General features: G+C 61.9%; 33 protein-coding genes (1 of these 33 running past the window's edge). 15 read left to right on the forward strand and 18 right to left on the reverse strand.

What is annotated here, in order from left to right:
• The 5 genes in view from AC3WWH_RS15935 to AC3WWH_RS15955 are tightly spaced (at most 46 nt apart) and all read left to right on the forward strand, a layout consistent with a single transcriptional unit that may run on beyond the window.
• Positions 1–907, forward strand: the 3' portion of a protein-coding gene (locus AC3WWH_RS15935; protein ID WP_057254517.1) for a 3-methyl-2-oxobutanoate dehydrogenase (2-methylpropanoyl-transferring) subunit alpha. 326 nt of this gene lie to the left of the window's left edge; only the last 907 of its 1,233 coding nucleotides appear in the window; its start codon lies off the left edge, out of view; it ends in the stop codon at positions 905–907.
• A 1-nt stretch (position 908) separates the two neighbouring features.
• On the forward strand, positions 909–1,922 hold the full coding sequence (locus tag AC3WWH_RS15940; RefSeq protein ID WP_057254516.1) for an alpha-ketoacid dehydrogenase subunit beta: 1,014 nt from the start codon (positions 909–911) through the stop codon (positions 1,920–1,922).
• 1 nt (position 1,923) lies between these two features.
• On the forward strand, positions 1,924–3,207 hold the full coding sequence (locus tag AC3WWH_RS15945; RefSeq protein ID WP_058325304.1) for a dihydrolipoamide acetyltransferase family protein: 1,284 nt from the start codon (positions 1,924–1,926) through the stop codon (positions 3,205–3,207).
• Between the two features lie 7 nt (positions 3,208–3,214).
• Positions 3,215–4,609, forward strand: a complete 1,395-nt coding sequence (lpdA, locus tag AC3WWH_RS15950) for a dihydrolipoyl dehydrogenase (RefSeq protein WP_058325305.1) — start codon at positions 3,215–3,217, stop codon at positions 4,607–4,609.
• A 46-nt stretch (positions 4,610–4,655) separates the two neighbouring features.
• A complete protein-coding gene (locus AC3WWH_RS15955; RefSeq protein ID WP_058325306.1) occupies positions 4,656–5,837 on the forward strand; it encodes an acetyl-CoA C-acyltransferase in 1,182 nt (393 codons plus the stop codon).
• 109 nt (positions 5,838–5,946) lie between these two features.
• On the opposite strand, the gene purU is transcribed toward AC3WWH_RS15955, so the two are convergent.
• From purU to hmgA, 5 genes are all read right to left on the reverse strand, one after another.
• Entirely contained in the window at positions 5,947–6,831 is an 885-nt protein-coding gene (gene purU, locus AC3WWH_RS15960) for a formyltetrahydrofolate deformylase (RefSeq protein ID WP_057254512.1), read from the reverse strand.
• A 194-nt stretch (positions 6,832–7,025) separates the two neighbouring features.
• The gene (maiA, locus tag AC3WWH_RS15965) at positions 7,026–7,664 is read right to left on the reverse strand and encodes a maleylacetoacetate isomerase (protein ID WP_058325307.1); all 639 of its coding nucleotides are present in this window, start codon (positions 7,662–7,664) and stop codon (positions 7,026–7,028) included.
• Positions 7,661–8,710: a fumarylacetoacetate hydrolase family protein gene (locus AC3WWH_RS15970; protein WP_492377112.1), complete on the reverse strand. Its 1,050-nt coding sequence runs from the start codon at positions 8,708–8,710 to the stop codon at positions 7,661–7,663. Before AC3WWH_RS15970 ends, maiA begins: the two co-directional genes overlap by 4 nt.
• 69 nt (positions 8,711–8,779) lie before the next feature.
• Positions 8,780–9,649 (reverse strand): MBL fold metallo-hydrolase, encoded by an 870-nt coding sequence (locus AC3WWH_RS15975; protein ID WP_057254509.1) that lies wholly within the window; start codon positions 9,647–9,649, stop codon positions 8,780–8,782.
• The gene (gene hmgA / locus AC3WWH_RS15980; protein ID WP_058325309.1) at positions 9,646–11,013 is read right to left on the reverse strand and encodes a homogentisate 1,2-dioxygenase; all 1,368 of its coding nucleotides are present in this window, start codon (positions 11,011–11,013) and stop codon (positions 9,646–9,648) included. Before hmgA ends, AC3WWH_RS15975 begins: the two co-directional genes overlap by 4 nt.
• Before the next feature lie 166 nt (positions 11,014–11,179).
• Here hmgA and AC3WWH_RS15985 point away from each other — a divergent pair, with 166 nt between their 5' ends.
• Positions 11,180–11,650: a MarR family winged helix-turn-helix transcriptional regulator gene (locus AC3WWH_RS15985; RefSeq protein ID WP_058325310.1), complete on the forward strand. Its 471-nt coding sequence runs from the start codon at positions 11,180–11,182 to the stop codon at positions 11,648–11,650.
• 4 nt (positions 11,651–11,654) lie between these two features.
• Here the strand turns inward: AC3WWH_RS15985 and AC3WWH_RS15990 are convergent, their stop codons facing one another.
• A complete protein-coding gene (locus tag AC3WWH_RS15990; RefSeq protein ID WP_057254506.1) occupies positions 11,655–12,134 on the reverse strand; it encodes an Lrp/AsnC family transcriptional regulator in 480 nt (159 codons plus the stop codon).
• Positions 12,135–12,265: 131 nt separating this feature from the next.
• Between AC3WWH_RS15990 and hppD the strand changes: the two genes are divergently transcribed.
• Positions 12,266–13,378, forward strand: coding sequence for a 4-hydroxyphenylpyruvate dioxygenase (gene hppD, locus AC3WWH_RS15995; RefSeq protein ID WP_057254505.1), 1,113 nt, complete (start codon positions 12,266–12,268; stop codon positions 13,376–13,378).
• Positions 13,379–13,519: 141 nt separating this feature from the next.
• Here the strand turns inward: hppD and AC3WWH_RS16000 are convergent, their stop codons facing one another.
• From AC3WWH_RS16000 to AC3WWH_RS16030, 7 genes are all read right to left on the reverse strand, one after another.
• Complete coding sequence (locus tag AC3WWH_RS16000) at positions 13,520–14,479, reverse strand: glycoside hydrolase family 26 protein (protein WP_057254504.1); 960 nt, start codon at positions 14,477–14,479, stop codon at positions 13,520–13,522.
• 18 nt (positions 14,480–14,497) lie between these two features.
• Positions 14,498–15,013, reverse strand: a complete 516-nt coding sequence (locus AC3WWH_RS16005; protein WP_057254503.1) for a DUF995 domain-containing protein — start codon at positions 15,011–15,013, stop codon at positions 14,498–14,500.
• A gap of 48 nt (positions 15,014–15,061) precedes the next feature.
• Positions 15,062–17,056 (reverse strand): glycosyltransferase, encoded by a 1,995-nt coding sequence (locus AC3WWH_RS16010; RefSeq protein WP_492377113.1) that lies wholly within the window; start codon positions 17,054–17,056, stop codon positions 15,062–15,064.
• Positions 17,053–18,036, reverse strand: a complete 984-nt coding sequence (gene galE, locus AC3WWH_RS16015; RefSeq protein WP_058325311.1) for a UDP-glucose 4-epimerase GalE — start codon at positions 18,034–18,036, stop codon at positions 17,053–17,055. Before galE ends, AC3WWH_RS16010 begins: the two co-directional genes overlap by 4 nt.
• Position 18,037: 1 nt before the next feature.
• Entirely contained in the window at positions 18,038–19,078 is a 1,041-nt protein-coding gene (locus AC3WWH_RS16020; RefSeq protein WP_082641249.1) for a UDP-glucuronic acid decarboxylase family protein, read from the reverse strand.
• 561 nt (positions 19,079–19,639) lie between these two features.
• Positions 19,640–20,440, reverse strand: a complete 801-nt coding sequence (locus AC3WWH_RS16025; RefSeq protein ID WP_057254501.1) for a helix-turn-helix transcriptional regulator — start codon at positions 20,438–20,440, stop codon at positions 19,640–19,642.
• A 1,182-nt stretch (positions 20,441–21,622) separates the two neighbouring features.
• On the reverse strand, positions 21,623–22,552 hold the full coding sequence (locus AC3WWH_RS16030) for a siderophore ABC transporter substrate-binding protein (protein WP_058325312.1): 930 nt from the start codon (positions 22,550–22,552) through the stop codon (positions 21,623–21,625).
• Between the two features lie 251 nt (positions 22,553–22,803).
• Here AC3WWH_RS16030 and AC3WWH_RS16035 point away from each other — a divergent pair, with 251 nt between their 5' ends.
• From AC3WWH_RS16035 to AC3WWH_RS16045, 3 genes are read left to right on the forward strand one after another with little or no spacing between them, the layout of a single operon-like run.
• Positions 22,804–23,748 (forward strand): ABC transporter permease, encoded by a 945-nt coding sequence (locus AC3WWH_RS16035; RefSeq protein ID WP_058325334.1) that lies wholly within the window; start codon positions 22,804–22,806, stop codon positions 23,746–23,748.
• The gene (locus AC3WWH_RS16040; protein ID WP_058325313.1) at positions 23,738–24,706 is read left to right on the forward strand and encodes an iron chelate uptake ABC transporter family permease subunit; all 969 of its coding nucleotides are present in this window, start codon (positions 23,738–23,740) and stop codon (positions 24,704–24,706) included. Before AC3WWH_RS16035 ends, AC3WWH_RS16040 begins: the two co-directional genes overlap by 11 nt.
• Entirely contained in the window at positions 24,703–25,461 is a 759-nt protein-coding gene (locus AC3WWH_RS16045; RefSeq protein ID WP_058325314.1) for an iron ABC transporter ATP-binding protein, read from the forward strand. Before AC3WWH_RS16040 ends, AC3WWH_RS16045 begins: the two co-directional genes overlap by 4 nt.
• An 80-nt stretch (positions 25,462–25,541) precedes the next feature.
• Here AC3WWH_RS16045 and AC3WWH_RS16050 read toward each other — a convergent pair whose 3' ends face one another.
• Both AC3WWH_RS16050 and AC3WWH_RS16055 read right to left on the reverse strand, forming a co-directional pair.
• Complete coding sequence (locus AC3WWH_RS16050) at positions 25,542–28,640, reverse strand: efflux RND transporter permease subunit (RefSeq protein ID WP_058325315.1); 3,099 nt, start codon at positions 28,638–28,640, stop codon at positions 25,542–25,544.
• A complete protein-coding gene (locus AC3WWH_RS16055; protein WP_162261329.1) occupies positions 28,637–29,800 on the reverse strand; it encodes an efflux RND transporter periplasmic adaptor subunit in 1,164 nt (387 codons plus the stop codon). Before AC3WWH_RS16055 ends, AC3WWH_RS16050 begins: the two co-directional genes overlap by 4 nt.
• Before the next feature lie 277 nt (positions 29,801–30,077).
• Between AC3WWH_RS16055 and AC3WWH_RS16060 the strand changes: the two genes are divergently transcribed.
• Entirely contained in the window at positions 30,078–30,677 is a 600-nt protein-coding gene (locus AC3WWH_RS16060) for a TetR/AcrR family transcriptional regulator (RefSeq protein ID WP_057254495.1), read from the forward strand.
• A gap of 101 nt (positions 30,678–30,778) precedes the next feature.
• Here the strand turns inward: AC3WWH_RS16060 and AC3WWH_RS16065 are convergent, their stop codons facing one another.
• Complete coding sequence (locus AC3WWH_RS16065) at positions 30,779–31,822, reverse strand: class I SAM-dependent methyltransferase (RefSeq protein WP_057254494.1); 1,044 nt, start codon at positions 31,820–31,822, stop codon at positions 30,779–30,781.
• A gap of 312 nt (positions 31,823–32,134) precedes the next feature.
• On the opposite strand from AC3WWH_RS16065, the gene AC3WWH_RS16070 reads away from it, so the two are divergent.
• Positions 32,135–34,132: a putative bifunctional diguanylate cyclase/phosphodiesterase gene (locus AC3WWH_RS16070; RefSeq protein ID WP_058325316.1), complete on the forward strand. Its 1,998-nt coding sequence runs from the start codon at positions 32,135–32,137 to the stop codon at positions 34,130–34,132.
• A 177-nt stretch (positions 34,133–34,309) separates the two neighbouring features.
• Positions 34,310–36,076 (forward strand): hypothetical protein, encoded by a 1,767-nt coding sequence (locus AC3WWH_RS16075; protein WP_058325317.1) that lies wholly within the window; start codon positions 34,310–34,312, stop codon positions 36,074–36,076.
• A gap of 12 nt (positions 36,077–36,088) precedes the next feature.
• Here the strand turns inward: AC3WWH_RS16075 and AC3WWH_RS16080 are convergent, their stop codons facing one another.
• Positions 36,089–37,225: an AI-2E family transporter gene (locus tag AC3WWH_RS16080; protein ID WP_057254489.1), complete on the reverse strand. Its 1,137-nt coding sequence runs from the start codon at positions 37,223–37,225 to the stop codon at positions 36,089–36,091.
• Positions 37,226–37,597: 372 nt separating this feature from the next.
• Between AC3WWH_RS16080 and AC3WWH_RS16085 the strand changes: the two genes are divergently transcribed.
• The gene (locus AC3WWH_RS16085; protein ID WP_058326897.1) at positions 37,598–38,974 is read left to right on the forward strand and encodes a DUF3300 domain-containing protein; all 1,377 of its coding nucleotides are present in this window, start codon (positions 37,598–37,600) and stop codon (positions 38,972–38,974) included.
• 21 nt (positions 38,975–38,995) lie between these two features.
• The gene (locus tag AC3WWH_RS16090; RefSeq protein WP_058326898.1) at positions 38,996–39,976 is read left to right on the forward strand and encodes a DUF2950 domain-containing protein; all 981 of its coding nucleotides are present in this window, start codon (positions 38,996–38,998) and stop codon (positions 39,974–39,976) included.
• A 109-nt stretch (positions 39,977–40,085) separates the two neighbouring features.
• Here AC3WWH_RS16090 and AC3WWH_RS16095 read toward each other — a convergent pair whose 3' ends face one another.
• Complete coding sequence (locus tag AC3WWH_RS16095) at positions 40,086–41,180, reverse strand: sensor histidine kinase (protein WP_492377114.1); 1,095 nt, start codon at positions 41,178–41,180, stop codon at positions 40,086–40,088.
• Positions 41,181–41,637 lie beyond the last annotated feature (457 nt).

A 41,637-nucleotide genomic window follows, 5' to 3' on the forward strand; every position in this document is an offset into this window, starting at 1 on the left:
TCTCGGCGAAGAGGCCGTCAGTTGCGCCTTCCGCAAGGCGCTGGTGAAGGGCGACATGAACTTCCCGACCTATCGTCAGGCGGGTCTCCTGATCGCCGACGGCTATCCCATGGTCGAGATGATGAACCAGATCTTCTCGAACGAGAGCGACCCGTTGCGCGGCCGCCAGCTGCCGATCATGTATTCCTCCAAGGAGCACGGCTTCTTCACCATCTCCGGCAACCTCGCAACGCAATATGTGCAGGCTGTCGGCTGGGCGATGGCGTCCGCGATCAAGCGCGACACCAAGATCGCCGCGGCCTGGATCGGTGACGGCTCGACGGCGGAATCGGACTTCCACTCGGCGCTGGTCTTCGCCTCCACCTACAAGGCGCCTGTCATCCTCAACATCGTCAACAATCAGTGGGCGATCTCGACCTTCCAGGGCATTGCCCGCGGCGGCTCCGGCACCTTTGCAGCCCGCGGCCTCGGCTTCGGCATCCCGGCGCTGCGCGTCGACGGCAACGACTACCTCGCCGTTTACGCCGTCGCCAAATGGGCGGCCGAGCGCGCAAGGCGCAATCTCGGGCCGACGCTGATCGAATACGTCACCTATCGCGTCGGCGCGCATTCGACCTCCGACGACCCGAGCGCCTACCGACCGAAGACGGAATCGGAGGCCTGGCCGCTCGGCGATCCCGTCCTCCGGCTGAAAAAGCACCTGATCCTGCGCGGCGCCTGGTCCGAAGAGCGCCACACCCAGGCGGAAGCCGAAATCGTCGATGCGGTAATCCAGGCACAGAAACAGGCCGAAGGCCACGGCACCTTGCATGCCGGCGGCAAGCCGTCGGTGCGCGACATCTTCGAGGGCGTCTATGCCGAGATGCCGCCGCACATTCGCCGCCAGCGGCAGAAGGCAGGATACTGACATGGCCAGAATGACAATGATCGAAGCCGTGCGCAGCGCCATGGACGTCTCCATGGAGCGCGACGACAATGTCGTCGTCTTCGGCGAGGACGTCGGCTATTTCGGCGGCGTCTTCCGCTGCACGCAAGGGCTCCAGGCGAAGTACGGCAAGACCCGCTGTTTCGACGCGCCGATCAGCGAAAGCGGCATCGTCGGCACGGCGATCGGCATGGCGGCCTATGGATTGAAACCCTGCGTCGAGATCCAGTTCGCCGACTACATGTACCCGGCCTATGACCAGATCACCCAGGAAGCGGCCCGCATCCGCTACCGCTCCAACGGCGATTTCACCTGCCCGATCGTGCTGCGCATGCCGACCGGCGGCGGCATCTTCGGCGGCCAGACCCACAGCCAGAGCCCGGAAGCGCTCTTCACCCATGTCTGCGGCCTCAAGGTCGTGGTGCCCTCCAATCCCTATGACGCCAAGGGCCTGCTGATCGCTTCGATCGAAGATCCCGATCCGGTGATGTTCCTCGAGCCGAAACGGCTCTACAACGGCCCCTTCGACGGCCATCACGACCGGCCGGTCATCCCGTGGTCGAAGCATGATCTCGGCGAAGTACCCGAAGGCCATTACACCATCCCGATCGGCAAGGCGGAGATCCGCCGTCAGGGCTCCGCCGTCACCGTCGTCGCCTATGGCACCATGGTGCACGTGGCGCTTGCAGCGGCCGAGGAAACCGGTATCGACGCCGAGGTGATCGACCTGCGCAGCCTGCTGCCACTCGATCTCGATACGATCGTGAAGTCGGTGGAAAAGACTGGTCGCTGCGTCGTCGTGCATGAGGCCACGCTCACGTCAGGCTTCGGCGGCGAAGTGGCCTCGCTCGTTCAGGAGCATTGCTTCTACCATCTCGAAGCGCCCGTCGTGCGCGTTGCGGGCTGGGACACGCCCTACCCGCACGCCCAGGAATGGGACTATTTCCCCGGCCCCGCGCGCGTCGGACGCGCGCTCGTCGAAGTGATGGAGGCCTGAGATGGGCGAATTCGTAATCAAGATGCCGGATGTCGGCGAAGGCGTGGCCGAGGCCGAACTCGTGGAATGGCACGTGAAGCCTGGCGATCCCGTTCGCGAGGACATGGTGCTCGCCGCCGTCATGACCGACAAGGCGACCGTCGAAATCCCCTCGCCCGTCACCGGCACCGTGCTCTGGCTCGGTGCCGAAGTGGGTGACACCGTCGCGGTGAAGGCGCCGCTGGTGCGCATCGAAATCGCCGGTGAGGGGGAAACAGCCGCACCGGCTGTTGACAACAAACTGGCAGCAAAGGCGGAAGAACAGCCCGCCGTAAAGGTCGAGGCAACCGCCCCAGTCGCCAAGCCTACGCAACCCGTCAAAGTCGAGGCGAAGGCACCGATCGCGAATGGCCACGCGACCGGCGAGCGGCTGGAAAAAGCACTGGCCTCGCCGGCCGTGCGCCTGCGCGCCAAGGAAAGCGGCGTCGATCTGCGTCAGGTGGCCGGCACCGGTCCGGCCGGCCGCATCACTCATGATGATCTCGACCAGTTCATCGCCCGCGGCGCCCAGCCGGCGCCGGCGCCCGCCGGCCTGCAGCGCAAGACCGCGGTCGACGAGATCAAGGTGACCGGCCTTCGCCGCCGCATCGCCGAGAAGATGTCGCTTTCGACCTCGCGCATTCCCCACATCACCTATGTGGAAGAAGTGGATATGACAGCGCTCGAGGACCTGCGGACGACGATGAACCGCGACCGCAAGCCGGACCAGCCGAAGCTGACGATCCTGCCCTATCTGATGCGCGCGCTGGTCCGCACCATTGCCGATCAGCCCGCCGTCAACGCGATCTTCGACGACGGTCCCGGCATCATCCACCGCCATCACGCCGTCCACATCGGCATCGCCACCCAGACACCCGCCGGCCTCACCGTCCCGGTCATGCGCCATGCCGAGGCACGCGGCATCTGGGATTGCGCCACCGAACTCAACCGCCTGGCGGAAGCGGCCCGCACCGGCACGGCCACCCGCGACGAGTTGACCGGGTCGACGATCACCATCTCGTCGCTCGGCGCGCTCGGCGGCATCGTCACCACCCCGGTCATCAACCATCCGGAAGTGGCGATCGTCGGCGTCAACAAGCTTGCGATCCGGCCCGTCTGGGACGGCACGCAGTTCGTGCCGCGCAAGATCATGAACCTGTCCTCGAGCTTCGATCACCGCGTCATCGACGGCTGGGATGCGGCCGTCTTCGTGCAGCGGCTGAAGACCCTGCTCGAAACGCCGGCGCTTATATTCGTGGAGGCCTGAGGCGATCATGAAGGAAATTTCCTGCAAGCTGCTCGTGATCGGCGCCGGCCCCGGCGGCTACATCGCAGCCATCCGCGCCGGCCAGCTGGGCATCGACACGGTCATCGTCGAAAAGGCCAAGGCCGGCGGCACCTGCCTCAATGTCGGCTGCATTCCCTCGAAGGCCCTGATCCACGCGGCCGAAGAGTTTCACAAGCTGCGCGCGGCCGCCTCCGGCCGCAACCCGCTCGGCCTCTCTCTGGCCAATCCGTCGATCGACCTCGCCCATACCGTCGCCTGGAAGGACGGCATCGTCGGCCGGCTGAACGGCGGCGTCACCGGGCTTCTGAAAAAGGCCGGCGTCAAGGCCGTGATCGGCGCCGCCCGCTTCGTCGATGGCAAGACCGTCGATGTCGAGACCGAAATCGGGCTGCAGCGCATCCGCGCCGAAGCGATCGTCATTGCCACGGGCTCGGCGCCGGTCGAACTGCCGGACCTGCCCTTCGGCGGGCCGATCATTTCCTCGACGGAAGCCTTGTCGCTGAAGAGCGTGCCGAAGAGCCTCGCCGTCATCGGCGGCGGCTATATCGGTCTGGAACTGGGCACCGCCTTCGCCAAGCTCGGCAGCCATGTCACCATCGTCGAGGCGCTGACGCGCATCCTGCCGCAGTACGACGCGGATCTGACGAAGCCGATCGCCAAGCGCCTCGGCGAGCTCGGCATCGAAGTCTTCACCCAGACGGTTGCCAAGAGCTACTCCGCCGAGACCGGCAGCCTGCATGCCGAGCACAACGGTCGCGCCATCGATGTCGCCGCCGAAAAGGTGCTCGTCACCGTCGGCCGCAAGCCGGTGACCGAAGGCTTCGGCCTGGAGGAGATCGACCTCGACCGTACCGGCCGCTTCATCCGCATCGACGACCAGTGCCGGACGTCCATGCGCGGCATCTACGCGATCGGCGACGTCACCGGCGAGCCGATGCTGGCGCACCGCGCCATGGCGCAAGGCGAAATGGTGGCGGAGATCGTCGCCGGCCACAAGCGCAGTTGGGACAAGCGCTGCATCCCCGCCGTCTGCTTCACCGATCCCGAGATCGTCACATCAGGGCTCTCACCCGACGAGGCGCGCGCGAGCGGCATCGAGATCAAGATCGGCCAGTTCCCCTTCCAGGCGAACGGCCGGGCGATGACGACGCTTGCGGAAGACGGTTTTGTCCGCATCGTTGCCCGCGCCGACAACCACCTGGTGCTCGGCATCCAGGCCGTCGGCCACGGCGTCTCGGAACTCTCGGCAAGCTTCAGCCTGGCGATTGAGATGGGCGCGCGGCTCGAAGACATCGCCGGCACGATCCATGCCCACCCGACACAATCGGAGGCCTTCCAGGAGTCCGCGCTGAAGGCACTGGGGCACGCGCTGCATATCTGACGGTGGCCACCCACTAGCGCCAACCATTGCCGTATGGGAGAAAGACATGAGCAGAATTGACCCTATCGTCATCGTTTCGGCGGCCCGCACCCCGATGGGCGCCTTTCAGGGCAGCCTCAAGGATCTGACTGCGCCGGAAATCGGCGCCGTCGCGCTGAAGGCAGCACTTGATCGCGCCGGCCTTGATGCCGTCGACGAGGTGCTGATGGGCAATGTGCTGCCGGCCGGCATTGGCCAGAACCCGGCGCGCCAGGCCGCTCTTGGCGCAGGCCTCGGCAAGGAAACGCCGTCGACGACCATCTCCAAAGTCTGCGGTTCCGGCATGAAAGCGCTGATGCTCGGCCACGACGCGCTCTTTTCGGGCAGCGCGTCGGTGCTTGCCGTCGGCGGCATGGAGTCGATGACCAACGCCCCGTATCTGCTGCCGAAGGCGCGCGGCGGTTTCCGCCTGGGGCATGGTGAGGTCAAGGACCATATGTTCCTCGACGGCCTCGAAGACGCCTACTCCGGTCGGCTGATGGGCACCTATGCCGAGGATACGGCCGAACACTACCAGTTCTCGCGCACCGATCAGGACGCGTTTGCGCTTCGCTCGCTGGAGCGCGCCAACCGGGCGGCTGAGGATGGTTCCTTTGCCGAGGAAATAGTGGCGGTTAGCGGCGCCGGCAAACGCCAGACCGCCAACCTTGATCGCGACGAGCAGCCGACCAAATCGGATCCGGCAAAGATCCCGAAGCTGAAAGCCGCCTTCCGTGACGGCGGCAGCGTGACGGCGGCCAATTCGTCGTCGATCTCCGACGGTGCAGCGGCGCTGATTTTGATGCGTGCAAGCGAGGCGGAAAAGCGCGGACTGACGCCCCTTGCCATCGTCGCTGGCCATGCCGGCCATGCGCAGGAACCGGCCTGGTTTACCACCGCGCCGATCGGCGCGATCGACAAGCTGATGGCCAAGCTCGGCTGGGAGAAGGGCAGCGTCGGCCTCTACGAAATCAACGAGGCCTTCGCCGTGGTGGCGATGGCCGCGATCCGCGATCTCGGCCTTTCCGACGATATCGTCAACATTAACGGGGGCGCCTGCGCGCTCGGCCACCCGATCGGCGCCTCGGGCGCCCGCATCATCGTGACGCTCTTGCACGCCATGCGCGCGAAGGGCGTCAAGCGCGGCATTGCCTCGCTCTGCATCGGCGGCGGCGAGGCGACGGCGGTCGGACTGGAACTGTTGCACTAACAAATGAGCGCCACCGGTCGAAACGGGTGGCGCTTCTCATTTTCAGCGGACGATTTGTTCCCCGAGCCTCTCACCCGCTTGGCGGCGAGAGGGCCGGATTTCCCATACCTCAGCCCATGCGCTCGGAAGCGTAGGAACCCGGGCTCGGCGGGAAGACGACGACGCGGTTGCCGTTGATGAAGCAGCGGTTGTGGATATGGGCGTGTACCGCACGGGCCAACACCTGGCTCTCGACGTCGCGGCCGATCGAGACATAGTCTTCCGCGCTCTGGGCATGGGTGATGCGGGCGATATCCTGCTCGATGATCGGGCCCTCGTCGAGATCGGCGGTGACATAGTGCGCCGTCGCGCCGATCAGCTTCACGCCGCGCTCATAGGCCTGCTTGTAGGGATTGGCGCCCTTGAACGACGGCAGGAACGAGTGGTGGATGTTGATGATGCGGCCCGACATCTTCTTGCAGAGCGCGTCCGACAGGACCTGCATGTAGCGGGCGAGCACGATCAGGTCGGCGCCGGTCTGTTCGACGAGCTCTAGGAGCTGGGCTTCCGCCTTCGGCTTGTTCTCCTTCGTCACCTTGATGTAGTGGAAGGGAATGTCGTGGTTGACCACCACCTTCTGATAGTCGAAGTGGTTGGAGACGACCCCGACGATATCGATCGGCAGCGCGCCGATCTTCCAGCGGTAGAGCAGGTCGTTGAGGCAATGGCCAAAACGCGACACCATCAGCAGCACCTTCATGCGCTCTTCGCTGTCGCGGATCTCCGCATTCATGTCGAAGCGCTTGACCACCGGCTCGAAGCCCGCTTTCAGCTCGTCGAGCGTGGCGCCCTCCTGGCTGATGAAGGTGAGGCGCATGAAGAACAGGCCGGTTTCGAGGTCATCGAACTGCGAACTGTCCGAAATGTAACAGCCCTTTTCGGCGAGATAGCCGGTGATGGCGGCAACGATGCCACGGGTGGTCTTGCAGCTGACGTTCAGCACATAGCTTTTCATCGGTAGATCTCTCGCTCCAGAGGTTTTTCCGGCCCCCCTTATACGGCCAGTCACACAAAAACTAGCGCGGCCTTGGCCCGGCCGTCGATCCATTCGCGACATCCGTTTGACGGAACCGGCCAGATGAGGCCGGTCAGCACAAGGCAGCTTCAGTCAGATGATGTCTGAAGGAACAGAACGGACAACCGCACCGGTCAGCGCGGCGTGCGATCCGGGTGAGCGCGGGCGAATGCCTCGATCTCCGAACAATTCTGATCGATCGCGACAAGCCGTGGGCAAGCGCTGAGATCCACCTCCCAGCGGCGGGCATTGTAGACCTGCGGCACGAGGCAGAAATCCGCCATCGACGGGCTGTCGCCATGGCAGAACCGGCCGGTTGCGGGATGGTCGAGCAGCTGTTCGAAGGCGGCAAGTCCCTCGCCGATGAACTTGCGCATCCAGTTGCGCCGCGCCGCCTCACCGTCCTCGGCATTGGCCATGACATAGGAGATCACGCCGAGATTGCAGACGGGATGGATGTCCATCGCGATCGCGTAGGAGAGCATGCGCACCCGCTGGCGCCCGACGGCATCGTCAGGCAGGAAACCGGCATTGCTGCGTGTCTCGGCGAGATATTCGATGGTGGCGAGCGATTGCGTGAACCGCTCGCCATCGATGTCGAGAACGGGCACGAGCCCCTGCGGATTGCGCGCCAGATGCTCCGGCGCCTTGTGCGCCTTGGCGAGCAGATCGACCGGCACCGAACGATAGCTTTCGCCGAGGCTGTTGAGCGCGATACGCACCCGATAGCTCGCCGACGAACGCCAGTAGTCGTAAAGGACGGTCTCGCTCATGCCTTTGCCCGTTCTTGTCGTTCAGCCGTTTGGGCCTTGTTGTAGGCTTCGACGGTCTGTTCGATAGCGCCGAAGATCGAATGGCCGGTCTTGTCCTTCATCTCGATGCGCACGACGTCACCGACCCTCAGGAAATGCGTCTTCGCCGCACCACCGACGATGGTTTCGATCATGCGCAGCTCCGCGATGCAGGAATAACCGGCACCGCCCTCTGCGACCGGCTTGCCCGGTCCGCCGTCAAGCTTGTTGGAGACCGTGCCCGAGCCGATAATCGTGCCGGCGGAAAGCGGCCGGGTCTTGGCCGCATGCGCGACCAGTTGGGCGAAATCGAAGGTCATGTCGATGCCGGCATTGGCTCGGCCGAAGGGCTTGCCGTTGATGTCGACGCAGAGCGGCAGATGCAGCTTGCCGCCGTCCCAGGCCTCACCCAATTCATCCGGGGAAACGGCGACCGGCGAAAAGGCAGAAGACGGCTTTGACTGGAAGAAGCCGAAACCCTTGGCAAGCTCGGCCGGGATGAGGCCACGCAACGATACGTCGTTGACCAGCATCACCAGGCGGATCGCAGCGCGCGCCTCGTCATTGGTAGCGCCCATCGGCACGTCGTCGACGATGACGGCGACCTCGCCCTCCATGTCGACGCCCCAGCTTTCGTCGGCAAGCGGGATCGGATCGCGCGGCGCGATGAAGCTGTCGGAGCCGCCTTGATACATCAGCGGGTCGGTCCAGAAGCTTGCCGGCATTTCGGCATTGCGGGCCTTGCGGACGAGCTCGACGTGATTGACGTAGGCCGAGCCGTCGGCCCATTGGTAAGCGCGCGGCAACGGCGACAGGGCGTCGTGTTCATGGAACCGGATCGTCGGCTGCGAGCCGGTCTCGATCCCCTCGGCCACGCGGGCAAGCCGCGGGCCTGCGTGTTCCCAGTCGTCGAGCGCTGCCTGCAGCGTACGGGCGATATGCCCGACCTCGGAGCAGCGGGTGAGATCGCGAGAGACGACCACGAGCTTTCCGTCGCGCGTACTGTCCTTGAGTGTCGCCAGTTTCATGCAGTCCTCCCTCTCAATCTTCTCATTGTTCCGGACCGAAAGCCGCTGCGCGGCCTTCGCGGAGTTGTTTTAAGCGGGCGAATCGTCCGCAAGTCTCACAACAAGGCCGTCGGCGGCGATCGTCAAGGCGCCTGCCCAGCTTTTGCGGGTCGCCGCAATCCAATGGCCTTGCGTTATCTCGGGATCATCGGCCGGAATGAGGTGGTGCAGCACCAGCCGACCGACGCCGGCGGACGTTGCGATCGCGGCCGCCTGTTCGGCGAATGTGTGGCTCGCAAGCAGGTGCTCCTTCAATCGCGCGCCGTTGCCGGTGCGCGCCACCAGCCGGTCGACGCCTTCGGCGAGCATCGCTTCGTGCACGAGAATGTCAGCCCCTCGGGCGAAATCGGCGAGCGGCGGAAAATAGGCCGTATCAGCGGAAAAGACGACCGAGCCCTCCGCATGATCGAACCGCAGCGCGAAACAGTCGGTGACTGGCGGATGATCGACGCGTAGCGCCGACACGGTCAGGCCGTTCTCCGAAAAGACCGCGCCCTCGGAAAACTCGACGACGTCGACAAGAGCGCACAGGTCCGGCCGGCCTTCGTCGACGATGCGAATGTCGATGTCGAAGGCCATCGCCTGAAGGAAGCCCTGCCAATAGGCACGTGTCCCGGCGGGGCCGAAGACGCGCACTGGATGCGCGAGCCCCGCGGTCCAGGCCGTGTGGATCAACGGACCAAGCTCAAGCACATGATCCGAATGCAGGTGGGTGATGACGATCAGGTCCAGCGCCTTCAGCGGCACGCCGGCATCCGTTACTCCGCGGGTAACGCCAAGGCCGCAATCGACCACGATCGAACGGCCGCCGATTTGAAGCAATGACGAGGTCGGCCACGGGCCGCCCGGCCGGATCGCCGGACCACCCTTGCTGCCAAGCAAAACGAGGCGTGAACTCAAGACCAATCGCCTTCCGGCGTCCCGTTGAAGCGCTTCTTGAGATCCGTCCAGCAGTCGATGTAGTTGTCCTGCAACGTCTCCAGTTCGGCGGCGAAGCGGGTCAGCTGCTGTGGGAAGCGGGTCTCGAACATGAAGGCCATCGTATGGTCGAGCTTCACCGGTTTCAACTCACTGTTTGTCGCCTTGTCGTAGCCCGACGCATCCGGCCCATGTGCCAGCATCATGTTGTGCAGGCTCATGCCGCCGGGCACGAAGCCCTCTTCCTTGGCGTCATAGCGGCCGTAGATCAGCCCCATGAACTCGCTCATGATGTTGCGGTGGTACCAGGGCGGCCGGAAGGTGTGCTCGGCCACCAGCCAACGCGGCGGGAAGATGACGAAATCGATGTTCGCCGTACCCTCTTCGCCCGAGGGTGCCGTCAGCACCGTGAAGATCGACGGGTCCGGATGATCGAAGAGGATGGCGCCAACCGGCGAGTAGGTCTTGAGGTCGTATTTGTAGGGCGCGTAGTTGCCGTGCCAGGCGACGACGTCGAGCGGTGAATGGCCGATCTCGGTCACATGGAAGCCGCCGCACCACTTCACATGCACGCGGCAAGGCGTCTCCTTCTCCTCGAAGGCGGCGACCGGCGTCTTGAAGTCGCGCGGATTGGCAAGGCAGTTGGCGCCGATCGGGCCGCGATCCGGCAATGTGAACTTGGCGCCATAGTTCTCGCAGATATAGCCGCGCCAGACCTTCTCTTCACCAAGCCGCGTCACCTTGAACATGGTGCCGCGCGGCACGATGCAGATTTCCGAGGGCTCCACATCCATCTTGCCGAGTTCCGTGAAGACCTGGATCGCGCCCGCTTCCGGAACGATCAAGAGTTCGCCGTCGGCATTGAAGAAATAGTCGTCCACCATGTCGGCGTTGAAGGCATAGGCATGGGCCGCCATTCCGGTCTGCGTCGGCGCATCGCCCGCCGTCGTCATGGTGCGGATGCCCTCAAGGAAGTTCAGTTTTTCCGAGGGCGCCGGCAACGGGTTCCAGCGCAACTGGCCGAGCGCCAGGGAATGCTCGGCCACATGCGGCGCCGTCTTCCAGTGCGGATAGTCGATCTTGGAAAACCGCCCGGTGTGGCGGACGCTCGGGCGGATGCGGTAGAGCCAGGAGCGCTCGTTGGTGCCGCGCGGCGCGGTAAAGGGCGAGCCGGAGAGCTGCTCGGCATAGAGCCCGTAGGCGCATTTCTGTGGACTGTTCTGGCCCTGCGGTAGAGCTCCCGGCAGGCTTTCGGTCTCGAAATCATTGCCGAAACCCGGCATGTAGTTGAGCGCCTCGGCTGCGTCAGTCCGTGCCTCGGCCTGTTTTCCTGCCTTGTCGAGCATGGTTCTATCCTCCTCCCTTGAGCATCCGGCTCCAGCTCTCGCAGCGGGGCCAGCGCAATCCCAAACACCGCCCGCAACGGCCCCATCCATGGTGGACGCGAGCCTCGCCTTCGGCATATTAGTTGCAATCGTAACTATCGATTTTGTAACTATCAAGGAAACACCGATGACCGCCGACGGCTTCGAGCTCAATGCCTTCCTGCCCTACCGGCTGAACCGCGCGGCCGAATTCGTCGCCCTGCGCTTTGCCGCACAATACAAGGCGCGCTACCAGCTCACTCGCCCGGAATGGCGAACGCTGGCAGCCCTCGGCAGCACCCGTCGTCCAATGACGGCAACGGAAGTGGGCGCGCATTCCGCCATGCACAAGACCAAGGTGAGCCGTGCGGTCGCAGCACTCGAAGAGCGGCGCTGGCTGACGCGCAATGAAAACGAAGGCGATCGCCGCCTCGAACATCTCCAGCTGACGAAGGCGGGCCTGCGTGCCTATGTCGAACTGACGGCGCTTGCGGCCAGCTACCAGGCTGAACTCGACGCTTTGGTTGGAGCCGCCGGAATGCAGGCGCTGACGGCTGGTCTCGAGGCGATTGAACGCGCCATCGGCAAAGTGGAGAAACGTCCTCGCCGCGAGGGGTGAAACGTCAGCCCTTCATCCGCTCCGGAATCGGCACACCTTCAAAACTCTTCAGCGTTTCGAGCACGATCGACGTCTTCACGTGCTGCACGCTGTCATGCGGCAAAAGCACGTCGTTGACGAAGCGCGACAGCCCCGCGAGGTCAGGCGTCACCACCCGCAGGTGATAGTCCATCTCACCGGTCAGCGCATAGGCCTCCAACACCTCGGGCAAACTCGAAATGAGCTTGCCGAAGCGCTTGGCATTGTCGCGGTTGTGGGTGGCGAGCGTCACCGAGATCACCACCATCAGATCGAGGCCGAGCTTCTGCCGGTCGATCTGTGCCTGATAGCCGGTGATGTAGCCTTCGGCTTCGAGCCGGCTACGCCGCCGTGAGCATTGTGACGGCGAAAGTGCGATGCGCTCCGACAGCTCATTATTGGTCAGATGTCCGTCGCGCTGCAATTCGCTGAGGATCTTGAGATCGAACCCGTCAAGCTGCTCCATTCCTGCATCCTAATTCACTATTATGCATGTTCCGTGCGCCATCCTGTCTAAACCGCGCAAGAATACAAGCATCATGCATGGGAATTGCGTCATACTCCAGCAAAGTTTGGAAGAACAAGAGGAGACTTCCGATGGGCCCCTTCCCGCATGACGCCCCGCCGGCAACGATTACCGCTGAAAACCCCGCTGGCACCGACGGCTTCGAATTCGTCGAATTCGCCCATCCGGAACCGGAGAAGCTCGCCGAGCTTTTTGCTCGCATGGGTTACAGCCCGGTTGCCAAGCACAAGACCAAGAACATCACGGTCTGGCGGCAGGGCGACATCAACTACATTCTGAACGCCGAACCCGGCTCGCATGCCATGCGCTTCGTCGATGAGCACGGCCCCTGCGCCCCGTCCATGGCCTGGCGCGTCGTCGACGCAAAGCACGCCTTCGACCATGCGGTTTCGAAGGGCGCGATCCCCTATGAAGGCAAGGACAAGTGCCTCGATGTTCCGGCGATTGTCGGCATCGGCGGTTCGCTGCTCTATTTCGTCGAGACCTACGGCGCCAAGGGCTCTGCCTATGAGACCGAATTCGAGTGGACCGGCGAGCGCAATCCGAGGCCCGAGGGCGTCGGATTCTATTATCTCGACCACCTGACGCACAACGTCTATCGCGGCAATATGGACAAGTGGTGGGCCTTCTACCGCGAGCTGTTCAATTTCACCCAGATCCACTTCTTCGACATCGACGGCCGCATCACCGGCCTCGTCAGCCGGGCGATCACCTCGCCCTGCGGCAAGATCCGCATTCCCTTGAACGAGTCCAAGGACGATACGAGCCAGATCGAGGAGTATCTGCGCAAATACAAGGGCGAAGGCATCCAGCACATCGCCGTCGGCACCGAAGGCATCTACGACGCCACTGACAAGCTGGCGGACAATGGCCTGAAATTCATGCCAGGCCCGCCGGAGACCTATTACGACATGTCGCATGACCGTGTTCACGGCCATGACGAACCGATCGACCGGATGAAGAAGCACGGCATCCTCATCGACGGCGAAGGTGTGGTGAACGGCGGCATGACGAAGATCCTGCTGCAGATCTTCTCGAAGACAGTGATCGGCCCGATCTTCTTCGAGTTCATCCAGCGCAAGGGCGACGAAGGCTTTGGCGAGGGCAACTTCCGCGCCCTGTTCGAATCGATCGAAGCCGACCAGATCCGTCGCGGCGAACTGGGGCCGCAGGCGGCCGAGTAAATCGCAGCCGACAACGCCGGCACTTCTAACTCGAGCCTCTCGCCTCAAGCGAGGGGCTTTTCTGCAAGTAAGGGCATCCAGCCAAACGAGATGCTTGAGCTTTCTCGCGCGCCCGTTCAGAGCGCGCTACTGCCGGCAATGTCAGTTCGTGGTCTGGTTGACCACGCGCCAGTTCGGCCGGCCGAGATTGTGCGGCCATTCGATGACGTCACGGTCGTTGAAGTAGACGACTTCGGCCAGGTTGGGGAACTGCGGGTCCGGTTGTGTCGCGGTGTTCATCCAGGGCTGCATATAGGCCGGGCTGCCTTCCCATCCGAGCTCGGCGACCCAGATCGGCTTGTTGTACTTGGCCACCAGGTCGTAGCCGGGCTTGAGCGCCTGCGCGAACGTCCTTGGCGTCCCATATTCGATCTGATCGAATGGTTCGAGCCCGAAGACCGACAGCCCGACGAGATCGACGTAATCGTCACCCGGATAATAGGCATCGAGGTTCGGCAAACCCTTTGGCGACCACATGATCTGCGCCTTCGGCGCCTTCTTGCGCACGATGTCCATCGCATGCTTGTAGGCCTTGATCCAGTCCTGTGGCGCCCAGCCAGCCCAGGAGAACCGTCCGGACGTGTCTTCCATCTCCTGGCCCCAGCGCACGATGACCGGGCTCTTCAGCTCGGCGATCATGTCGGCGATCGCCTCCATGTTGACGTCGTATTCACCCCTGAGCATCCGGTCGCGGAGCTGCGCCGGCGTCAATTTCCAGTCGAGCGACCAGGACCAGGGCTCGATGGTGATCAGCAGATTGCGTCCCCGCTGAAGGGCATACTCGTCAGCGGTGCGCAAGGATGCGAGATCGACGTCCTCCCAGGGCAGGAACAGAGCTTCGGTCGTCACATCGCTTTGGGCGCCGAAATCGCCATGCGGGTCATAGGCGCCGAATCTCGTTCCGCCAGGGTGCATGACGGGACGTTTGTCGATCATGGTCTGGGTCTGACCGGCATTGCCCGCAGGATTGGCTTGCTCCTGCGCCAACGCGGATACCAAGCTGCCGAAGTCCAGTTGCAGGGCCAGGGCAGTGCATAGGGCGAATGCCAATTTGCGTTTCATTTCATCCTCCTGCTGCGTCTATTTTTTGGCCAGGAACTGTTCCTTGAGACGCAACGCCTTTGCTGTGATGTCGTCCTGGGCGACGAGGCTGTAGTAGGCGTCATTGGGCTTGGGTTTTGCATGCTTGAAGACATACCATTCGCCGTTTGGCACCTTCCGCTGATAGATCGTGTCGCCGATCTTGGCATGGCCGAAGCAGGTCCGCGCATCGCCGGCCTCGGCCGCGGTCGTCCAGATGGCCTGCATGCACATCATGCCGAGATCGCTGACGTACCAATTGCCTTCGGCAAAGGATCGGTTGCCGTTGCCCTTGTCGACAAAGGCCACGAGTTTGCGGTCATGCGCGGTGAAGCGTGCACCGCCGGTGGACCATTGCCAGGTCTTGTTGCGGTAGAGGGAATAGACTTCGTAAGCGCTGAGCGGCGTCGGCTTGACTTCCATCTTCGCCTTGACCGGCTGGGCGCCCAAGTAGACCGCAGCGGCTGCAACCGGCAGCAACAGCGGCAGAACCATGACTTTTATCGACCCTTTCATCCACTTTCTCCTCACATTGGAGATTACACACTCGACTGTTCGCCGCCGTCATGACGGCACGTAGTATCGGCCGACCTTCTTTGTCGTCCTGGTTTCCCGGTACTTCGTTTCACTGACACTCCTTCTTCCGGCATTGTTAGAGGTGGCCCGTGATACGGCAGGTTCGATCCGCGCCCCGCTCTCGGGCGGCTGAGAAAAGCCTTTCCATTGCAAATGGAAGCGAACGATCCTGAGTTTCGTACCGTGTCCGGCGCCGGCGACCGTGTATTTCGCCTCGGTGAAGGTCACGAAACCCAAGCCATGCGACAGGGCCTCCGTTGCCTCGGCGCCGTGACGCACCGCCGATTGGGCCGACAGCACCGAAATCAGCACCAGAGAGCCGGCCGTCATTGCGGTCATCGTCGAACGCGGCATAAGCGGCAGCCCGTTCTCGCGGGCGTGTCGAACGTGGATCACCACCACGAGCCCGGCATAGACGAGGGCGTTGATCTCGGCGAAGACGTAGAAGCCGCGTGCCGTTCCGGCATCGGAAATCAGCCAGACGGCGAGCGCCGACATCAGGGAAAGCACGAAATAGGGCATCAATATCCGAAGCGGCAGGGGAGCCGCGGCACCGCCGCCTTTCGGCGTGATGCGAAAATCGACGAACGAGCCGGTCAGGTGATCGCGCACCGCCGCCAGACAGCCGAGCAGCGACCAGGGCCACCGCGCGAACAGGAACAGGACCGTCTCCCAACTCAGCACCCGCGCGTCGTGCGGCCGGAACGTACCGGTCGAACGCCAGAAATAGGCGAGCACGACCAGAACCACTGACAAAGGCACGAAATGCAGCAGAAAATCGGGATAGTCGACGTCAACGAAGGCCCGCCCCATCAACAGCGCCACGATCGGCATCAGGAACATCAGCGCCATGAAGCACGAAAACAGCGGGTACCAGAGTTGCGAAAACAGGAACTGGAACTGCAGCCGCGGCCGCAGCTTCGGCACATACAAAGGCGAATATTTCAGCAGGATCGCGACGAGGCTGCGAGACCACTGGAACTCCTGAACCACGAGATCGGCAAAGTTCGCCGGCCCGTCGCCATGGGCTATGGCGTTGAGGGCATGCACGCCGCGCCAGCCATGGGCATTCATCATCAGCGTGGTCGAATGATCTTCGGCGAGTTCCGGCCCCAATCCGCCGATCTGCTTCAGGGCCTTTGTCCGCACGGCGTAGTGGGAACCGATGCATAGGGGCGCCCAGCCATTGTTGTAGCCGACCTGAAGGGAGCCATGCAGGCTCGCCTCCGCGTAAAGCCGCCCGCGCGCCGACCAGCTTGCCGCGGCATTCGCGTCGCATATGCTCGGCGCCGAGACATAGCCGACCGACGGGTCGTTGAAGGGATGCAGCACCTCCACGAGATAGGTGGCTTCGGGCACGTGATCGGCGTCGAATTGCGCCACGAAATCGTAGCGGTCATAGCCGTGGTGATCGTAGAAATAGGCAAGGTTTCCTTCCTTGCAGCGCGTGCGGCGCGGCCAGGCGGCGCGATGATATTCGGCGAAACCCTTTCGCGTGGAGATGAAAACCCCGTGGGCCGCACACCAGGAAACCGTTTCCGGCGACGGGTCTTCGTCTGCCAGCCACACATCGAAGTCGCAGCCAGTCTGGTCCAGCATCGCCTGCAACGTCTTGCGTACAACGGCAAACGGCTCGGACGGCGCCTTGGTGACGACCATCGCGATCCGCCCCTGGGGCACCGGCCCCGTGCTCACCGTGGCCACCTTCGCGCCGGAAAAGATCGCGATGAAGTAGACCGGCAGCAGGGTGATCCACCCGACGACGACGGTGATAAGGACGTAGGACGGCCAGTCCAGAACATGGGCCGGATCGAGCCACCACCACCAGAAATACGTGAAGGCCGCGAACCACGCGGTAACCCCCAACATGTTCAGGATCTGCAAGCGCCCGGAAAACAGCGTCGTCAGACGCGGCCTGACAGGCCCCGCACGCGCGAGATCGGCATAGCGCCGAAATCCATCGACTGTGGCTGCCCAGCTCATCGCCGCACCTCCAGCCCGAAACCCGGCGCCGCCGTGCGGATGATGGTTTCGATATCCGAGAAGGCCGGCCGGAAGCCCAGTTGCTGCCGCGCCCGGCTGGTGTCGGCATAGAGCACGGGCGGATCGCCCGGGCGACGCGGCAACATCTGCACGGGAACCTGCCGCCCGGTAACGCGATCGATCGCTTCGAGAACCTCCCGGATCGAGGTTCCATGTCCGGAGCCGAGATTGGCGCGCAGCACCTCGCCGCCGTCTCGCAGATAGTTGACGGCCGCGACATGGGCGTCGGCAAGGTCGGTCACGTGAATGTAGTCGCGAATGCAGGTTCCATCCGGCGTCGCATAGTCGTCACCGAAGATGTCGAGCCTTTCGATCCTGCCGGCCGCCGCCATCAGGGCACGCGGTATGAGATGCGTCTCGGGATCGTGCCGTTCCGTGAGCTGTCCGTCCGGATCGGCGCCTGCGGCGTTGAAGTAGCGCAACGCGACGGAGCGGAAATCATAGGCGCGCGCATAGTCGCCAAGCATCAGCTCGATCATCAGCTTCGTGCGCCCATAGGGGTTGATCGGGAACTGTTCCGTATCCTCGGTGATCGGAAGCCGCTGCGGCACGCCATAGGTGGCGCAGGAACTGGAAAACACGATGCGTGCCAGCCCGGTCGCGCGGCAGGCTTCGAGCAGCGCGATGCTGCCTGCGACGTTGTTGCGGTAGTATTTTCCCGGGTCTTCGACGGATTCCCCGACATAGGCGGAAGCAGCAAAGTGGATCACGCATTCAGGCAGGAACGTCCGGACGGCCGTTGCCAGCCGTTCCGTATCCTCGAGATCTCCTTCAACGAGGGGACCCCAGCGCACGTTGGCCAGATGTCCCGTCGACAGGTTGTCATAGACGACGGGGACGAAACCCTGCTGGGCAAGGCGTTTGCAGGTGTGGCTTCCTATGAAACCGGCACCGCCGGTGACGAGTACGACGCGGGACATCTCATACCGCCTGTCCCGCCGTTGCGCGATCGGCCGCGCTGAGGCGCTCCTCGAAGTAGGCGATAGTGCGCTCAAGCCCGTCGCGCAGGATGACCTTTGGCTCCCAGGCGAGTTCGGTCAGCGCCTGCGAGATATCGGGACGGCGCTGGCGAGGATCGTCGACGGCCGCCGCCTGGTGAACGATGCGCGAGCGCGACCCGGTCAGAGACCGCACCATCTGCGCAAGTTCGAGAACGGTGAACTCCCCGGGATTGCCAAGGTTGATCGGGCCGATGCAGTCATCCGCCGAGACCGAAAGCCGGAGAAAGCCGTCGATCAGGTCGTTGACATAGCAGAAGGACCGGGTCTGCTGCCCGTCGCCATAGATGGTCAGGTCCTTGCCGAGCAGGGCCTGGACAACGAAATTGGAGATCACCCTGCCATCGTCCGGACGCATGCGCGGACCGTAGGTATTGAAGATGCGCGCGACCTTGATCTTCACCCGATGGGATCGGTGGTAGTCGAAGAACAGGGTTTCGGCCGACCGTTTTCCTTCATCGTAGCAGGCACGCGGGCCGATCGGATTGACATTGCCGAAATAGACCTCGCGTTGCGGGCTGAGGAGCGGATCGCCGTAGACTTCCGAGGTCGAGGACTGGATGACCGTGGCGCCGGTGGCGCGCGCATTTTCGAGTGCATGCAGCGCGCCAAGGACGTTCGTCATGAGAGTGCCGACCGGATCGGCCTGATAGTCGGGCGGCGATGCGGGAGAGGCAAAGTTGAAGATGACGTCGGCGTCGATCAGATAGGGTTTACGAACGTCATGATCGATGATGTGGAAATGCGGGTTCTGCACCAAATGAGAGAGATTTTCACGCCGTCCGGTTGAAAAATTGTCGAGACAAATAACCGTATGACCTAGAGAAAGAAGTCTTTCGCAAATGTGAGAACCAAGAAACCCGCCTCCACCTGTTACTAGAATTCTCCTTGGTATTCCTGAAATCTTCTTTAGAAATTCCCGTTGCCCGACGACAGACAACGGCCCCGGAACGACCTTTCGCATACGCACCTCCAATTATTGTACACACCATTTCTCATGGTGATTGGAGACGGGCTGCCAATGTAAATATAATAAGGAGTTTGTTCTTTATTACAAATTCACGCACAACCCGACAGAAATAGAATTCTACAATTCATCCCAAAATCTACTTATCTTCAATTTCAATATTAGTTAATTATCAAATAACCATTAGCGCGTCAACTAAAACAATAAGGATTGATATAATGTAATCTGAAATAGGAATGAGATAATCGGAAACATAATCACGAATAGTTACATTATAATCCAATCAACAAAATCATCTAATACCTTGTTAACCATCTTGAAGTCACAGCGGGCTATCGGATCGCTCAAGAAACATTGCCATTCTCAGGGGAGTAGACCATACGGGTGCCGGTCGCGTGTTCCGCCCTGGCGACCACGCTTCGCCACAGACCAGATCACGGGAACCCGGCAAACGGGGCCTCATAGACGATATCCAAACACCAACATCTGCGCTCTCGACCACGTCGAGGCACAGAAATGGAGTGTGTGGTCGACGCTGCCGAGCCTAGTTCTTCGAACCTAGTTCTTCCAGCGCGACGAAAGCGTGTCGCCTCCCCGTTCGGCCGCTGCATCGTTGGTGAAGTAACGCGACGCCGCCTCCGTGCGGTTACGGACGTTCATCTTTTTGTAGATGTTGCGGACATGAACCTTGACGGTATTTTCCGACAATCCAAGACGATCCGCGATGATCTTGTTTTGCGTTCCCTTGCAGATCAGATCGAGGATCTGAACTTCGCGGGTCGTCAATCCATCAGGCCCGGCATCGCGCTTGCGTCGGCCTGCGCCTGCGGCCGGACCGGATCCGGACAGCTCTGCCCGCCGGCCATAGAGACTGCTCGCAGCGAAGGGCTCGGGCGAAAGCCGTCGCAGTAAGGCGGCTGGGAAGTGCTCGCCTCCCTTCATCAGTAAATCGATGGCCGCAAGGCAGACGTCCAGGTTCAGGTTCAACGGCAGAACGCCATGGATCAACCGCTCTTCAACGAAGCCGGCAATCGACGGATCGAGCTCGTCGGCATTCTCCACCACCAGACCGATCGAGGTCTTGGGGTGGAACTCGTGGATCGTCCGCAAGATTGCTGGAAAGGACTTGGCCGGCATCCGGTAGAGCATGATCAACGTCACGTCGACGAGACTGCCGTCCAACAGATTGTCCGGATCGGAAAAGCAGACGATGTCGTGCCCCTGAAACCGCGAGCCGACCGCCTGCATCAGGCACTCGGCAAACAGATCGATCTTGGCAAGCATGACAATCTTTTTTTTCTGCGATAAAGCCTTGTTGTTTTCTTCAAAATCACCAACGCTGGAGCTTCCCGGATACATTACGCCCTCCTAGGATTTTTCCATTTGTTTTTATGGGTGCTGCGTTTTTCCCGCTGTGCACCACACTTTCAGAAAATTTATTCGGAACCACTATGCATCACGATATCTTCCCGCCCCGGGAAAATTCGCGATAGCTAATGTAACGTAAAGATCTTCATTACGAAACAACCCAAAAGGATTAGAGGCGCTTCATAAGCGTTCTTAAATCGTTATAAATCGAACCATCTTTGGGTTACACTGCGATCGACCCCCTTATTGGGGGCGTGAAACACGTCATCAAGATGGCAACGATCGCCGTTCCGTCGCACACGATGGGCCATCCATTTCCGCGAGGCGCAACCCTTCCGAGACGAGAAAACGGATTAGCTGCCGAGGTATTCCCGGTATCGCCTACTCATTTCGCGAGGTCGATATACCTAATAATACTTCGTTAGAGCTAGTAAACTTGCGCTTCGGGCGAAGCGGGTCGACCGTTCGCGCGAGGAAGCGGGGCACACAACCGCATGTTTGGTGCCCACAGTCGCGCTGGTGCGCGTGAATCTTGACGTCATAACAACGGCTTGGGACTGCGGATTACGCCACAAACAGCCAATAATTACAAACCACTAACCAGAATTGGTAGCTTCCGCGCGCCCGCGTTTGGAGTCACATTGGCGTTTCGTTCCTGAGTATGAACGAAAACAGCCTGGGTTTCGGAGAATCTTAATCCGCTAATGCCCTTCAACCCAGCGCGTGGCGTAAGCGTAAACCAGAGTAAGCGTAAAGAATACATTGATTGATTGCGGATTTCGTTCCGCTTTGTCATTTAAAAAAAGCATAAAATTCGAAATGTATTTTAATGAAAGCGATATAAATCAAGTTACAATATTGTTTATTCCTCAAAAACGGAGCCAACCCAGAAAAATACCGTAAGATCTAAAGGTATTTGGTGTTGGCTCCCCTTTTAACTTTTACCCCAAAAACGCCGTCTCAGCGTCCTTGAAACGGCCCCGCGCCCGTCAAGCCCTCTTCTCGCTCTCACTCCAGTCGAGTGCCTTCAGCTCTTCCCGAAAGGAAGCCGCTGGACGCTTTCAGCATGATCTGCTCCTCCTGTCGGGTCTCCCTGAACAATGAAGCGGCCGCGAGAGATATGTTCGCGGCCGTCCGATCACATCGCACTCAGCGAGCGCTGCCGCCCGAGCCCTACTTCTTCTCGAGTGCCTGCGTGAGCTGGTCGACGATATCCTGCTGCGACTTCAGGCCGGAGGCCGTCAGATAGAGCTTGGCGGAGTCGAGGTAGAGGACGTGGCCGTCCTTCCAGGCCTTCGTCTGGCGCACCAGTTCGTTGTCGAGCAATGCCGCTGCGGGCTGGGCCTGCTGGCCGATCGCCGCATCGCGGTCGACGACGAAGATCCAATCGGGATTGGTCTCGAGAATGTACTCGTAGGAAACCGCCTGACCGTGGGTCGCCACCTGCAGTTCCGCATCGGCCGGCTTGATGCCGAAGACATCGTGCAACACGCCGAAACGCGATCCCTTGCCATAGGCGCTGATCTTGCCGCCGGTTGTGAGCAGGATCAGCCCGGTGCCCTTCTCTGCCGCAATGCCCCGGAGCTTTTCGATCGAGGCATCGAGCTTTTCGACGCTCGCTTTGATTTCCGCTTCCTTGCCGAAGACCTGGCCGAGAATCTCGGCATTCTTCTTGACGCTGCCGATGAGGTCCTTGTCGTCGGAGGTCAGATCGATCGTCGGTGCGATCTTGGCGACATCGGCATATTTCGCCTGCGATCGACCACCGACGATCACCAGGTCCGCCTCTGCGGCATTGATGGCTTCGTAGTCGGGCTCAAACAGCGTGCCGATCTTCGGATAGCTGTCGGCCTTGTATTTTGCGAGCGAAGGCGGGATTGCCGCGCCGGGAACGCCGGCAACGGGAATGCCGAGCATATCCAGCGTCTCCAGCATGCCGAAGTCATAAACCAGCACCGTCTTCGGGTTTTTCTCCACGTCGGTGACGCCGCTGCTGTGTTCGATCTTCAGCGTCTCGGCCATGGCGGTCGGCGCGCCGGCGATTGCGAACGCCGCCGCAATGACGAGGCTGCGCAGACCATTAGAAATCGAATATATATTCATGACTATTTTCCTCATCTTTTATCGGCCGTCGTAGCGCGATTTTCCGGCGAGGGCAATGCACAGCTTCCGCTTGCCGAAGATGCCGCAGAAAACTTGACGAAGCCGATCATATATAAGACTAAGGCGAACCGTCCGCGGAGTGCCACTGCGCGGTGGCAAGCTTGAGCCTTCCACGAGAGCGTCGAGCGCAAACGGGCAAGGGACATGCAGGCGGTGGTCAAAACGAACAACAGGCAGAGCAGGCCCGAATGATGAAGCCGGCCCTGATTGCCATCCCCGTCATCCTCCTGCTTGCCGCCGTCAGCGTCTTCACGGGCGTCGGCAGCCTTGCCGCAGCCGACGACGGGCGTGGCTGGTTCCTGGTGGTCGAGAGCCGCCTGCCGCGCACGCTTGCGCTGATGCTCGCAGGCGCCGGCCTCGCGGTCTCCGGTACGATCATGCAGATGCTGGCGCGCAACCGTTTCGTTGAGCCGTCGACGGCGGGAACCGCCGAGTCCGCCGCGCTCGGAATGCTGCTTGCCATGCTCATCGCCCCCAACCTGCCGGTCGCCGGCAAGATGGTTTTCGCGGCGCTGACGGCGCTTGCCGGCACAGCCCTGTTCCTGCAGATCCTGCGGCGCATTCCCTTGCGCTCGGCGCTGATGGTGCCGCTCATCGGCCTCATGCTCGGCGGCGTCGTCAACGCCATTACCACCTTCATCGCCTATCGCTACGACCTGATGCAGTCGATGGGGGCCTGGATGTCGGGCGACTTCTCGGTGGTGCTGCGCGGTCGCTACGAGCTGTTGTGGATCGGTTTCGCGCTCACCCTCGTCGCCTATGCGACCGCCGCGCGCTTCACCGTCATCGGCATGGGCGAGGCGATCGCACGCAATGTCGGCCTCAACTACGACAGAGTCGTAGCGCTCGGGCTCGCCATCGTCTCCATGGTCACGGCAACGGTCGTCGCCACTGTCGGCATGATCCCATTCCTCGGTCTCGTGGTTCCAAACATCGTCAGCCTGATCATGGGCGACAATCTCAGGCGCACGCTGCCCGTGGTCGCCGTCTCCGGCGCCGGCCTGGTGCTCGCCTGCGATATCGTCGGGCGGCTCCTGATCGCTCCCTACGAGATCCCCGTGGGAGCCGTCATGGGCGTCATCGGCAGCCTGATCTTTCTCCATCTCCTGCTTTCGAGGCGCTCCCATGCAGGCTGATGCCAAGAGGATCGCCCCGTCCACCATCCTGCTTGCTTCGGCCGCGCTTGCACTCGTGTCGATGGTCGCTTTCATGACCATCGGTGCCAAGGGGAGCTGGTCCTTCCTTCTCTCCTTCCGCGGCACGAAACTGCTCGGCATGGTGCTGGTCGCCTATGCGATCGCCGTCTCGACGGTCCTGTTCCAGACGATCTCCGGCAACCGCATCCTGACGCCATCGATCATCGGCTTCGATGCCATGTATACGTTGCTTCAGACGATCATGGTGTTTTTCCTGGGTGCTGCGGGCGCCGGCAGCGTCGATCCGCGGCTGCAGTTCCTTGTCGAAACGGCGGTGATGGTCGGACTTTCGCTGCTGTTGTTTCGGGCGCTGTTTTCCGGCGCCGGCCGCAGCCTGCATCTTCTGATGCTGGTCGGCGTCATCCTGGGCGGCCTGTTCCGCAGCCTGTCGTCTTTCCTGCAGCGCATCCTCGATCCCAATGAGTTCGTCGTGCTGCAGGACAGGCTGTTTGCAAGCTTCAACAGCATCGATGCCAATCTGCTCGGCATTGCCGCCGTCGCTACCCTGGCCGTGACCTTCGTTCTGTGGCGGCTTTCGCCGACCTTCGACGTGCTCTCGCTTGGCCGAGAAGCGTCGATCGGCCTCGGCGTCGATCATCAGCGCGTCGTCACCCTTCTGCTGGTGCTGATCGCCGTGCTGGTGTCGGTCTCGACTGCGCTCGTCGGGCCGGTGACATTCTTCGGCCTGCTGGTCGCAAGTCTCGCCTGGCAGCTGACGCCGACCGCCAGCCACCGCTACGTGCTGCCGGTCGCCGTTTGCATCGCGATCGCCACGCTCGTCGGCGGCCAGGTCATCCTCGAGCGGCTGTTTTCCTTCAACACGGCGCTCAGCATCGTCATCGAATTCTTCGGTGGCCTTGTCTTCATCTTCCTGCTGGTCCGAGGTTCCGCCCGATGATCGAAATCCAAGAGGTGACGAAATCCTACGGTGGCAATGCGGTGGTCGACCGGGTGTCGCTGACGCTGCCCGCCGGCGGCCTGACCTCGATCATCGGTCCGAACGGTGCCGGCAAGTCGACGCTGCTGTCGATCGTCAGCCGGCTGATGCCGATGGATACGGGCAAGGTGCTGGTCGACGGTCTCGACGTCAGCCGCACGGCTGGCGACGTGCTTGCCCGGCGGCTCTCGATCATGCGCCAGGACAACCACATCACCGCCCGCCTCAGCGTGCGCGACCTCGTCGCCTTTGGCCGTTATCCCTATTCCAAGGGGCGGCTGACGGCAGCCGACGCCGAACATATCGAGCGCTCGATCGCCTATCTCGGGCTTGAACCCTATCAGAACCGCTTTCTCGACGAACTCTCCGGCGGCCAGCGTCAGCGCGCCTTCATTGCCATGGTGCTCTGCCAGGACACCGACTACATGCTGTTCGACGAGCCGCTGAACAATCTCGATATCAAGCATGCGGTCGAGACGATGAAGCTGTTGCGGCGCCTCGCCGACGACTTCGACAAGACCGTGGTCGTCGTTCTGCACGACATCAACTTCGCCTCCGCCTATTCCGACCGCATCGTCGCGATGCAGGCCGGTCGCCTCGCGTTCGAGGGGTCGCCGGAAGACATGATCGTGCCGTCCCGCCTTCAGGCGATCTTCGACGTCGATTGCCGCGTTCATGCTGTCGGCGAAACGCGGCTGGTCAACTACTTCGAATAGGCTGGGAACGCACAGCGCGTTGCACGGAAATTCCGTGCAACGCGCCTTGATCGATAGAGCAAGCACTTGTGCTCGCCACCCTAGCCGGCGACGCCGCCCGCTCCCTCCTTACCGATCCGTGCCGCATCTGTTGCCCTGTCCTCGTCCGTCACCGAAGAGAGCCGCTTCAGCCGACGGCCGAGCTTCGTGTTGATGTCGTCCATCACGGTGAACATCACGGGCACGAAGACGAGGCTCAGCATCGTCGAGGTGATCAGGCCTCCGATCACCGCGATTGCCATCGGTGCCCGGAAGGCGGCATCGGCTCCGACGCCGATCGCGGCGGGAACCATGCCAGCCACCATGGCGATGGTCGTCATGATGATCGGCCGCGCGCGGGTGACGCCCGCCGCCAGCAGGGCCGTCCGCCGATCCGCGCCCTCGTTGCGGCACTCGATCGCATGGTCGACGAGCAGGATAGAGTTCTTGCAGACGATGCCCATCAGCATGAGGATGCCGATCGTCGACGAGAGATCGAGCGAAGCGCCGAAGAGCAGCAAGGCGAGCGCCGCCCCGCCGATCGACAGAGGCAGGGCCACCAGGATGGTGACCGGCTGCAGGAAGTCCTTGAAGAGCAGCACCAGAACCGCCGCGACCATCAGGATGCCGGCAAGCAGTGCAAGCGCGAAGTTGCGGAACATCTCCGACATATATTCCGCTTCGCCGTAGTTGGCCTGCGACACGCCCAGGGGCAGTTCGGTCATGGCCGGCAGCGCCGAGATCGCCTCGAACGCAGTCCCGAGCGTGATGCCGTTGAGGTTGGCCTCGACGGCGATCAGACGCTTGCGATCGAGACGTTCAACGCTGCTTTCCTCCGCACCGAAGGAAATATCGGCGACCGAGGTCAGCGGCACCACCGTGCCGGCATTCGTGCCGACCCTCAGATTGCGCAGCGTGTCGACGTCGCCTCTGGCCGCCTGGTCGAGCATGACCCGGATCGGCACCTGGCGGTTGCCGAGATTGAAGCGCGCCGAATTGCTTTCGCTGTCACCCATCGTAGCGATGCGGGCGACGGTGCCGATCGAGGTCACCGAGACACCGAGCCTTGCCGCCTCGTCGAAGCGCGGCTTGACCAGCAGTTCTGGCGAAAGCAGCGGCTCGGTGGACTGGACGTTGACCAAACCCGGAAGCGCGCGCATCTCCTTTTCAAGACGCCGCACCGAAGCCATCAGCGCTTTCGGGTCGTCGCTCGTCAGATAGATCGAGAGATCCTTGGCTCCCTCGACGGACGAGAACGTTGCCTGGATATCGGGCGTTGCCGCCAGCAGCGGACGGAGCGACAGCTCGAAGGACTTGCGATCGAGCCCTCGCTCCTTGCGTGGCTTAAGCTTGATGCGTAGAGAGACCTCGTTGAGGTTTTCCGCCGTCGCCAGAACGCTTTCCACCTCCGGCCGCGCCTTGATCTGGCCGACCAGATCATCGGAAATGCGGGCGGTTTCTTCGAGCCGCGTGCCGGGGGGCAAGGTGATCTTGAGTTGCGAGACGTTGCTGTCGCTCGTCGGCAGGAAGCCGGTCGGCAGCATGGTCAAGAGCGCGATCGAGCCGATGAAGATCAGCGCGACCAGCAACAAAGCCGTCTTGCGATGATCCAGGGTCCAACCGAGCAAGCGTCGATAGCCGTTGGCGATACGCGATGGCTTGCCGGCATGGCCATGGCCGCCCCTCGGCCGCAGCAGGTAGGCCGCCATCAACGGCGTCAGCAGGCGCGCGACCAACAGCGAGAACAGCACGGCGATCGCGACCGTCAGGCCGAACTGCTTGAAGTACTGCCCGACGGCGCCGCCGATGAAGCTGACCGGCGCAAAGACAGCGACGATCGTCAGGGTCGTGGCGACGATGGCAAGACCGATCGCATCGGCCGCGTCGATCGCCGCGATGAACGGGCGTTTGCCCATGTCGACGTGGCGTTCGATGTTCTCGATCTCGACGATCGCGTCGTCGACGAGAATGCCGATGACGAGCGTCAGCGCCAGCAGGCTGATGCCGTTGAGCGTGAAGCCGAGCAGGTCCATCACCGCGAAGGTCGGCAGGATGGAGAGCGGCATGGCAAGTGCAGAAATCAGCGTCGCTCGCCAGTTGCGCAAGAAGGCGAAGACAACGACGACCGTCAGGATCGCACCTTCGATCAGGGCGGTGACAGCCGCGTCGTAGCTTTCTTGCGTGTATTCGACGAGCGAGATCAGCTCCGTGAATTCGACGCCGGGCATACGTGCGCGGATCTCCTTCAACCGCGCGGCAACGGCGTCGGCAACGACGGTGTCACTCGATCCCTTGCTGCGCGAAACCGAGAAGCTGACGACCGGCTCGCCGTCGACGCGCGCGAAGTTGCGCGGCTCGGACGACGTATCCTCGATCGTCGCTATGTCGGAGAGCTGCACCCAGCGGCCACCTGACAGCGGGATCGACAGGCGCGAGAGCTCCTCGACCGAGCCGGCGCTGCCGACCGTGCGGATCGACTGCTCGCGGCCGCCGATCTCCCCGCGTCCGCTCGGGATATTGGTGTTGATCTCGCGCAGTGCCGTATTCACCTGGTCGGCCGTCACGCCAACCGCCAGCAGACGCTCGGGATCGAGCGATACCCGGACCTCGCGATTGACGCCGCCGAGCCGCTGCACCTTCTGCACGCCGGGCAGCGTCAGCAATTCGCTGTTGATCGTATCGTCCACGAACCAGGAGAGCTCCACGGGCGACATGTCGGGGGCGCGTACGGCGTAATAGACGATGGCGCTGCCATCCACATCGAGGCGCGAGACGATGGGTTCCTGGATCGACTGCGGCAGGTCGGAGCGGATCTGCGCCACGGCCTCGCGCACGTCGTTGGCGGCACGGTCGGGATCGGTGCCGATCTTGAATTCGACCGTGGTCGTCGACACGCCATTGGTGATGGTCGAGCGCATATGGCTGACCCCGACAAGGCCGGCGGCCACGCCTTCGACACGGCGCGTGACCTGCGTTTCCATTTCGGCCGGCTGGGCGCTCGGCTGCGTGATCGTCACCGTCACGACCGGAAACGACACACTCGGATTGGCGTTGACCGGCAGCCGCAGGAACGAGGCGATGCCCATCAATGTGAGGACAACGAAGAGAACGATCGTCGGAACGGGCCTTCGGATCGCCCAGGCAGAAATGTTGCTGGTCATTGCTGCTTGCCCGTCTGCGCCGGCTGGACATCTTTCGCCAGGACCGCTTCGCCTTCACGCAGCGACACCCCGGCCTTGAGAACAATCCGGTCACCGGCTGCAAGCCCGGAGACGATCTCGACCTTGCCACCCTGGCGCATGCCCGGCTGAACCGTCTTGCGCGCCACTTTGCCCGCATCGACGACGAAGACCGAAACCGTGCCGTCGGGAGCCCCGTAAAGCAGCGCGGAATCGTCGACCATGATCGCCTTGCGTTCGGCCACCACGATCTCCGCCCGGCCGAAGGTGCCGGCAAAGGGCGGCTTGCTGGTATTCAGCGTGACCTGCGCGGTTCCGAGCCGGGTTTCGCGGTCGATCTTCGGATTGATCACGCGCACTTTGCCCTCGATCCAGTCACTGCGGCCGGAGAGCTTGACCTTGACGACCTGGCCGACGGCAAGTAGCGGCAGTTCCGTTTCCGGAACTTCGGCCGCAAACTCGATCTCGCCCTCGCGGATCAGCTTGACCAGCGGGTCAGAGCCCGCAAGCGCACCGGCACGGGCGAGCCGCTCGGAGACGATGCCTGCGGCGGGAGCCACGATCACGGCGCGTTCGAGTTTACGGCGTGCCTCGGCCTCGAGTGCTTCCGCCTGTTCGTAGTCGGCCCGTGCGACCTTCACCGCCTGTTCGGCGATCGCAAGCGCAGAGACACGCTCCTCGAGAATGGTTTCGGCCTGAAGGTGGCGCAATTGCCGGGCCCGGGCGAGCTTCCTCTGCTCCTGCGTGACCGTTTCCGCCTCCCGCGCCATCGTGGCACCCGCACGGGCCACCCGGCCCTCCGCCTCGCGCAGAAGGTTTTCCAGCATGTCGGTCTCGAGCCGGGCAATCACCTGCCCGGCCGCAACCCGGTCGCCGATCTCGACTTCGACTTTGGCGATACGCTGATCGGTCAAGGTCGTGCCGACCGCAATCTCCTCGCGAGCGACGAAGATGCCGGCGAAGGACCGGGTCCACTCCTGCGGGCGGCTGTCGGCCACGAGTGTCGACACCGTACGGCTGATAGCCGCGCTATCGACAGGAACGGACGCGGCCGCCTCCCCGGAGGCGTGCGCCACACCACCCGTCATGGCGAGCGCAATGAGCGCAGCAAGCATGACTTTCAACTCAACTGTACGTCTCATTTCATTGGCTTTCCATTGGTGAGGCCAGTCGGATCGCAAACACGGGCGCTCCAAGCTGCCGACCTCGAGATCGGGCAATCTGCATCGAATAATTATTAGATTAGTCAATCTAATAATTTGATCCATCAAACGCGACCATTGTAGGGCAGATTACATACTATCATTGCGGGAAGATGGCGGAGTTCCTGTCGGCTGGCGACCTTGACACCGGCGCACCACCCCACGAAATTAGAGTGCTCGCTCTAATAATGAGATTGCCCTGCAAGGAGAATTGGCGATGCGCAAGGTCGACCCCGAGAAACACGCCGCCAAACGTCGACTGATCCTCGATGCGGCAATCACCTGTTTTGCGCGCAAGGGCTTCCACGGCACGTCGACTGCCGAAATCTGTGCCGAGGCAGGCATGAGCCCGGGCAATCTCTTCCATTATTTTCCGACCAAGCACACCATTATCGCGGCGATCGTGGAGGAGGAACGTCAAGAAACGGCGGAGATCTTCCGCAAATTGGGTGAAGCCGAAGACCTCTTTGCTGCTCTGCTCGGTTTCATGGACACCGTTCTCGAGCTTGCGGGCGACCCGACCTATTCGAGCCTCGCGCTCGAAATCGCCGCTGAAGCGATGCGTGACGAACGGATCGGTACGCTCGCCGCCGCCAATGACGCAGAGCTTCAGGGAGCCCTTGCAGCGCTGCTTCGGGGTGCGGCTAGCCTAAATCAGATCGATCGGACTGTGGATGCGGACGGTGCTGCCCGATGGATTGCCGCAATCATCGACGGCATCTTCAGCCGGGTCGCTATCGACCCCGGCTTCAAGCCGAAGCACGAAGGCACGATGCTGCGGCTTCTCCTGACCCGGTTTCTGCGCCCGCAGGGCTGACGCCTTCGAACGGAATGACCGCAGCGAGCATTCTCTCGCCGCGGTCGTTGATTTCAGGCCCACCAGTTTTCGCCGGAGGTTCCCTCAAGACGGAAGCAATATCAGGAATGCTTCTGGATGATGCCGTAGACGATGTTCCGGTTGGCACCGAACTGGACGCGCGCATCGACGGCAGCTTTGCCCGCGCTCTTGTGGATGATGTTCCACATGTCCGCCTCCGAACGCAGCAGCAGTGCCCAGTTCATGAAGGTCTCCATGTAACCGTCAACGCCGATATCCTGGGCGAAGTTGGCAAACAGGAAGACACCATTCGGCTTCAGCATCTGCAGGCAGCGGTGGGTCAGCTTGATGGCCACCTTGTCGGCAAGATAGTCATAGAGGCCGGCAGCATAGATGAAGTCGAACTTGCCGAGCTTCTGATCGCGGCCAAGCAGGCTGCGGACGGAGCCATCAACGCCTTCGATGCAGGTTCCGGCGAAGTCGCGGCTGATCGAACCGACGCTGAGCGGGTCCTGGTCGAGCGCCACCCAGCGCTTGATCCGACGCTCCTCAAGCGCCACCGAGCGATTGGCCTCGCGCAAGTGGCCGGCTGCAATCGTCAGAATTTCCGCCTGCGAACCGCGGCTGGCCGCGATCTCGTCGACGTGACGGGTCAGGAGGTCGCGACGCTCGCGCACCGCAACCGAGGAGGACGCGTCCTTGGTGTAGTCATAGAGCGCTCGCCCGGTGGGCGATGCCCGCTCGATCTCCTTGGCAACGCTTGCATGACCATAGATGAAGTCAAGCAACTGCGCGTCGCCCGAGTAGCCCCTGGGCTTTTCGGAGGACCATCGGGTGAACGGGTCCTGGAGGAAATATTCCGACACCGGGTGTGCCTGGGCGATCGGTATCAGTTCCTGCCAGACGTTCGGGTGGAACTTGGCCCGAGTTTCATGAAGTGCGGCTGCAAGCCGGTCGATAATCTTCGCCGGGTCCGTTCCCTGCAGGAACTGCTCCTGGGCAATCCTGAGAATCACTGCGAGCTCGGCCCTGCCGACCGTGAGCTGTTCGTCGTGCCGCTCGCCCCTGGGCGAAACGAACTCATCAGCCATCGCCTTGGGAGTAATCAGGCTTTGACCATCGAAAACCGTCTGAAATTGGCGCACGCGAGACCATCCGTTAATGCTTTGTTAACAATGGTCGCGAAGATGCGCGCATTACGGCTCGGTTTGCAAGTTTTTGTATATAATAAGGTAAATTCTCGTGCTTCCTCCCTTTGGGTTACGCCTAATCCTAGGCGTTCCGGCCCTTTAATTTAACAAAACTTAATGGACACCTCCTATCATCCCACCCGCACCACTCGTCCCTGTTGCAGGCGTAAAGTGGGGGGCAAGCATGGAGTGTCCGAAACAACGTCCATTGATGGAAAAGCGACGACAGATTTCCGTTGACCGTGACGCAGCGCGATGGATCAGTGCATGAAGCACACGTTGGCCGACGTAGTTGACATCGACCTACATAAGCAGCCGCACAGGCCGCATTTGGCTGAGCTTCAGACACTCTATCGAATGGAGGGCGAGGCTGGCCGGCGTGCGGCGACGAGGCAGGGCCTCTGGGTCGCGGTTGCCGTCTATCTGTCGTTTTTCGCGATCGACATTCTGCTGGTCCCTGATGTCGCCTTCAATACGATACTCGCGCGCCTCGTCGTCGGCATCGGCGCGCTTTTGACCTTCGAGATCCTGTATCGCATCAAGGCCCGAACCAAGTGGCTCGACGGCACCTGCGCCGCTGCACTGGTCTTCGGCTACATCGGCTGGCTCGTGCCTGCGATGATGACGGCCGACGTCGGCAGCATGTCCTACTACATGATCTTCGGCGCGATCTTCATGATGGGCGCCAATCTCTTCTTCAGTTTCCGCTTCCGCCTCTCGGTCGTCGCCTCCGGGATCGTGTTGACGACGTTCTTCATCGCTCTCTCGTTCTTCTCCGAGCAAGATCCTGCCTATCTGATCGCCTTCGGGACCTTTTACGTCTCCTGCTTCATCTTCACCTCCTATGTAAACTGGAAGCTCAACCGCGAGCGCTACAAGGTGTTCCTCAACGCCTTCGAGGCGAAGATCCAGCAGAACGAGGCCTCGGAACGAGGAATGGCGCTGCTGCGGCTATCCAACACCGATCCCCTGACCGGTCTGGACAACCGCCGCGCCATCGACCAGCAGCTGCGCGACTATTGGAACGATTGGCAGAAGCTCGGAAAAAGCTTTGCCGCTATGCTGATCGACGTTGATTTCTTCAAGAAATACAATGACTGCTACGGCCATCAGGAGGGCGACCGCTGCCTCGTTCTGGTGGCCAATGCGCTCGGCGAGGCGATCAAGGACTATAATGGTTCCATCGGTCGCTATGGCGGCGAGGAGTTCATCGTTCTTGCCCGCCTGGACACTCTGGAGCAGGCAGCCGAGCTGGCCGAGGTGATCTGCCGTACCGTCGAGAACATGCGGCTGGTGCATGAGCAGCGCCGCGATGGCGTCTCCATCGTCACCGTCAGCGTCGGTGCCGCCTTCACGCGCAATCAGACCGGCGCCAAGCTCGAGAAGATCATCCACGAAGCCGACCGTGCGCTCTATGCCGCCAAGGCGAGCGGCCGAAACTGCGCGAAGCTGTTCGACCCGAACGACCCGCAAAGCAGCGACGAAAGCGAGAACATTGCCGCGCTTCTGAAGATCGCGGTCGATCAGAACCTGGTATCGCTCGTCTACCAGCCGATCAGGAACGTGATGACCGGTGAGGTCGAGGCCGTCGAGGCCCTGATGCGGCTGACAATGCTGGACGGCACGTCGGTTCCGCCGAGCCTTTTCATTCCGGTTGCCGAGCGAACCGGCGCAATTCTCGACCTCGGTCGCTGGGCGATCAAGACCGTCTGCCGCGAACTTCTCGTCGACAACCATATCCCGCTCGTCAGCGTCAATGTCTCGCCGATCCAGCTGAAGACCCCGGGTTTTGCAACCTCGGTCGCCGCGATCCTCGGAGAGACCGGCGTGGCCGGCAGCCGTCTTGCCTTCGAGATCACCGAAGGGCTCGAAATGGAGATGCATTCGGGCATCCTGCGCTGCATCAGCGACCTCGAAACGCTGGGCATCAGGATATGGCTGGATGACTTCGGCACGGGCTTTGCCGGCCTCTCCTGGCTGCGCCTGATCGAATTCGATACCGTGAAGATCGATCGGTCGTTCCTGCACGATTGCAATACCCCCAAGGGGCGCGCCATGCTGCAGGACATCATCGGACTGGTGCGAAACCGCGGCCACAAGATCCTGATCGAAGGCGTCGAGACCGACGAGCAACTGGCGCTGATGCGGCGCTTCCGGATTGACCAGGTCCAGGGCTTCCACGTCGGCCGCCCTGCGCCGGCAGAGACTTTCCGCACGCCGCCGGACAAGCCGCGCATCCCGCTGCGAAACGGCGCCCGATCCTAGCCGGGCCCACGCTCGATCCGGAAGCGCATAGTGCGCGCTTCGGAGCCGGCTTCAGCCAAAACACAACCTTAACATAGCCCGCGAATACATGTTGCGCTTCGACCGGGTGGAGACGTAGTATACCGGAGCTTACAGTGCCGCCGGATACAATCTCACATTGTGACCATGGGAGCGTGCATGACCATGGAAAGTCGGCAGGACAGCCGGGTCAAGTCGGCAGTTGCCCCACCCACCGACGCGGAAATTCTGGCACAACTCGATCGAATTCGCCGCAGCGCCGAGTTCGATGCGCCGGAGCGTGATCGCAAATTCCTGACCTATGTCATCGAGGAAACGATTGCGGGCCGAGGAGATCGCATAAAGGCCTATTCGATTGCAACCGAGGTCTTCGGCCGGGATTCCTCTTTCGACCCGCAGACGGATCCGGCGGTGCGGATCGAAGCGGGCCGCATTCGCCGGGCGCTCGAACGCTACTACCTCGTTGCCGGACGGACCGATCCGATCGTCATCAGCATCCCCAAGGGCGCTTACGTGCCAACTTTCGAACGGCGCATCGATGCGTGGCTCCCGTCGCACACGGAAGCCAAGGAAAGTGCCGCACAAAAACCAGCCACGCTACACACCCGGCGAGGAGCCTTTCTCACGGCGGCAGCCATGGTCTGCGTCGGTGGTGGCCTGACAGCCGGGGCGCTCCTCCTTCACGAGGATGACAAATCGAACGTTCGCCTGCAGCCGACGATCCCGAAGCTCGTCGTCACACCATTTGAAGACCTGTCAGGAACCTCCCAATCGGCGATGATGGCCCGCGGGCTCACTGACGAGGTCGTCGGCAACATCGCCAAGTTCAAGGAGATCACCGTCACCACCCGTGAAGGGCCCGATGCCTCGCCGCAGGGTGGTCCGGTCTTTGCCCTGGAGGGTCGGGTCCGGTTCGACGGCGAAAGACTGCGGCTCGTGGCGAGACTCATTCAGCGCTCCGATGGATCGGTGGTATGGACGAATACCTACGACGAGCGTCTGGAAACCGGCAAGACTATCGACCTGCAGGTGAAGGCGGCCGCCGCTGTGGCTGGCGCCGTGGCACAGCCCTATGGTGCCATTTTCCAGGCAAACGCCACGGCGTTCAAACAGTCGGTTCCCGATGACTGGCAAGCTTATGCCTGCACCTTGAGCTATTACGGCCATCGCGGCGACGTCGGTGCGCAAGGCCAAGCCGGGGTGCAGGAATGTCTGCAACAGGCGACGCGACAGGTGCCAACCTACGCGACGGCCTGGGCCTTGCTGTCGATGTCCTATATCGACGCCTTCCAGGATCGTCTCGATCGCTCCTCCTCGGTAACGCTGGAGCGGGCAACCGAAGCTGCAGCCCGTGCTGTGGAACTGGATCCCCAGGACGTGCGCGCCCTTGAGGCGCGAATGCTTGCCCTGTTCTTCCGCGGCGATGTCGATGCTGCCCTGGCCGTCGGCGCGCGCGCACTTGCGATCAATCCCAACGACGCCGAGCTCGCCGGTGAATACGGGTTCCGGCTGGCGCTTTCAGGCCAATGGGATTCCGGCTGCAAGCTGCTGTCGGAAAGCGTCGCCCGCAACTTTGGTCCCGCCCGCTATTTCGAGGCAGCGCTCTCGATCTGCTCCTACATCGCGGGCGACTATGTCACCGCCGAACGATGGGCGCGCATGGCCGATCTTCGCACCCATCCGTTCTCCCGCGTCATGCTTCTGGCCACCCTGGGCAAGCTTGGCAAAGGCGCACAGGCGCAGGAAGAAAGGAAGTGGATCGAAACCAACCTGCCAGGCCTGCTTGAAGGGATCCCACAGGAGGTCGCTCTGAGGCTGCGCCGTCCGCAGGATCGGCAACAGCTTCTTGATGGCTTGCGCAAGGCGGGCGTACCGATTCCCGAAACCGAATTCGAACAGGCACGCACAGACAGTTCGATCCACTGACCAAGGCGCGGCTCAAACCGGCCGCGGCGATTGCGATGCGTCGGATTGCGGTTTTTCGCGTACGGTGCCCCCCTGCATCCAGACCATCAGCAGATCGTGGACCACACTGAGGACGATGGGGCCCAGGAAGAGGCCGATCAGCCCGTAGGAAAGCGTGCCGCCGAGCACCCCGAGCAGGATGACCAGCGTCGGCGTCGAAAGTCCGCGAGCCACCAGGATCGGCTTCATCACATTGTCGATGACGAAAAGCGGGACCAACAGAATGGTCATAAGCAGCGCTGGACCGAAATCCATCGTCACCCAGGCCCAGATGATCACCGGAAGCAGGACCAGCGCGGGCCCGATCTGGATGATGCAGAGAACAAGCACGACGAATGCGATCGCACCCGGCGCCGGAACATGGAACAGGCCGAGCACCAGGGCACAGAGAAAAGCCTGCAGCAACGCGACGCCGATAACGCCGCGTGCCACGTTGCGGATCGTTGCTGCCGCCAGACGCAGGAAGCCGATGCCCCTGTCACCACCGATCCTGCCGGAGAAGCGTTGCGCCATCTCCGCCAGCCGTTCGCCGGAGCCGAAAAGAAAGCCGGCCACCAAGACGGACACCACGAAGCTCAGCACCTCGGCACCGATGCTCGCAATTTTGCCGAGCGCCTTGCTGCCCGCCTGCACCAGCGAAGGTTCGAGTTTGCTCAGGAGAGCTTCGAAATTATCCGATGCCATGCTCCACGCGGCATGAACCCGTTCACCGACGATCGGCCACTCGCGAACGTATTCCGGCGGTACCGGCACTCTGAGAGAACCGTCGGCAAGTTTTGCGAGCAGCGCCTGGAGCCCTTCGGCAAAGCTGACCGCAATCGCGGTCAACGGGGCGACGATGACGGCCAGACAGGTCAGCGTGATGAGAAAGGAAGCCAATCGCCGTGAGCCGAGAAGGCGGCCAAGTCGGGCATAGGCCGGGTAGAGCGCCACGGCAAGGATGGCCGCCCAGATGAGAATGATGGCGAATGGCGCAATCAGCGTCAGGGACCAATAGGCAAAAAGCCCGACGATGCCGATCCTGGCGATATCGGTGATCTTCGCCTCGAAGGACGGGGGACCGGTTGGCCCATCGCGAACCGCGCCCGTTCGGGAAGGATCATCAACCATTCTCGCCCCTCACCCCTTGATGTGGCAAATCAATGCACCGCTGAGCTTCTCGACGGCCCCGCCTATCGCCAAATCCATATGCCTGGGACCCGCCCTCCCGCGACCCGCAGCAGCCAGCATACCTCCCCCCGTGCAACAGTCATGCGGATCGTACCCCGGCGATGGCCGATAGGCAGTAACATACAGTAGCATACGTCATTCGGCCTTCCCCATCGGCTACCCTCCTCTAGAGATACCTGTGACAGACGGCAGTAGAAATATAAGCTGCGACCGCATCAAGCACTGGTTGCAGCAGAAGCGTCGACAGGGGGGCTGTCACGCGCGCTTGTCCAAGCGCCCGCGCGCCTCAGCCAACAAAGGGAGGCTGGATAGATGATCCGGAAAACGATCATCGCGCTCGGCAGCGCAGTGACGATACTGGTTTCAACGCCCATCACGGCCGTCATGGCCCAGCAGACGGCGAGTGCGCCAGCCGCTGAGCAGCAGACGGCGCCGGAACCCCTCAGCGACGACGAGCTCGAAGTTCTGGTCGCACGCATCGCGCTCTATCCGGACGAATTGGTGGCGCTTATTTCCGCTGCCGCGCTCTATCCGCTGCAGATCGTCGAGGCGGAACGGTTCCTGGAGGCTCGCCAGAAGAAGCCGGACATGAAACCAAAGGACGATTGGGACGGTAGCGTCATTTCGCTGCTCAACTACCCCCAGATCGTTAAGATGATGAGCGAAGACCTCGAGTGGACGCAGTCTTTCGGCGACGCGATCGCCAATCAGCAGAAAGACGTGCTGATCGCGATACAGCAATTGCGTGACGAGGCGGTCGCCAAGAACATCATCAAGAGCGACGATAAGGTGAAGGTGGTCCAGGAAGGCGACAACGTCATCATCCAGGCAGCCAACCCTGAAACGATCTACGTGCCGCAGTATCCGCCGGAGATGCTGTACGAGCCGAATTATGCACCGGCGCCGATCGGCTACTATGAAGAACCCTATCCGGCCTATTGGTATCCGGGTGCGGCCTTCTTCGCCGGCGCGGTGACTGGGGCGGCCTTCGCGGCGATCGTCGACTGGGACGACTGGGGCGTCTGGGGCGGCCGCTGGAACGGCGGCGACATGGACATCGACTGCAACAACTGCTTCAACAACATCAACGGCAAGGTGAAGTGGAACGACATCGACTGGAAGAATGTCGATCGCAGCAAGATCAACTTCGACCGCGACCAGCTTCAGCATTTCGACCGAAACAGCATCAAGAACAACATCAAGGCGAACGGCAACAACAACCTGCGCAACCGCGCCGCCGAGATCAACCGCGATCGGCCGAACGCGCGGCCCGGCGGTGGTGGCGGCGGTCAGATCCGGGACGTGCGCAAGAGCACGCTCGATGGGCTGAAGGCCCAGCAGAGGCCGGCAGCGCGGCCCGGTGGTGGCGGGCAGGGGGTTGCGAAAGCGCGGCCCGGCGACGGCAAGCCGAGCCTCAACCGCCCTGGCGGCAACAAGCCTTCGCAAGTGAACCGTCAGGGCGGCAAGAAGAAGATGGCCGCCAAGGCGCAGAACCGACCGAACAGGCCGTCGGGCCTCGGCAACGTCAATCCCGGGCGGCGTGAAATCAACTCGTCACGCCGCGGCGGTCAGAGCATGGGCGGTGGCCACCGCGGCGGCGGGCGGCCACAGATGAGCCGCGGCGGCGGCAGGCCGCCAATGCACCGCGGCGGCGGTGGTCGCGGCGGCGGCGGCGGACGCAGGCGTTGAACGGATCATAGGAGAACGACCATGGCAAAGCTCTTTCATCCGTTTCTCCTCGGAACGGCGATCGCCCTCACGCTGGCCGCCGTGCCACTCAACGCGTCTTTCTCGCAGACACAGACGCCGGCGGAACAGGCGCCAACGGATCAAATGGCCGCGGGCCTCGATGCCTATGCGGCCGACGAGGATCCGCCGATCTTCGATGATCCCGCCAAGGCGGTCGACGACTTCAAGGCGAAGCTCGCCGCCAACGATTTCGACGGTCTGGCAAAGCTTCTGGGGCTCAATGCGGAGAAGCTGAAGGCCGGTGAAGGGGCGATGGATACCTTCGCGCTCATTCGTGAAGGTGCCGCCCGCAATGTCGTCGTGCGCGACCTCGAAGGGCGCAAGATCATCCAGCTCGGCGATCGGCTCTGGCCCCTGCCCTTCCCGATCACCAAGGGCGATGACGGCAAATGGGCTTTCGACACCTATGTCGGGCTTGAGGAGATCGTCAATCGCCGCGTCGGCGAGAACGAGCTCGAGGCAATCGATACGGTACAGGCCTATGTCGATGCGCAGAAGGAATACGCCTCGCAGGATCGCGACGCCGATGGCGTGCTCGAATATGCCCAGAAGCTGATCAGTACACCTGGCCAGACGGACGGGCTCTACTGGCCGGCCGATCAGGGCGATGGCGAAAGCCCGGTCGGCGACGCGATCAGCGAGGCAGCCTTGGAAAAGGCCAAGGCCGGCCAAGGCTACTTCGGCTACCGCTTCCGCATCGTGACCTCGCAAGGCGATAACATTGCCGGCGGGCGATATGACTATGTCATCAACGGCAACATGATCGGCGGTTTCGCCTTGATCGCCTGGCCAGTCAGTTATGCCGAGACCGGCGTCAAGACCTTCGTCGTCAACCAGCAGGGCATCGTCTACGAGCGGGACCTCGGGCCGAGCACCGAGCAGATCGTGCCCTTCATCGATCGTTTCGATCCCGATGACAAATGGGACGTGGTGCCCGATTGAGCGCCGATCTCAGTTGACGATCTCCTGTCGGGCCGGATTTCCCCTCCGGCCTGAATGGGCGAACGGATCGACGACATCGTTGCCGAGGTTCTCTGACGGTTTCGGCCACCTACGCGTCAGCTTGTGCAAATCTCAGCGGCATGTGCAGCGAAACGCGATAGCGCGTCGGCCCGACATGACCGGCGGTCAATGATGCACCCTCCGGAAAATGCGTCCTGACCCGATGAGCGACATTGGCAAGGCCAATACCGAGGCCCTCGCCCGCCTTGCCGGAAGCGGACGCGGCAACGCCGTTTTCGACGGACAGATTAAGCGTCCCTCCGACCCGGGCCGCCCGGATGTGAATTTCGACCTCGCCGATTGAGCGGCCGACGCCGTGCTTCACCGCATTCTCGACCAGCGGCTGCAGGATCAGACTTGGAACCATGGCACCCTCGAGTTCGGGAGGGATGTCGATACGGACGACCATTCGATCCGAAAACCGCTCCTTCTCGATATCGAGATACTCTTTCTGCAGAGCCATTTCGTCCGCAAGCCGCAATTCGCGCATCGGATCGAGCTGCAGCGTCGACCGCAGAAACCCCGAGAGCGACATGATCATCCGCTCGGCCCGCTGCGATGCCCCCTCCTCCACCAGGCCGGTGATGGAGTTGAGCGTATTGAAGAGGAAATGCGGGTTTATCTGATATTGCAACGCACGCATCTGCGCCGCCAGCGCCTCTTCGCGCGAGGCAATCAGTTTCAGATCCCGATCGCGGACCTCCATGTGATTGAGCAACGCCACGAAGAGAAACGACCAGCCAAAGAAGATCGACATGCGGTAACAGACCGCGTAGCCGTAATCCATGATGTTGAACGGCACGACGACGGGCGACATGATCAGCGTGTAGAGGTAGTAGTCCAGCAGCGACATACCGAGGGAGCTGACCAGGGAAAGCAGCAGGCACACGAAAATTTGCGTGGCATAGCGCTGCCTTCTCATGCGGCTGAGCAGATGCGCAAACAGAATGGCGAGAACGACAAAGACCGCTTCAAGGACAAGCTTGCCAAGGAACGGCTTGCGGGGATTGTCACCGATTGTGAGCCAGATCGGACTGCTGATCAGCAACTCGGCGGCTGCATAGATCAAAGCCAGGCGCAGGGTCGTTGCAGGAAATCGACGGCCATCCAGGAAGCTGTCGGTCGGAATGGTGATGTGTTTCATGCAAACTCTATCACGCTGGTTTCAGGTGGCTTTGTTCGAGCGACGTGACCGCCTGGCTGCGCCCGGTTTGGGCTATTTGAAAGGGCAAAAAAAGAAATTTAGCAACTAAAAGATTTACTCACCGTTCTCAACCGCGCCAAGATTGCGTCTGGAGGCGAGACCGATGGGTCGTTGGGGGCTGAAGTACTGCCGACGATCCGGCCCTGTCGAACGAGATCCTCGAGGCGACGCGCGGCTGGCTTTCGGCGGGGGATGGCGAAGGGGCCACGGCCGCCGACGTCGCCTGATATTCGCTGTGTTTCGTGCCCTCGCCCGTTCTCTCCGGGTAGCGCTAGAACGCCAAAAGCCCGCGGGATTTCTCCGCGCGGGCTTTTTGGATGTTTGGTTGCGGGGGCAGGATTTGAACCTGCGGCCTTCAGGTTATGAGCCTGACGAGCTACCGGGCTGCTCCACCCCG

The organism is Ensifer sp. EB106-03-01-XG145, from assembly GCF_058792075.1.

Bases quoted from the DNA above. Each gene is read 5' to 3' on its own strand.
- AC3WWH_RS16040 (WP_058325313.1), top strand. From the start codon at position 23,738: ATGCAGGCTGATGCCAAGAGGATCGCCCCGTCCACCATCCTGCTTGCT.
- AC3WWH_RS16055 (WP_162261329.1), bottom strand. From the start codon at position 29,800: ATGAGACGTACAGTTGAGTTGAAAGTCATGCTTGCTGCGCTCATTGCG.
- AC3WWH_RS15985 (WP_058325310.1), top strand. From the start codon at position 11,180: ATGACCGCCGACGGCTTCGAGCTCAATGCCTTCCTGCCCTACCGGCTG.
- AC3WWH_RS16030 (WP_058325312.1), bottom strand. From the start codon at position 22,552: ATGAATATATATTCGATTTCTAATGGTCTGCGCAGCCTCGTCATTGCG.
- AC3WWH_RS16035 (WP_058325334.1), top strand. From the start codon at position 22,804: ATGAAGCCGGCCCTGATTGCCATCCCCGTCATCCTCCTGCTTGCCGCC.
- AC3WWH_RS16060 (WP_057254495.1), top strand. From the start codon at position 30,078: ATGCGCAAGGTCGACCCCGAGAAACACGCCGCCAAACGTCGACTGATC.
- galE (WP_058325311.1), bottom strand. From the start codon at position 18,036: ATGTCCCGCGTCGTACTCGTCACCGGCGGTGCCGGTTTCATAGGAAGC.
- AC3WWH_RS16085 (WP_058326897.1), top strand. From the start codon at position 37,598: ATGATCCGGAAAACGATCATCGCGCTCGGCAGCGCAGTGACGATACTG.
- AC3WWH_RS15970 (WP_492377112.1), bottom strand. From the start codon at position 8,710: ATGAAACTGGCGACACTCAAGGACAGTACGCGCGACGGAAAGCTCGTG.
- AC3WWH_RS16080 (WP_057254489.1), bottom strand. From the start codon at position 37,225: ATGGTTGATGATCCTTCCCGAACGGGCGCGGTTCGCGATGGGCCAACC.
- purU (WP_057254512.1), bottom strand. From the start codon at position 6,831: ATGAAAAGCTATGTGCTGAACGTCAGCTGCAAGACCACCCGTGGCATC.
- AC3WWH_RS16075 (WP_058325317.1), top strand. From the start codon at position 34,310: ATGACCATGGAAAGTCGGCAGGACAGCCGGGTCAAGTCGGCAGTTGCC.
- AC3WWH_RS15955 (WP_058325306.1), top strand. From the start codon at position 4,656: ATGAGCAGAATTGACCCTATCGTCATCGTTTCGGCGGCCCGCACCCCG.
- AC3WWH_RS16045 (WP_058325314.1), top strand. From the start codon at position 24,703: ATGATCGAAATCCAAGAGGTGACGAAATCCTACGGTGGCAATGCGGTG.
- AC3WWH_RS16050 (WP_058325315.1), bottom strand. From the start codon at position 28,640: ATGACCAGCAACATTTCTGCCTGGGCGATCCGAAGGCCCGTTCCGACG.
- AC3WWH_RS16070 (WP_058325316.1), top strand. From the start codon at position 32,135: ATGAAGCACACGTTGGCCGACGTAGTTGACATCGACCTACATAAGCAG.
- AC3WWH_RS16010 (WP_492377113.1), bottom strand. From the start codon at position 17,056: ATGAGCTGGGCAGCCACAGTCGATGGATTTCGGCGCTATGCCGATCTC.
- hmgA (WP_058325309.1), bottom strand. From the start codon at position 11,013: ATGCTCGACAAGGCAGGAAAACAGGCCGAGGCACGGACTGACGCAGCC.
- lpdA (WP_058325305.1), top strand. From the start codon at position 3,215: ATGAAGGAAATTTCCTGCAAGCTGCTCGTGATCGGCGCCGGCCCCGGC.
- AC3WWH_RS15945 (WP_058325304.1), top strand. From the start codon at position 1,924: ATGGGCGAATTCGTAATCAAGATGCCGGATGTCGGCGAAGGCGTGGCC.
- AC3WWH_RS16095 (WP_492377114.1), bottom strand. From the start codon at position 41,180: ATGAAACACATCACCATTCCGACCGACAGCTTCCTGGATGGCCGTCGA.
- AC3WWH_RS16090 (WP_058326898.1), top strand. From the start codon at position 38,996: ATGGCAAAGCTCTTTCATCCGTTTCTCCTCGGAACGGCGATCGCCCTC.
- AC3WWH_RS16000 (WP_057254504.1), bottom strand. From the start codon at position 14,479: ATGAAACGCAAATTGGCATTCGCCCTATGCACTGCCCTGGCCCTGCAA.
- AC3WWH_RS16025 (WP_057254501.1), bottom strand. From the start codon at position 20,440: ATGTATCCGGGAAGCTCCAGCGTTGGTGATTTTGAAGAAAACAACAAG.
- hppD (WP_057254505.1), top strand. From the start codon at position 12,266: ATGGGCCCCTTCCCGCATGACGCCCCGCCGGCAACGATTACCGCTGAA.
- AC3WWH_RS15940 (WP_057254516.1), top strand. From the start codon at position 909: ATGGCCAGAATGACAATGATCGAAGCCGTGCGCAGCGCCATGGACGTC.
- AC3WWH_RS15990 (WP_057254506.1), bottom strand. From the start codon at position 12,134: ATGGAGCAGCTTGACGGGTTCGATCTCAAGATCCTCAGCGAATTGCAG.
- AC3WWH_RS16020 (WP_082641249.1), bottom strand. From the start codon at position 19,078: ATGCGAAAGGTCGTTCCGGGGCCGTTGTCTGTCGTCGGGCAACGGGAA.
- maiA (WP_058325307.1), bottom strand. From the start codon at position 7,664: ATGAGCGAGACCGTCCTTTACGACTACTGGCGTTCGTCGGCGAGCTAT.
- AC3WWH_RS16005 (WP_057254503.1), bottom strand. From the start codon at position 15,013: ATGAAAGGGTCGATAAAAGTCATGGTTCTGCCGCTGTTGCTGCCGGTT.